We start from the raw sequence: 51,932 nt of genomic DNA on the forward strand, positions 1-51,932 counted from the left end.
ATCGCCTGGTCTGCGTTTCGCAAGATGAATATAATCACGCCCTGTCGCTCGGCATCCCGGAAAAACGCCTGCGGGTCGTGGTCAACGGCGTCAACGCACCTCCCCTCAGCCAGCGAGCAGCCATCCGCAGACGATACGGCATTCCTCAGGAAGCTTTGCTCTTCGGCTTCGTTGGCAGAATGACGCAACAGAAGGCGCCTGAGCGCCTGGTCGCGGCTTTTGCACGGATAGCAGCCCAATTGCCGCAAGCCCATCTGCTGATGATCGGGATCGGTGAGCTGGCCGACACTGCAAGGGAGATGATCAAGGCGGCCGGGCTTGAAGATCGCGCCCGCATTGATGGCAGCGTACCGGGGGTGACGGCCATCGACGCCTTCGATGTTGTCGTCATGCCAAGCCGCTATGAGGCGATGTCCTATGTGATGCTGGAGGCCGCAGCTGCGGGCAAGCCGCTGCTGCTTGCCGATGTCGGTGGCGCGCGCACGGTGCTGGAGCACGGCAAGAACGGCTACATCGTGCCGAACAGCGATAATCCGGAAGCGTTGGCGGCCGCGATGGCACGTCTTGGCGATCCGACGTTGCTGGCGAATTTTACTGCCGAAGCCCGTCGCCGTAAGGATGGATATACGCTCGCCGGCATGGCGGATGCGACCGAGAAGATCTATCACGACCTGCTCGGCTACCCCAACCCTGCCCCGCTGGAATTGGTAGCAAATTCCAGTTTGGATAATAAGCGCGAGGACCGGGAGAAAAGCGCGGCTGCCCTTTAAACTCGCAGAGGATTTTCGTCGGAAATCGGTTCCGCTTTTCAAGCCGATGCGATAGACTTAACTCATGATTACTTCAGCACAATTGCGCGGCGCGCGCGCCATGCTCGAACTGACAGTGGAGACGCTTGCCAGCGAGAGCAAACTCCCGGTTTCGGCGATCGAAGCGCTGGAAACAGGGACAAGCCCGGCGGATATGAGGGCGCTTGCGACAGTTCGCTCCGTCCTCGAGAGCCACGGAGTGCTTTTCCTCGCCGGCGGCAGTGACGGCATGGGTGGCCCTGGCATTCGCTTCAAGCATTGGTCCGAAAATGATGGCGTCCGGCCTGAGAACCTGAATGCCACCAATGACGATTGACGGCTGACGCAGTGCCTGAAATCTCCCAGCGCCGCTTCGCCTTCAGGCCTTAGGTCTTGCGATCTGCCTCAGGCCGCGAGCTTCCAGCCTTTGACAAGCTCTTCGGGCGCAGAGAGGGCTGCAGGCAGGATGTAGCGCTCGGTGTTGTTTGCCGGCTCCCAGCCTTCAACAATGGAGCCAACCGGCAGGCCATGCCCGAAATCGGTCAGCGTCACGAGCTCCAGGATCATATGGCCGTAGTCGTCGCGCCATTCGCGCCGCTCGCCACCTTCGAAGAGACGCAACCGACCCTTGGTGCGCGGACGCTCGCGAGCAGTCAGCCATTGCGCCACGGATGCCTCGGCATTGGCGAAAGACACCACATTATCGGCATCGCCATGCCAGATGGAGACGACGGGATAGCGAGCAGCTTCGGGGGAAACTTCGCGAACGAGCTCGCCCCATTTTTCCGCCGGGCGGCTTGAGCCGCGCTTCATGACGTCAAGCGCCGATATGGCATCGCGGGCAGCGCCGAAAGGCAGGCCGCCGATGATGGCGCCTGCGGCAAAGAGTTCCGGATAGGTCGCGAGCAATGCAGCTGCGATAGCGCCACCGGCCGAGAGGCCCATGACGAAAATCCTGCTATCGTCGATCGCATGCAGGCGGCGGCTGAAATCAATCATTTCTCTGATGGATCCGAGCTCACCGCGATCGCGCGTGACCATGCTCGGGCGAAACCAGTTGAAACAGAGATTTGGGTTGTTCGATGCCTTCTGCTCCGCATAAAGCACGGCAAATCCGTGCTGGCGCGCAAGTGCGGTCCACCCGCTCGCGCGGTCGAAATCCTCGGCATTCTGATGACAGCCGTGCAGGACAACGACAAGCGGCATCGGTCCCTTTACCCCCGGGGGCACATATTCGAGCATGCGCAAATCGCCGGGATTGCGGCCAAACCACAAAACTTCCGTCAGCCGCTGCGGCGACGGGCGCGTGGAAACGCGACGGCGCGACGGCTGCGATTGCGGCTGCATCATCGGAAATTTGAGCTGCGGCAGCTCGACGGAATCGACGAGCAAGCGGCGAAGCCGGCTCGGAACTTTAAAATTCATCATGGACCTTTCTATCCACGTCAGCCACGGCCGGTTTTTTCCTCCGCTGCGGGCTGACGCGCACTGTTCCTTTCCAGAATCAGTGACATCGAAAAATCGAATCTCTTTGTGCAACGCAGCAAATATAGGGAGGCCGACCCGCTTCGAACAGGCACAAAGCATCATTGCTGCTATGTGAAATCAGCTTAAATCGATTAGATTTTCGGCCACAAAAAAACGCAGCTGCGTCAGAAATAAGCCCGTGCAAGCGCGAGAAGCTTCGCGTCGTCCTTTACGCCCTGGCGATAAAGCTGAATAATCAATGCGCCGAGGCGCTCTGCTTCGAGGCTTTGCGGGCTCATGCCACGATCCTTGCAGACCGTATCAAGCACCTTCTCGAGTCGGTCCAGATCGTCTGAAAACAGCGGCAGATCTCGTGGATGGATAGGTGTGTCCAGCATTTGCGCGTCTCATTGTCCGTGGGGCAGAAGCACGCAGTACTTCGCCGGCACCCGTTTTATTCCCGACGATAGGATTAGACTATGCGCCTTGCGCGTGGGGTTGGCAAGGAAGCATTTCGGCCGACGCATTTCTGATTCGCAGATTTTACGGAAATTCGATCGAAGGTACAATTTTAAGTTAGTGCATCACCAAGCCTTTATCCGCATCTGCAATAAGCGGAAAAAACGGAGGCATAATGATGACCAGATTTCTGATCCGGGCTGCTCTCAGCTTGACGCTTGCAGCGGCGGCCCTGCCCGCCCTCGCGCAGAATTTTTCGAATCTTCCGCTGCGCAACCCTCGCCAGCCACCCGAAGGATATATTTCCGTGCAATCGGGAATATCGATCTCCTATCCCATGACAGATGGTGACAGCGAGGAGCAGCAGGAGAAGGCGTTGAAATCCTTCTATAAGTTTGCCGCAAGCAGCTGCGCCAGCCTGCTCGACACGATTGCCGATGCCTGCGAGATCAGTGCTCTGTCGAGCAATACTTCGGTCAACAATCCAGACAATCGCGGCACGAGACTTTCCATCAACGGACAGGTGACGATGGCGGTGAAACTGAAGCCGCCGACGGCGGCCACGAAATAGCCCTGCCCCATCGCAGTTCATGATCGCCGCCAAAGCCAACGGATCGGTAAGAAATGGCGGCGATAATCCCCCTCGCAATTGAGGGATGATACCATGGCGAAAGCGAAACGACGCACGCGGCGCAGGCCGCAATCCAAGGCGGGCAATTCGATGTGGCTATGGGGTGTTGTCGGCCTGGCAACGATAGCCGGCATCTACGCCTATCAGCATCGCAAGGACATGCCGTCGATGCTGGCGCATGCCGGCGCAGTCGCAGGCATGCCGCATATGGCTCGGGAAGCACCGGTGCCAGCGGCAAAACCGCAAATAAAGACGGCAGCAGTGACTTCGGAGCCACGCGCAACATCCGCCCTGCCGGTACCGCCCGCCGCCATTCCCGTGGCGATGCCGGTCAACAAGATACCGGTCGAACGGCCGATACCCAGCTTGCGTGCGCAGTCCGGCGGTCGTTTCGTGCTATGCGGCGCCGGCTCTGGAACGAACTGCGTCGTTGACGGCAATACCTTCTGGCAGGATGGCATCCGGATTCAGTTGGCCGATATCGATGTGCCGGACGCTGGTGCCGCGCGCTGCCCGAGCGAAAGACAGAGAGGCGTAGCCGCGAAACTGCGCCTGCAGGCCATTCTCAACGATGGAAGCTTCGTGCTTTCCGGCAGCAGCCGTCGCGACGACCCGAATGGCGGCAAACTGCGCATTGCCATGCGCGCGGGGCGCTCGCTCGGCGATCAGATGGTGTCAGAAGGTCTCGCACGCCGCTGGACCGGCCAGGCGTCGTCCTGGTGTAGCTGATTTTCAGAAATTCGATTGGGAGTTCAAGGAGATAAATGGTCGGGGCGACTGGACTCGAACCAGCGACCCCTTGACCCCCAGTCAAGTGCGCTACCGGGCTGCGCTACGCCCCGACCTGCCGAAACGGCTTGATCCTGTTAGACTTTCGGCTTTTCCGGCGCAAGCGAAAAATCGGGCTATCAGAATAAAAATGGAACAAATGGCGTGCGGATGCACATTCTGGCGCTCAGAGTCCCACGAAATCCCCACGCGCGTTCGCCTGATGTTCCTGCGGAAATTTGAAGACTCTGGCATGGTGTTGCACGCCGCGCTGGCTTCCGCAAAGCTCATTGGTAGTGCTGGACCAGTAAATCGATCTCCGCCCTCCACACATTTCGCTTGGACGCGCGAAATGCTACGGTAAGCGGTAGGCCCTTGCATGCCTCGCCTGAGGATCATGGGTTCGAATCGTCGGGCGAGTTGTCAAAGAGACCTATAAGGCACCTTCGATTTGGCGACCTCTTTGGCGGCAACCCCCGTAGTCAAGCACAATCGTAACAGTGCGTTTTGCATCAAGGCAAGCTGTGATCCAGGCCCCAGCACAATTCGATCGAATCGAAGGGAGGGTTCTAACTCCCCGTCTTCAGTTAGAGGCAACTCGTAATATGGCACAATCATCCGGTTGGTAGCTCTGTACCTGATCGATTGATTATCGAGCGGAGTGAGAGGAGAAACGAACCTCCATTCGTTTTCTTCTGAGAAAGCGCTGTCTTTAAAGCATGCCGCCATCTGGTAAAATCGCAGGATAAAACCCTGGGCAGTAAAAAGGACCTGTCGAGGATCGCGGCTTCCACTTGAGCGATGCTGCTCTATAAGAGTATCGAGGAACTCATTTGCGATGGCGTGCTTCCTGTCATCGTCATAGATGCATTTTGACAGGCGGAATTTGCTTAATTCTTCGACTCGCCTCAATCCCTCCACGGTAAAACCCAATGATGCTCCGCCTTCGGGGGAATATCCACGCCATTGGCTAAGGAGGTCACCATGCTCAGTAAAGGAGACCACATACGCCGGAAACCAATGTTCCTTCGCGAGGACTTTCTGAAGCTCTTCAAGCAACTGGCGATCGTTATCTTGCGCGCCCTTTACTCGCTGAGCCACGAGGTTAGCCGCGATCTTTATGCCGTGTCGAAACTCCTCGGAGTCGTTCAGAAAACTGATATCTGTGGCCCATAAAACGCGACTTCGTATAATTCCCAGTAATCCGCCGACAGACGTATAATGATACAGGCGGGGAGTTTGTCGACTCTCATCCAGCGGATCGGCTCCTGGTCCGAGACTGAGGTGTGCCAAGGTTTCTGTCATTGAATTCATGGCGAGCATTCCATATGAGGCGTCATCGGACACGATATGTAAGCAGTCAGGAAGATTTTGAATTGAAATTCTTTTGCACCTCTCAGCCTATCCTTTCAACGGCATCGGATCCAGATATGTTGAGAGAGGCGGTATGCACCGAAGTTTGTAAAGAGTTCAACTTAATCGAGATCGAGCACGCTCAGGAAATCAGTATTCGAACTCGCGATCGCTGCCGTATCGATGTTCCCATCCGATAGCCGGGATACGATTTGCGTATGTGCTCGGTTGCGCAATCAAGAAAGCGCTGGCCTTAATCACAGTTTGACCAGGTTCGGATTCAGCATCAACAGTACGCACGCGGGAATATATCAGGTAGCGATTTTTCGAACCTTGGCGAGCAATCGCAGACATTGAGAAAAAGTTCATTGGATCAAGCTGCCACTCAACCCTGATTTTTCGTCGCTTGTAATGCATGCGGACCATAGGGGTCGAGTTCGTTATTGGAGTTTTCGGCTCATTTGAATAAACACCTCCTATAAAAAAAGTGCATCTTCCTTCGAGTTCCGAGACGGCCTTCTTTCCGCGATCAATAGCTTCCGACAGATCAACAAAATCTAGGCGCTCGGCAATTCTTGCCAGCAACTCTCGATAATGGAGCGCCTCCCCGGAATTGATATAATCAAACAAGTACCTTCCATTCGAGAGATTTTCTTGCACAAACTTTTGGTTGAAACGGCCGTCCGCATCGAGAATACCTTTAACTTTCAGCATTCTGCTTGCTTTGGTATCGGGAATTCGACCTAGAATGTTTTGTGCGAGTTCCTCGAGCCGTCGGGGATTAAAGTAGTCGATCGCGTCGCCGTCAACTTCGACTGACCTCGCCGCTTTTGCAGCGTTGGCTTTCTCAACCAGTTGCTCCCATTTTTCCTTTTCTTTCATAAGTTGCTCTGGCGATATCCCCAGCGCTAGACCGCTGTTGTGCGCAAGGTCGTGGTCAGCGGGACAAAGAACAACTAGATTGCTGTAATCATTATTCTGAGAGCGGGCATAAGGCTCAATATGGTGAACGATAAAAGACTTGCTCTTTGTGCCCTTGCAGATATTGCAAGTATAATTGCTGCGCGCCAGCAATGTATCTAGTGTATCGGAGGCGATCGGATCTCTTTGCACTGCACTCTTTAAAATTTTCGCTTTCTCGTTACTTATGGAGAACTTCGCAACAAGGTCCGCTATTGCCAATGTCCTTACCTTAGACACTGTCAGCCCGGCCTTGGCGGCTTGCTCCGCTAAATCAGCCGATAGGCCGTATTGCAGAAACTTTTTCTCGTTTGAAGTTGCACGATCCATCTTGAGCCTTGTTTATTGACGAAGTGATTCACTGGCGCCCGACAGCCACTACATCGCTGTCGGGCGACGTTTTACAACTCGAAATTCATTAGATTGATAATTACAACCAGGATCAGGATGTTTCAATTTAACGATTTCAATCCTTTGGAAAAACCTTGGCCGCAAGGTTCGGCCGCGCAATCGTTATGTTTTCTATAAATGTGTCCAAGAGGCACACAAGCGCGCTCCCAGGCTCCGCTACACCTCCGGCCTATAAATTACGGCTTGGCTGCGATCACTATTCGAATTGTACCGGCTGGAGGGGCCTCTGATCCGCCCACGTGACCACTAACTTGTCCCAAACCATCACTGATCGCGCCACTCAAAACGGTCCAAGGGGTTTTGACCCAGTTCTTGCCAAGCATTCTGTCGGAAGCTGCGTCTAGCTCCACTGAAGTCGCGTCATGAACAACTATCGTCACGCCAGTTGGCTGTCCACCAACCGCCATTGCGGCAGACGGAAGTGAACTCGCAAGTGGTAGATCTTTGGGAATTGGCGCATGCTTTAGAATCTGCCAGCCCACAGCTTCCAATGATTGCCGAATTTCCTGAGATAGTTCAAATGCTTCCTGATCGTCAGTTATGTATAATACTTCGACCGGTGCGGATGGTTGCCCGTTCAACGCCTCGCTAAATTTGACGCGATCCAAATGACGCGGCCCGACCTGCTTTCTCAGTTGTTCCAGCTTGAGCTCTGCTTCGGCAGCTCGCTCATTACTCTGCGCCGCAGACTCCCGGGCGCGTGCTGTTTCTGCTTCGTTCGCCGCTATTCTCTCGGCGGCGAACTGTTCCTTCACATTCGATGAAATATTGATGCCGAACGTTGAGATAACCCCAACCACCAGACTGGCAAGTAGCATCCAGCTCGACCAGGTTGAAATCAGTTGTGCCATAGAAAGTGACATGCCCATCGCCCCACTATATTTTGTTGCTGGCAACACCCTGTGTTGCCATCTTCCATCTAAACCGATGCGCAACCGTATCGTCATTTCCATCTATGCATGCGGGCAACCGCTTGGCAATTCAACCGTGAAAATCTCTGCGGCATTAGCTTGGGAAGCTCGACCTAAAACCTATAGTTCAAGCTCTTAGCTGTAAAACTCGGCCGTTCGCGCGGGAAAAAGCCGTTTAGCATCAATAGGGGTGTAAAACGGCGCAGCCTACCATAGCCGGGTGAACGCCATTGATTTTCTGCTGATCGGGTGCATCCTGTATCGATGCCCTATATCCCGCCACCAACCTTACCGCCAGGAGATCCGGATAGGCACCTGAAATGCCAAGAGGCAATGGACGTTGCTTTGCAGGAGGTAGCACTGGCGGCCATCAAGGCGGGATGGGATCAGCAGGAAGTGGCGACGGCGCTCGTCGAGCTTGCTGACGCGCAAGTCCTGGCGATGATCGAGAACATCGCCGTTGACGATGATATAGAGCGCCTGTTTGGACGGCGTTAGTGCATCGCCTCCGGTTACGCCAGACTGCTAGTTCGGCATTTCCTTGTGCCTGTCGAGATCGTTAAGCAACGGGATAAGACCTTCAGCAACATCAGGAGAAAGCCTCTCGAATATCAAGCCGGCCCGTTCGATCACCTCGTAGGTGCGCGCGTCCACGATGGCGAAAGTGCCATCGTCATCTTCGACCAGGGCATAGCGTTCTCTCATACCTCACGATACCACGCTTTCGCGCGGCGAATCCAGAAGCACCCTCTCGGGCGCTTGACTCTTCTCGAAAATGAGAACATTTATAGAACAAATTGAGGAAGACGCCATGAGCACTGCCGAGAAATTCATTGTCCTGCCGTATCGAAAGAACCGTGGCAACCTTGTGCCCGGCGAGATGCGCCAGGCGACCAGCGTTCCATCTGCGGAGAAGATCGCGGCCTCGATGGCTTCCCGATTTGTTGGCGTCGCGGCTTATGCCGTCATGGTCGACGAAGAGACCGGCGATATGTCGTCACCGCGTCTGCTCGCGAAGCATGGCGAAATCGCCGACCTGAACGCCGCCTGAGATAGACAGAAAACATGAAGAGAAGGCTCGCCGCGCTGCGGCGGGAGCGGAGACGTGCGCAACGCTGAACCTGCCACTTCCCCAGCCAACATGCTCGCAGATCATAAGGGGGAGACGGTCGATTTCATCTGCGAGGATTGCGAGATCCTGAAACGCCTGAAGCCGGCCGCTCTCTTGGAAGAACATGGCAATCAGACGATGCCATCGCTTCCTGAACTGGTCGCGAAGTCGCTGGGGTGCAAGCGCACCGAGAACGCCTTCTATGACCGATGCAAGATGCATTTTCACTTCTCGCCTGACGAGTGGGCGAAGCGCATGGGGTACATCGATCCCCGAGAGCAGAAGCGTGGAGAACTTCGCTTTTCCGATCTGAGCCGGTGGCATAGGCTCTACGTGCATTGCAGCTGCGGACGGAAAAATGAGCTCGATCGGGAGCGACTTGAGAGATCGTTGGGAAAGGATGCCTTGATTTCTGCCGCCGCGGGCAAGCTTGTCTGCAAAAAATGCGGCGTCAAAGGTTCGGCAAAGATCATCGTCCGCTCGCCGCCACGGGATTAGGGGGAAAGGCCATGTGCAATCTTTATAATGTCACGACCAACCAGGAGGCCATTCGGCAGCTCACAAGGGCGATGATCGACAACATCGGCAACCTTGAGCCGGAGCTGGATCTCTATCCGGATCAGATGGGGCCGATCGTGCGGAACACGCCGGCCGGCCGAGAGCTGGCGAAGGTTCGCTGGGGCTTGCCGTCGTCTCAAAAGGCGCAGCTGGACGCCGCCACGAAGCGAGCCGATAAGCTGCGCGCCAAAGGCAAGCAAGTGAACTTCGATGAGCTTCTGAGGATGGAGCCTGATGGCGGAACGACGAACGTCCGCAACACATCGAGCAGACATTGGGCGCGATGGCTGGGCATCGAAAACCGCTGCGTTGTGCCGTTCACGCGGTTCGCTGAGCCAGATCCGGCAAGCAAGATCGAGGGAGGAAGAACGCCGAACGCCTGGTTTGCAGGCAGCGCGGAGGAGCCGCTGATGTTCTTCGCCGGCCTATGGGTGCCGCAATGGCGATCCGTGAGGAAGGTAAAGGAGGGAGAGATCACGGTCGACCTCTATGGCTTCCTGACGACGGAGCCGAATGGCATCGTTGGGCCTATCCATCAGAAGGCGATGCCCGTCATCCTTCGCAATCAGGATGAAGTCGAGACCTGGCTTACCGCGCCATGGGAGGAAGCGAAGTCGCTTCAGCGCCCCTTGCCAGATGACGAGCTGGTGCTGTTACCAGCCGTGAAAACCGGAGGAAGTGAAAAATGACCGACGAAAGAATTGAGAAGCTGGAAAGACGAATTGCCGAACTCGATGGTCGCTGCGTGATGCACGAGCTGCTGATAGCTCACTTGCTAGGTAGCATTGGCTCAAGCACTGGCGACATAAAGGGCTTCGTTGGAAACGTAATCGGCAATGTGGTGCGCGACATCCAAGCGGCCTCAGAGGCCTCCGGCCCTTCACAAGCGACGCGCTTCGCATTCGCCATGAAGACCCTGGAAAACTTCGCGGGAAATATGGAGGGATCGCTTAGCCGGTCAACTCGGGACGATCTAAACTAGATGGCCGAAGAACTCGAACGCCCAATGGATACGGTCCACGTCAATCACTATTGCGAGCATCCCGGCTCCAAACAGTGGGGCGGCTTCGGCTATGATATCGGCAAGGGCGAGACGAAGTGGTTTTGCTTCGAGCATCGCTGGCTGGACTATCGCCGGCCGCGATATGGTGATCGCACCTGAGACTAGCGAACCGCGATGCTCTCAAAGCTTCAGCCAGTGCCGAACGATCGCTGAAGCCGTGTCGCTCGCCCAAACAATGACCGACCCGACAGAAATCCCGAACAATACAAGAAGTCCACCGACTCCGGTTCCGAGAAGCTTGATGCGACGCCATTCCGAAAGAGCAGGCTCGACTTCCTTGTGATTTTTGGCGACGGTTTCCTTGAGCGCGATTACCTCATTTCGGATCTGTGCATCAACCTGTCCCGCGATGGCGATCGTCTCATCAGTCTTCGCCATCTGCTTCGCATGATCATCGAGGCGTCGGTGGATGACAGCGCGGCTCTCATGGGCGTTTTCCTTCTCTTCCTGAAAATCTTCCCTGATCCGATCAAGGCCCTCTTCCATACGGCCGAGGGTGCGCATGATTTCGTGCAGCAGATCGCTTTGCGTCGGCATACAATTCGGTCTTTCACTGCAGGAGGGAGATCAGGCCGGGCGCGATCACGCAAAGGAACGCGCCTGTCGACAGAGCGAAGAGGATGAGGCTCACGCGCGCCGACATCACCAGCACTTTTGCTGCTGTCCGAACCTATTGTGGGCCGCGACCTGGTTTGCAAACGGCCGATCCGTTTGAAGGATCGTTACCGACGTTGCCAGGCTGGGTGTTAGTTTCTGCCATCCGTCGCACGCATTCTGCGGCGTCGGCGTCTGACAGCCCGAAATCAGCGCACAAAGAGGCAGCATCAGAAGTAGAGACCTGATCATTGACCACGTTCCTTTCGCGGAGAAGCGTCACGGATTTTGTGAGAGCAGCCGTTGCGGCCATCTGTTTGCCTTCGCCCTGGCCGATCCATCGCGCCGGGTAAAAGACGAGCGTAGCACCGACGATCAGGCCAGCGCCTATCTTGAGGTAGTCGAAGATCCCAAAGCCGAACATCACACGGCTCCTTTGAGGCAATACATCTGCTCAAGGGCGCGCCGCTTCGTCAGCCCGGGCAGCTCGACGAGCACGCCGTTCTTGCGGGCCTTGTTGTAGAGCGTGAGACGCTGGCAGGCTTCCTTCACCTTGCCTGCGTTCAGGAGGCTGGCAATAGGCCCGCAGAACGTCCCATTCCCCAGATTGTAGCTGAAGTCGTTGAACGCCATCTGGACATAGGGCGAGAGGTCGTCATAGCCCTTCACGCAGGCTGCGTTACCCTGCTGGTAATGCGCCATCCGCTTCTTGAGCAGATCCAAGCATTCTTGCTGGCTAAAGGTGCGACCCTTCATGTCCTGCGCGTTCTGCGTTTCACCGTAGCAATATGTGAGGACGCCGATCGGGTCTTTATAGACATAGCCATAGTAGCCCTCTGCCGGAGCGGCCAATGTCGTGACGGCCATTGCAATGCCGGCGGCCACGGCAGCTTTTGAGCGTTTACTCGCCATGATCATTTCCTTTCAGATTTTCTTGAGCGACGAGGCGCGAGATCAGCGCGCCGCAGGTGACGAGGCCCGTCAGCGCCGCAAACGTGCCGCGCGGAATGGAGACGAACTGATCGATGATCGGGAGGGCGACTTCGCAGCCGGACAGGATGCCAGCCACAATGATGAGCCGGATGCTCCACGCATGGCGAAGCACCCGGCCCGCGTTGGGGACGAGTTTCGGTTTCATATGATGTCCTGAGAGATGGGTGGATCAGTCCGCCGAGAAGATTTCGGGTGACCGAATATTTTAAGTCTTGCTGTTGAAGCCGTTAGAAAGTACGCGTTGCAAGTAACGCCGATGTATATGTCGGCCAGCTGTTAGGGCGCCACCAGCGAGAGGTCTATGCGGACGGTCGGTCAGATACTTGACGAAAATAAGGGGATGGGTAAAGGATTCGGTTTCCTGCGCATCGCACTGGCCGTCACAATAATAGCCTGGCATAGTTTTGTTGTTTCTCAGGGCGACAGAGCATCTTTCGAATATCGCTACTTTTGGATTTCCAATTACGCTCTTCTGCCGATGTTCTTCGGGTTGAGCGGCTTCCTGATCGCAGGGAGCGCTCAGCGCCTAAGCATCGGGCATTTTTTCCTCAGCCGAGCCTTGAGAATTTTTCCAGCGCTGGCCGTAGAAACCGTCATCTCGGCAGTTTTGATCGGGCCGATGGTGACGGCGCTTGCGCTATCCGACTATTTCCAGGACCCTGGCTTTTTCCGGTATTTTCAGAATATGTGGGGCGCCGTGGTCTACACGCTTCCCGGCGTGACGTTTCTTCCGCCTTACCCCGAGATCGTCAATGGGGTGATTTGGACCGTCCCAATCGAGCTCGCCTGCTATGTGGCGATGGGCGCTCTAATATTCTCAAGACTGAATTCACGGCCCATTGCCCTTATCCTCATCGGGATCGCGCTGCTCGCGTTGCCGAACGCTATAGAGTGGTTTGGGCTTGTGCGCTTCTCAGAAGTTCTGCGGCAATCAAATCACCTATGGTTTTTTGACAACATCAGGGGCGACAAATTGCTGCCCTGCTTTTTGTTCGGTGTCGCCGCCTACGGCTTACGGCACAGGATCGCCTACAGCAAAATCGTGTCATTGCTCTCTCTTACAGCCCTGGTGCTTTTGGGATCGCTCGGAGACGCTGTCTCTGTGCTCAGTCACCTGCCGGCCACCATTTTGATGTGTGCCGCCGCGATTTACCTCACGATCTATATTGGCTGCACTGATCTGGAGCGCTACGCCCCGAAGGGCGACTATTCCTATGGGCTGTATATCTACTGCTTCCCCATCCAGCAGATTTTGAACAAGCTCCTGAACATACATAACACCGCAGGCTTTCTGCTTAATTTCTCTGGAAGTCTCGCCATTGCAACCGGGTTTGCGATTTTCTCATGGCATCTCATTGAAAAGCCATGCCTCGGATTACGCAAGCGTTTCAAATCCGGTAGGCCCGCCCCGCAGACAGTCCCTTCACAAGCGTGACGCCGCAGCAAAAAAGTCGTCGATCTGCTCGGAAGTGAAACCCATAGCTGTGAAACCTTCCTGCATCATCGGTTCGGACTTCACGAACGAACCGGAATACTCAAAGGCGATCTGGATCGCTCGCGGCTGCGACGCGACCCATGCCTCGACTTCATCGAGCAGATCTTGAGCGAGAAGCTGCAATTTGAACTGCCGAGCAGACACCAATTCCGGCGAAGGAACCGCCGATTGCGCGGACTGCATCCGTGTGAGTGCGGCAATCTCCTCGGCAGACATTTCGACTTCTTGGCCGTTCAAGATCCTGATCATCCACGAATCCCCTCAACTTTGATGGAACCTGACATCGTGCCGGCATTGCATAAAATGCGCAGCGCGTTCCGAGCTGCGGTAGTGGGCTGGTATCCGTTGTATTGCGCATAGAGAAACTGGCCGCTCTGAATAATCTGCGCCCGGCATGTGAACTTCGCGCGGTTGGCCTTGTTGAAATTAAAGATAATCATTTCAAAGGCGCCACCATTACCGGCGCCGGCGTCTGCTGTTGGAGTAATGTTCGCACCCGGGGCCGAAGCGAAGTACTGATTTGCGAGCGTTGTTCCAACGGCTGATGTGTACATCTCGCCGTAGACATTTCCGAACGAGGCTCCGTTGTCAGAGCTAAAAACGGCGGTAATCGCACTATTCGACGAGACATCGAGCGCGCCGGAGATCTTGATCAGCTCGTACGTGCCGAGATTTGTGAGATCCACTACGGAAACGCCGGAAACGGCCTGATTTATAATCGTCTCCCATGTGACTTTGAGCGTTAATCTCGCGGCTACGGCGTCCGCATCATCCAGCAGGCCTTTAATGAAGGTCGAGATGCCAAGAGCTGACTGGGCCTCTGACACATTAGCGCTATCTATAATATCCCGGCCCGTGGCGGTAAGGCCGGTCAACGCGGCTGTATTCCCCCCTGTGAAATAGGGAAGTTTGTCGATGGCCGGGGTTAACGCGGATAGCGCGGAGATCGATGGCTTTTGCAGCCCCTGCAGGATCTGCGCCAGCGCCGTCGCGTTGGCGAGCACCTGGCGATCATAGGCGGTGTCGACGACGAGAGCATAGGAATAGGTGCCGGACGCCCCCTTCCATTTCGTCGCCGCCGTGATCTGCGTGTCGCTGTCAACTGTCAGGATCGGCATGGCATTGCCATTGGCAGCTTCAGCGTAAACTATGCCGCCAGCTATCAGTGCGGTCTGCCATCCCGTGCCCACGCCCGTTACCACGGCAGAGCCGTTGTTGAGCGTAATCGTGCCTGCTGTGTAAGGTACGGTCATTGTGCGTTCCTATAGTTCGGCGAAGGCCCACCAGCGGATGCGGCGCGTGACCGCCGGCTTGGCGCGGTTATAGAGCTGCAGTCGCGGCGTCGTCCCCGCCACGAACCAGCCTCCGATGGTGTCGGTCCCGGGCAAGATCCCGTCTGTTGACTTGATGAGAATGAACGGCGGATAGCTGAACACCTGCGAGGGGATGTTCACGGTCACCGTCGCCGTCAGCGAGATGTTGTAAGGCACATCGACCTCGCCGAATGCCTTGGGCACCATTGGCACCTGACCTTCGTAGATCGACATGCGAGAGATATCGCCGTCCAGAACATCGACGCCGGGCTGGCTGGCGCGGAATATAAAGCTTCCGGCGCTGTTTCCAATGTAAACGCGACGGGTCATTACTCGCCAAACCTGTTCTTGAAGACCATCCAAGTGAGGGTCATGCTGCCAGCCGAGCCGCCGACATTCATGACCGCCCGCGCTCTCAGCGTCGTATTGTTGACGAGCCAGACGCCGCTTTCCGTGAATATTTGCCCACCTGAGCCAACCTGCCCATAGGTTCCGCAAAGCGAGATCGGCACGCCGGAACTGTTAACCGGAATATTCGACGGATTGGCGCTGTCATATTTAATGTTGCCGAAGAAGACCGGGCGATATCCGAGGTCGGGAAAATTGACTTCAGCATACCAGATCGTTTTCCCGGTTATGGCAGCCGTGCTGGTCATACCGACCTGGCCGTTGGCGTGTAACATCAGTGTGCGAAATCGGCTGTCGAGCAGGTAATTTGTGCTCGTGTCGTCTATGTCTCTTCCGGGCTTGCTGATGAATATCCCGCTGTCACCAACCGCCGGATTGTTGCCGATCCTGATCCGCTTCGCCATCAGTCGACACCATAGACTTCGTATTCGATTGTCCCATAGTTCATCGTGCCGCCGCCAGAGAAATTGCGTGGGAACACGATACGATTGCTGTAGATGATCGGGCAGACCTGATTGTTGCCGGCCTGCTGCATCGGCGATTGCACGCTGGGTCCGCTCCACGGCGTCGCTACACTACTCGCCGCTAGCATGCGAGCAATCACGCACGGCGCGTAGCCATAGTCGCGGTTGAACATCACGTTCCAATCTCCACCGCCAGGGTCGGTGGCGGTCTTGGCCTCAAGCAGGATGCCTGACCAGTTCCAATCTGAGTCAAAGATCTTGTCCTTGTCCGCCATTGACAGGGACGCGGGAACTCCCGGCCGCGAAACCACGATCCTGGCAGGCTGTATGATGGCGCGAAGAACCATGAACCCTCCCTAGTCCGAAACGGTGATTGAGCCATTGGTGATGTCGATCACCATTTTCGCACCCGGGCCGCCATTGATGAGGCCGGCGGTCACGGTCCCGATATTTGCAAACTGCGCCTTCAGCACGCCGCCCTCGACCACCACGGGCAGGAAGGACTGACCGAGATTGTCCGGGTTCAGGACACTGAACTGATTGGCAAGAACGGAGAAGCGCGACTTTTGCACGCCACCGGTCGTATAGATTTCGAGAAACATGCCGCTCTCGATATAACTTGAGCCGGCCGACGCCCGCAGCGCGATCGAAAAGCGCGCATCAACGCCTGTCTGATTGGCCGCAACCGAGAATTTGACCAAGCCTTGAGCCGAGAGATCCCCCACCGTCGCAGAGAGCGATGTCGCCTGCGCTGCGGCTGCGCTGGCGACTCCGGAGACGACGGCGATCTGGCTGTCGGCAGACGCTTTATTGTCAGAAACGGTTGCCGTAAGGGTTGTAACCTGGCTCGCAGCAGCGTTGGCCGCATCGGCCGCGACTTTGATATTCTCGGTGAATGTCGCATTACTTTCCCCGACCGATGCCACGAGGCTACGATTGGCCTCATTCAGCACAGCGTCCGACAACTGAGTGTTGATCATCAGCTGCTCTAGCAGCGGTCGCTGGTCCTGAAGCTCCTGCTGCAGGCCCTTGAAACGGTCGAGAATGTCGTTCTTCACATGCTGCAGATCAACGATCAGGTCCGTGACGACTACATTCGGCGTCGTCACCGGCAACCACGCAGACCAATCTGTTATCCGGCTTCCTGACGGAATGAACCGACCGCGCGCCTCATAGTTCGTACTTCCCTTAAAGTTAGCGTTTAAAACCCAGCTATAGGGCGCAGCATATCGGGTGGAATCACTGTCGAATACGATGTCGCCTGTGGCGGCGAGCCGGACCTGCACCCAAACCTTGTCAACGTCTGTCTGATCGGGCGCGCAACTGACTTTGATAGAAGGCCGCCACGGCACGCCGGCGCTGTCGTTGATCGTCGCAGGCTCAACAGTCCAGCCGTACATTGGCTGAGCCGGAGGCATGACCGGTCCAAGCGGCGCAAATACCGGAGGCTTATAGTCGTGGTCCTGATCCCAATCATAATCACTGGGATCGACCTCAGTCAGATCGAGCGTGACGTCCAGATTAGCGTGATCGGCAATGCCGTCCACCCGAAACAGTTTCGCGTCATAGCCATTACGGTTCGAGGTGAAGCTGACGATATCGCCGGGCTCAAGCACCCAAGCCTGCGGCGGCAGCATGAATGTATGGCGCCGGGCACGCCGCGCCTCGTTGAGTGCCGAGAGCATGATCCGCTGCACCTGCGATGAGCGATATACCATGTTCAGGTCGACGCTAGTCATCAGGCGGCGATTGCCGTCCTGCGCCTCGAACGTGGCGTTATAGAGCGGCGGCGCGGTCTTTGTGTTCCATGCCTCATTGGGCTCCGGATAGGTCGCGGAAACGCCATTGACCGTATCCGCGAGGCCGAAGAATGGCGTGAACGACTGCTCTTCCGTCGACAGAATGTCGCCATCAGAGAAGGCGTAGACCGGAGCGCCCGGCTCGCCAACGCGGGTCTTGTAGAAGCCCCCGGTCTCGATGAGCTTGCCCTGACACCCGGTGAGAAGGCTTTCGACCGTCGCGCTGATGTCCGTATCGACGGAAATCTCAATGCCGGTCAGATAAGTCGCTTCCGGGCCGCTCGGGCCGTCAATGGCGGCACGACACTTATTGACCTGCATAATCCAGTCGGCCGCAGGCAGGCGTGGCGCCGTTAGGCTCTGAAGTCCGTAGAGCCATTTGCCGCCATAGGTGATGCCGCGCAGGATATTGTAGATCTGCACGACGGGAAGATCGTCGCCGTCACCGCCCCAAGTGGAGGGATTGTTCCACCGCTGAGGCCCGGCGCCGCCCGCCGTGCTATCCTTCGTCACGTCATAGAGCGGCGCGCCCTGGACTTCGAAGCGGAAGGTAGGGAAGCCGCTAAACAGCTCGTCGTTGGCCTGCGATGTGACGATCGCGTAGGCGACGCCGGTTCCGACACGGGTATTCTGATATGGCCGGTCAGCGCTCGAAACTGTGTTGACCAGGAAGGGATCAGCGACGGTCTGTGTGCCGTCGTAGAACTTGATCCACATATGGTTATTATTGCCGGTGTTAAACTGCGTTACCGGATAGCCCCAATCCCCATAGCTCGTGTCGCTGGTGTCGACAGTGACGGGATCTCCGTTGACCCAGAAAGCCGATATCGTCCTGATCGGCATGTCCGAGAGCGCAATGACCTGCGTGAAATAGGCATTCGGCGTCTTGCCGGCTTTGCCCCAAGTGTTCGCGTAGACCAGCGAGCCGGCCGTCGTGCGGCGACCCAAGACAAACGAGCGGGCAACATCGCCGCCGGCCTGCAGCGTGCCATTGACGCCGTTCGTCTGCTGTCCCGCGGACTTCGGCTTCTGCAGTTCCTTCGCCAGCATGCTGACGCCGATGCCGACAGCCGCATTGAGCGCGAAGGCCGACACGGTCGCGGCAAGCGACGTTTCGGCAACGCCAAGGGCGCCCGCGACGAAAGCAGTTGTAAATACAGCCATGAAAGGGAGGTCTCTTTAAAGAGGCATCATGAAATGGCGCTCTACAGCCTGATAGCCGCGACGCTCGTAAAGCTTGGAAACGACAGGATCGACACCAAGGCCGACCATGCTGACATATTGGCATCCGCATTCGGCCGCCCACTGCTCATAGGCGGCGAGCATTTTCGTTGCTGCCCGGCCGCGCCAATCCAGATCGATCCACCAGATGATCTCCGAAGCAACTTTGACCGGCGCCAGATGGTGAGGCGCAGCCACGGCTGCGAGAACGCCGCGCGCGATACCTTCACCCTCATAGATCAGGCATAGGCGATTGCTGTCGCTCAGCGCCGCATCGAACAAGACGGAAGCCGCAGCAGCAGAAAACGCAAACGGTGCGCCCGATACTGCATGGAAGGCTTTCGCCATAACCAGCACGCGCGCCTTGTCGCTTGAAATCGCCGTGCGGATCATCGATTGGCCGCCTTGATGTTCGCGGATATGCGCTGCGCAGCCGAGGTCTCAACCTTGCCGGATTTGCGCCCCCAGAAGAACTGCCAGTCTCCGACCGTAGTCGTATCCTGATAGAAATTGTCCGTCGCGGATCTCAACACCTGGCTATCGTGCGAACGTGTATCCGGATTGCTGCGGCCAAGCTCTTGCGCGTGAGAGACGCAGGTAAGCTCGAGGCTTCCCGCCTCACCTTCCTTTGGCGTCGTGATGGTGGCTTCATCGACGAAGCCGATGAAGCGGGAAAATGCAGGCGCCACCATCTGGCGGGTATCGGGGTCGAACATGCCGCGATAGATCTCGACGCCAGCCTGCTTCAACTCATAGCCGCGAACGATATTGGCGACGCCTTCATCGATCTGTGACATGGCAATGCTGACGCTCTGTGCGGCCAGATCGGAAGTCAGCGGAATATCGGCAACCGAAATCAAAGTGCCGCTACCCTCAAAATTGCGCGAGACGGCGACGCCGGTGTTTGGGTCCAGCACCTGCGCCGAAACATTCCCGACATCATTCCAGAAGCCATATTCAAACGGCAGTCCAGTATCGAGCGTCCGGACTTTAAGCCAGAGGAAGTCGCGCGCCACCAGCCGACGCGCCTGCAGCGCCGCGTTGTTCTCTACTGATATAGCTCGCATTAACGGGCCTCGATTGCTTGGAACGTGATAGTGCCACGACCGTCGGAAGTGTTTGCGGGCGCGGATAGGCTGTCCGGAACCAGCGTCATGATACAGGATGGCTTCACGAGCTTGGCTGCCGCGTTGACCAGGGATGTCGGCCACACAAAGGTGCGAACCTCGAATGATCCGGTGACGCCGGCGCCATTCGCGGTTGCCATCTCCAGCGCCTGGTAGAGATCGCTCGCGCCGACCTGCACGAAGTCGCCGACACTGACGACATAGCCAGGCGGAAGCCCCTTGAGAGAAATGGCTTTGCCAGTGATGGAATTCACTTGACCTGAGCCCGAGAAAGCCCCGCCGGTCGGCCATGATCCGCGCGGATAGGCAATGGGATAGGTCCGGCTCAACCGCCACGCCTTGAAGGTCTGGAGACCGTTCTCTAGGGCCTTCAGGCGCGCGAGCCAATAGTCCAGCTCATTCGGCCATAGACTGCGCGACTGATATGTCGCCTTCCAGAGCGGCGAACCGAGATCCTTCGCATAGCTCTTACCGTTGGCACTGCGGCTCTGCTCTTGGCGGTAGAGCAGATCGAATTCCGTTGACCAGCCGGGAAAGTCGGAGAGGAAATCGACAGGAAACGTAATAGTCACGTCTTAAACTTCCCCAGTTTTACGCCAGCCTTGTTGGCAGCCCGGATCGTCTTGATTGTCCGCGCCTCAAAATCCCGATTGAGGCGGATCTGCGCTTGCTCTAGCCGCGCAACCGCAGCAGCATCAGCGCCGCGTGCATCGATGACGGGCGCATAGGTGAAAGATGAACCCGCCTGAGATGATGCGGGAGAGGCGATGCGGGATGGCTTCGGAAGGCTTGGCGCCCCGATCATGCCACCGTCAGCACGGCGTAGGACATGGCCGCTATTGATGGCCTCAAGAAGCGAACGGTTCTTTTTCGTGGCGGCGGCATTGACGACAAACTCGCCATCCGAAAGCATGGCCGGTATCTTGTCGTCACGCGGACCGCCGGGTCCGCGAACAGAACCGCCGCCCGCCAGCTTGACGGGTCCGCCATCTTTCAGGCCGATCGACGACCAGAGTTTCGAGAACCAGTTATTGGTGCCAGACGTGCCGAACAGCGAATCAAAAGCACTGTCGAGTAGTTTGTCGCCGATCTTTTCCAGCGCCCCACCCAAAGCCTCGACGGCCGATTTGCCGTTAATCAGATCCTTGATGAAGCCTTCCGACGCATCCTTACTGGTGGCGCGCCAATCCTCCATCTTCTGTCGCAGCTTGTCCTGCGAGTCGTTGAGTTGATTGCTCTTCTGCGTGGCGTAACCATTGGCCTCAGCCAGTGCTAGCATGGCTTCCGCCTGCGCTCTGGCGGCCGGCGTCAGCTTCGAAAAATCACCGCTCAGGAGCTGGTTGACATCCGTCAATTCCTTGCCGGCGGCATTGCCTGTGCGCTGGGCTGCCGACAGCAACTCCTGCGCCGTTGCGGCTTTCTCTGCTGCATAGCCGTAATCGTTGATGTACGGATTGAGCTTGGACTGAGCTTCCGTCTGTGCATTCAGGACGGCAGTTCGCTCTCTCACCTGGCGAACTTCACGATCATAGGCCTTGGCGTCGGCGCCGCCAGACTTTTCTTTCGGCGTCTTAGTGGGCGTGGTCGCATACTTCTTGTCGGTGATATCGATCGGCTGGCTGAGTGGCAGCTCATCCTTGAAGCCTTCCGATTTCTGGAACTTGCGAAGATCCGGCGGACCTTGCGGCCCGGCGGTCGATCTGGCTGCCTCCTGCAGGGAAACCACCTCGTCCTTGGCGGCGCCCGTCTTCTCGCGAATTGCGTCCATCTGGCGGAGGATCTCGGCATTCGCATCATTGTTCAGCGGTAGGCCCATGGCCTTCTGTAATTCGTTCGCCGCGTCGAGCTGATCCTGCAATGCCTTCAGGCGCTCGCCATCGGCATGCTTCTGACGCTCATCATATTCCCTACCCAGCTTCTCAATATCGATCGGCTGGTTTGAAAAGGCCGGACCCAGATCGATAAGCGGCTTTCCGCCATTGATCGACTTGCTCAAGCTTTGCAGCTTGTCATTCAAAGATCCACCGGATGCCGACGCCCCCGCAAGAAGGTTGTCGTAGGCTTTGCCGAGATTGTTGAGCCATGCGATGACGGCCTGGATGTTCTCGGCAAGCTGGTTGAAGTTCAGCTGATTTATCCGGGTGACTGCATTCTCGATGACGCTGATCGCGGCGTTGCCGGCGCCAGAAGCCTCGTTGAACTTGCCGACAGCCTTCGTGAGGCTGGTCTGCAAATCGGTGAAGGCCTGGCCGATCGTCGTCTGCGTGCCGGCGAGCTTGGTGTCGAGATCCGACGCTCCGGCGATGATGCCGTCAAACAGGGCACGGCTGGAGATCTTGCCGTTGTTGACGAGGTTCTTCAGCTCAGCAACCGAGCCGTTCGCCTGCTTGATGCCCTTGGCTGCCGCCTGCGCGAGCGCCGGCATGCCTTCGATAATGGAATTGAACTCTTCGGCATGCACCGTGCCGCTACCGAGCGCCTGCGCCAACTGCAGCATGGGGCCGGCCGCTTCCGTCGCGCTGGTGCCCGATACCCGCAGAGCTTTACCCACGAGATCGGTGAAGCCGACCAGCTGCTGACTGGACGCACCAAGTTCCTTCTGCTGCAGCGAGACGCGGCTATAGAGCTGTGCCAGGGCCTCAATCGGAATATGGTTCTTCAGCGCGACGCCATAGAGCTGGTCCAGCGTCTTCGTCAGACTGTCGCCAGAGAGACCGGCAACCTTCATCGCGTTTTCGATCTTGATGGCGGAGTCGGCCAGCTCCTGAAGACCCTTTGCGCCACCGATGAGCGCAAATGCCTTGGCGACATTCGTCCCCAGGGAAGAGAACGAATTCTCAAGGTTCTTATTCATCTCGACGGCGCGCTTTTCGATCGCACGGAACTGCTTATTAGCCTGGTTCGTCTGGCGGTTCAGCGCGTTTTCGAACTTCTTGAAGTCAGCCGAAAGCTGCACAACAAGGCGCTCAATGTCAGTGGTTGCCATCTAATCCAGTCCTGCGAACGAAATGATCAGGAATTTCAATTCTTCGATTTAAGCCATTCGAAAAGCTCATCTGCTTCCCGGTCGCTCATCTTGCCGTCGTCGGGGCAATGAGCCGCGACGTATCCCTCTACCGCGACATAGAACTGCCACATGGACATGGCGTTGACCTGCTGTGGAGAGAAGCCGATCGCCGCGCCTAGTCCGTAGATTGCGCCAAATCTGAACTTTCCGTTGGGAAGGTCGTCGAGCCTGTCTCGATCTGATTTGGCGCTTTTGGCTCCCCCGGAGGTTCATCCGGAGCGCCCATCAGACCGGCGCTCAATATACCAACCGCATAGATGAGGTTCTCGACGGGAGGTCTGGCCTCGACATATTTCCGGACCAGTTTGAGAGCCTTGACCGGGTCGACGCCTCCACCGATGAGGCCGAGACGGATGGTATTGGAAATATCCTCTATGCGCCATTGCCGTGTCTGCAGACGATCGAGGATGACATACGGGCCGGCGTCGCATTTCTCCTGCAATTCCGCCAGCTCGCCCCAGCCCAGACGGAACGAATAGGTTCCGTCTGCCCAGTCCAAGGGGATACGAGCGTCCCGCATCAGGGTGTCGACACGCGCGTCAGAGCACCATCGCTCTGCATTTCAACGCTCATGGTGACACGGCCACCTTGCTCGGCGGAAGGGTTGAGCGTGTTGACGTGCATAAGACCCGTCCACGTGATCGTCTTGGCCGGGAATTCCAGCTCTATCTTCACAGGAACGGATTCGACGTTCTCCCATGCGTCAAGCCATGTCTCCACCGACTCGGCAGCGCAAACGCCATCGCCGGAGACGGATGCTGACAGAGTGTTCGCGTCGCGGCCGATCCACGCCACCGCATCTGGATCATCGCAGTCCGGAAGCGTGACTTCCGTGAGATCCTTGGTGAGAGTGAGGCTTTTCGAGGTAAAGCCGCAGGGAGCGGTATAGACGATCGGCGTCGCGCTATTGCCAAGCAGAACGCGGAATTTGCCGAAGCGGGCAGTTGTCGGTTGCGCCATGGTGATATCTCCTATGATGGCAGCAGTGAAGGCCGCCCGGTGTGGGCGCTATCGGCATTCGCCGATATTCCTTGATGTCAGGGTTTCTCGATACCGGCGCGGAACGTCAGCGCCGCATGAGAGGTCAGTCCGTCCGGGTCGCGAAAGACGCGGCGGCCGTCATACTCGAAATAGACCTGCGCATTATCGACGAGAGGCAATTCAACCTCGTCAAGGGCATCCTCGATCGCGCGAGCTATGCGCTTGACCTCAGGAAAGCCGACCGCGCGAGACCATGCGTCGATCTGCAGGATGAATTCTGATGCCCGGATACACTCGGCAGGGTCCGGTATCTCCTGATCCGGGCCAAGCGAGATATAAGGGAATGTCGCCGTCGTGTTGCCCGCATCATCTTGCGGAACACGGTCATAGACCCGGCCTGCCACGAGCGAAATGACGCCGGCGTCATTCTTTAGAAGGGTGACGATTGCCTTCTGCAGCTCAAAAGATGCATCCTCGCTCATGACGCCGCCACTTTCTTTGCCGCATCCCGTACCGCTTTCCCGAGACGGCGCACGGTGCGCCGCTTGTTCGCGCGCCAGCTGACATAGAAGTATGGCTGCGCCCGCATCTTCTGCGTTCCAAACTCCACCCATCGCGCATAGTAGGCTTCCGCGTTACCGGCATAGATGGTGATCGCCATGTCGCCTGACTTGCTGGCGACAGTGGCGACAACAGCCGAACCCTTGGGCGCCGAACCCCATGTCCAACCAATGCTATCCCGCAGGGCACCGGACCGTCTGTCTTTCACCGGAACCGCCAGGACCGGCGCGAGGCGCTTCATCATGCCGACAATCTCATCGGCCGCTTTTGCCATTTCGGCGCGGATCATCTCGCGAGCAATGGCCGGAAGCTGCTTGAGCTTCCTGTTAAGACGATCAAGATTGGTGATTCTGGTCATCCGGCGGCCACCCCGCTCTGGCAGAGGAAATCCAGCCACAACCGGTCATCTGTCGGCGTGATATCGCGGATGTTGAACGACTTTCCATCCCTCACATCGCGGACCCGCCAGTCCGTCGTGACCTGCCGCGACGCCGATGAGCGGCGCACGAAGATGACCTGCGTATGCTGGCCCTGAAGGCGCTCAGCCATGACGCTTTCGCCGCCGCGCAGATGCGTAAATCCGGCACGGCATTGAAACTGCTCCCGCCATTCGCCAACCGTATTGCCTGCGCCATCGTCGATATCGACACGCTTGTCGAAGGCGACATGAAAGAACAGATCACCGGCCGATCTCGTCGCTGCCATCAACTGGTTCCCTGTTCATGAAAAAATCAACCGCCTTGCCTGCGGCGATGGCCTTATCGGCGCATTCACGCTTCACGACGCAGACCATGCCAGCCCGATAGGCGATGGTCATCGAAGGCAGTGGCTTGTAATCGAAATCGGCGATGAAGCGGACGCGGGCCATGGATCACCAAACCCTATATGGCGAAAGCAGCGCCTCGACGGCAAAAGGCATCGCAAACGGCTGTTGCCCAGTCGAAACGACAGGCTCTCGCACGTTATACCACTGAGCAACAAGCATCTTGATCGCCGTCCTGATCGGTTCCGGCACGGCGTTGTTCCACTTGTCGGGAGCATCAGGATCTTGAGTTCCGTAGCCCGCGCGGTAGCGGATCTTCACGTCGCCATCACGTCCACGAACTGCTGGCAGATCGTCGAAATGGAGCGGCGTCGGAAGAGGCCAAGTCTGCTCGATGCCATCCGGATCTATATACTTTATCGAAATAATCTCCACTTCAGGCGGAAATGGCAGACGCTCTCGATCGGTCGGCCAGTTGCATCGCTGCCATTCCAGAACCTGAATGCCGAGCGCGCGGCCGAGCCATCCTTCCGGGCCGTCCAGCCACTGCGTCGCAGCAAGGATGAACGACTTGATCAGATCATCGTCATCGGTGATGTCCTGGTCGATGATGAGGAATTTCTTTGCCTCATCAACCGAAATGATCTCGGTCGGTGCTTCGATAACGACGACACGCACGCTGATATCCTACTTGTTCTTTTCGGGAGCCTGTTCAGCCCTATTGGAAGGCTGTTCTTCGGGTTTGCTCTTCCCCGATGCCTCAGATTTCGCTTTTTCAATCTCCGCCGCAATCGCGCGGATCTTGGCATCGGCATCCTTGCGGGCCGTATCAAGTTCGGATTGGATCGAGCCGAGCGCCGCGTCGGCACTCTGGCGAGCGGCAGTAACTTCGGCAGCAATTTCATTGATCTTGCCGTCTGCAGCTTGCCTGGCCTTCGTCAGCTCGGCTTCGATTGCCCCTCGCGCCTGGTTGGCTTTATCGACAAAGGAATTGAACTCCGCCTCGATATCGGACCTTGTTCGGGCGCCAGCAGCTGCGGGCGCCGCTTTCGATGAGGAGCCGGGCAGACCCAGAACCCCGAGGCCGACAAGATGCTTCGCTTCGTTTTCCAGAAGCTCCCGACGCTCACCGCGCCTGTAGAAGCGGTCACCTTCATGCTCACGGAGCACTTCGTATTCCACAACCTTGTTCATGACACTCTCCTTCGGTTCATGAAGCGGGCGGAGAAAGCCGCCCGCTATAATGAGCCGAAGATCAGGCCACGCGACCGAAATCGCCGTAAACGAATGCCTCCGGTCGGTATACCGCCAGCGCAAGACGTTCTTCAATCAGCATGGTGATCAGGTTCTTGATGAAGTCATCTTCGTTTTCCGTGGCGATCTCGACGCGTGCCAGCCAGCGGTCAAAGATCTGAGCGCCGAGCTTGAATGCGCCGGTCAGGAATTTGTCGACGGCAATGGCCTGCGTCTGAACCACAGGCAGACCCCAAAGGGTCGGCGTGATGGTGCCTTGCGGATTGCCGATGATGTAGCGACCGGTCGTATCCTTGAGTGTTTCGACCCAGGCCCAATCGATCGGGTTCATGACGTGACCCGTGGCCGGATACTCTGCCAGGACGGCCTGCAGCATCGCCAGACGCATGATGTCGATGCTGGTCGGATCGGTCAGTGCGATCGGAGCTGCGAACGCCGTTGCCTGCGGAATGATGCCGAGCAAATTCTGTCCGGTGCCGTCGCCGTTCAGCAGCTGCGTTTCCTCCTTGAAGGCGAGGCCATAACGGCCGCGCCCGTCGATGTAGGAGGCCAGCTGCGCAAAGTCTTCCATTGCCTGGCGAGAGGCCTTGAAGTGATGCGCGATGACCTTCGCCGACGTATTCTTGAGTGCAAACTTGATATCGGATTGAGGCTTAGCAGCCCCTTCCGCAACCATGCCGGCGCCGTTGGTGAAGCCGGTCTCCTGCACGTATTCGAGGACACCGCCATCCATTCGGCCAGGGGTGATCAAGTCACGCACCGTCATGCGGCGCTCAGGCGGCGCGATAATGCCGGGGAGCCTGGTCGGAGGAATGGCGGCGCCGATTGCGCCGGCGGTATCAGTATTGGCGGTCGTGATGACGGCCTTGACCTGCATATCCACCCGGCCGCGCGGCGTGCCCTGCCCACAGAACTCCTTGACCTTCGCATCTTCGACGAACTGCTGGCCCAGGCTCTTCTCCGCGTCGGCACCATCGCCGCGATTGCGTGCGAGCTTCTGTTCGAATTCGGCAACCTGCTCCATTAGACCATTCATCTTGAGAAGTGCCTCGTCTGCCTTCTCCTTGATGCTGGTCGACAGATCGCCGCTTTTCTTGGCCTCACCGAGCGCCTTTTCGGCAATCTCCTTGGTTTCGTCCATCGACTTCTGGAATAGGGCCTTTACCTCGTCGGCGAGTTCCTTTGCCGATTTGGTGTCATGGCCTGCTGCATCGCGCAGATAGCGGCCAGCAGCACGTTCGTTTGCACTCATTGCGCCGAGCACAGCAAAGGCCGACGCGTAGAAACGCATCTTCAGTTTCATGGTAGTCTCCAATGTTGGATTAGCGCAGGAGAGCCTGCAGGAAGGTGGTAGCGTCGCTTGCCGGCGTTTCGGGCTCCCCCCGAAGATGCGGTGCGGCCTTGCTGGCAATTGCCGTGGCAAGGGCTTTCGAGAAACCGCCTGCATCCCGCAGGAATTCCTCGAATTCTCTGACGGTCGGCATCTTGCCGGCCTCCAGAATGGTTTTGACGGAGGTGACACGCGCCTCTACGTTCATGGGCATGGTGACGAGCGAAATTTCGCGAAGATCGACCGTCTTCAAGCGGCTGACACCGCGACGCTTTTCGTCTTCGACGATGCCACCGGGAGGAACGCGATAGCCGATGGACATGCCGCCGATGGCTTTGGCCTTCAGCAGCGCGTGCGCCCGCTTGGCGAGCGGGTCATGATCGACCAGCAGTTGGCCTTTCACGTAAAGACCCTTGGCGTCCTCGGAAATGTCTTTCCAGACGCCGATGGGCTCTCGCTGATCATGCTGCCATAGCATCGGTATGGTGCGCTTGTCCGCCTTCGCCTTCACGATGCTTTCGATGAAGGCGCCCGGCTCGACAACATCGCCACCCTGGTCGACATTGCCGAATGTCGATGCATAGCCTTCGAATTCGCCCGCATCTCCGACGCTCTTGGTATCCAGCAAGAAATCATAGTTCTGCGTCATGGCGCACTCCGCAAATTCAATTGTTCGAGCCATTGGGAAGCTTCCCACTTTCGTTGATGGGAACATTCTGCATCTGCATGCGCGGGATATCACCGCCCGGAACGGCCGGCATGTTCTCCAGAGCGCGAACTTCGTTGATCGTCATCGCGCCAATCTGCGTCATCGTCTGATAGAATGTTGCGCGCGCCGAGCTATCTCCGCGCAGCAGTCCATCAAGGTTGAATTCGATCGTAATTCCTGCCGCGCGCTCAGCTGGCGTCAGCAGCTGCTTTTCGAGCGCCTGCTCAATGCGCTTCAAACGACGCCGAAGCGTGAACTTCTGGAAGCCAAGGACCTGCTCCGACAAACCGGAGCCGAAGCTTGTCACTTTCTCGGTGTGGCCGATCATGAATGGCGGAACACCGAAGAATCGGCAAATCTCCTGCACGGAGAAGGCGCGGGACTGAAGCATCTGCGCGTCTTCCGGCTTCATATCGATAACCTGAAGCTTCTGGCCCCCTTCCAGAATAAAGGGCTTGCCGGCGTTCACGGCACCAACGAATTTGTCCTCAAGCTTACCCTCGATCGCATTACGCTGAGGTTCAGTAAGCCACTTCTCGAAGGTTAGAGTGACGCCGGGCCGCATGCCGTTCGCGAACATCTTTCCGGCCGTCTTGTCGATCGTGCGTGCGAGCCCGAAGGCATGGCGGCCAAATTGCAACGTCGACATGCCGCCGAGCGGATCGCCACCGAAGCCGCGGATATGTAGGACACCGCGATCAGACTCGATGTACGACTTTCCGTTGTCGGTCCATGAATACTGTATCGAGCCGTCTGACAGGCGACGCACGTTCATGCACACCGGATTAACCGGGACTAGCCCTATAATCGCCGTCGTTGATCGAAGGATCTGAGCATAGGCATTGCCGCGAAGTTCGATCGAAGCCGCTACGAAATCCCAGAAATCAACAGCCGTCTGGTCATAGTTCGGGCTGTCATGAAGGATGCGATAGAGCGGATGGTCCTTCGCCACGATCCTGTTTCCAGATCCATCGAGGCGGTAGACCATGAGCGGCAGGGACGAAATCGTGCCGGATATCAGGTTCACGCATGCCCATACGGATGAAATCGTCATGACGTTGGCGTCATTGACACTTTCGCCTGCATCACTCTCGGAGCCGGTGCGCGACCATCCCTCCGGACTGCGCAGCGAAAGCGTGCGCACAACGGCATTCGCCATCTTCTGCAGAATGTTCACGATGCCCCCGCGAATTGCTTGAAGTAATCAGCCTCACCCGCCCCGGAGGCTTCCGGGTTAAGCTCCATCAGCTTGCCGGCGTTAAGCATCGCCATGACCGGATCGATCTTCGCCCAGGCCTCTTTCTTGTCGACGAGGACCATGGTCGGACGATGCTCAAGTTTCACATTGCTTACGCACCAGGCCATCAGCTCGGAGCCGGAGTGCTTAAACGTCCCATCCATCAGCTTGCGCTCGATCCCAAACACGGCCGAGCTGAGGCGCCCACCTTGAGGAACGGCGCGAACTTGCGGATCGACAATTTCCCGCACGGCCAACTCTTCGACGAGTGCGGTTATGCCCCACGCATCGACACCAACGCCGCCGTCATCCGGCAAGAGACCCGCGTCGCGGACACGAGCGATGATCGCTGCAGCCTCCTCCGCATCCTGCGTTGGTCGATCACAGATGACGAGATCGCCGCCTTCTTTAGCGAAGCCGTTCAATAGCTCAGCGATGTTCTTGCGAGCTTCCAAGACGGTCGGATGGCACCAAGCCTTTATCCAGAGTAGCCAGTGCCGCGTCACTTTGTGCCGACCGATGAGAGCGAGGCCCCAAAGGTCATCTAGGCCACCAGCATCGCCGCCTGCGACGATCACGTCGCAATTCTCGATCAGATATTCGAGGGTGATTGCCTTGTCGGCTGCCGCCTCCCAATAATCGACGCCGCCCCAACGATCGCCATGCATCGCCATCCCGATCTGGACGTTAAGATGCTGTGATGCCCAGCGGCGGCGCTCTTCCTCACCCTTCTCTGAGGCTTCCTTCCACTCCTCCATCAACCGGTCGATAGTGATCGACAGGTTTAGGTTCGGGAGAACCATCGGCCAATTCGCCGGGTTACTCCATGGCTGATCCGGATGGCGCTGCATTGCCTCCGGAAATTCATAGAGGACCGGAAGCGTGCGGGCGTCTGTGATCTTACCGTCCCGCACATTTCGGGCATATTCCAACTCGACCTTGAACGGCCCAGACGGAGGCTCGTCGCTCTGCGTCGTGATGATGATCAGGAACGATTCCGGGTTCGGAATGAGGCCGCCGCTGATCTGCCCAAGGACGCGCGAGGCGTAAGAGTAAGCCGACATGACATGCAGCTCGTCGAGCAGGACGCCGACAGGCTTTACACCAGTCATCACCTTCATATCGAAGGTCTTGATCTTCAGTTTCGCCTTAGTAAGGCGGTCCTTGATCGTCTTCTGGTGCTCTATGCACTGGAAGCGCTTGGACAGATAGTCATCCGCCTCGATCATGCCGGATGCCTGCTGGAATGCAGTATCCGCAACGTCCTGCGTCGGCCCGACCAGAAGAAACTCAGCGCGTGGGCGACGGTTCATGAGGAGTGCCGTCACCATGATCCCGGCGCCGCCGGTCGTCTTCGAGTTCTTCTTTGGCACCAGGCCAAAGACCTTACGGACATGACGCTCGCCGTTTTCGTCTATCGACCCAAAGACAGCACGAACGATATCACGGAACCAGTCGCCAGCGCCCTCCTCCATGGTCGGCTGATCGGGAACGTCAGGAAGACGGAGCTTATTAAAAATCTTGACAGCCCGCTCACCCTCTTCCGCATCGAGGGGAAGGGCAGGCACGAGCGAGCGACCGGATTTCAGGCGTTCAACCCAATCAGGGCAGGAGAACTGCCATTCCGCCTTTATTGAAGAAGCGTACCCCATTCCGTTCCCTCATGTGCGGTCTGCGCTTCGCGGTTGGCGGTCTCCTTCTTACCGAGACGTTCCTGCTTCTCTGCCTTTGGAGCGATTGGAACGGCGGGCTTGCCCTGCTTGTCTATGATATCGAAGACGCGAGAAATGGCGACGGAGTTGCCGGACTTCATTTTCTTCAGCGTCACTTCGAGCGCCATGCCCTCGATGATATCGAGACCCTGCTCAAGCTCTCGGGAAAAATTCTTGCGCAAAGTCTTCTCATCGCAGCCGATATAGTTAGCGATACGCGATTGCGTCCATCCTGCAGCGCGCAGTAGAGAGACAAGCTCTTGATTTTCCTTGTTCTTTCCGAATGATGGCCGGCCGCGACGATCCTTGATAGGCAAGATCGGGTCGCCGAACATGTCGCGTTCTTGGACCAGCTCGGATTTTTCGTCTGTCACGGGAAAAAACTCTCCGAATGGATGGGGCGCGGGTCTAGGCCGGAAGGCCTGCTGGACTTTTGACCCGCCCCCCCCTTGTCCGGTCAGGCCGGGTCTGCCTGGTCAGCCTCGATGAAGTCGAGGTAGAACCGCTTGCCGGGCTCGATCTTGCCGAGCAATGCGGGATTGGCGACGGTGATCGTCAGTTCGCCCTGCGGCGAGAACTTGGCATAGGTATTATCCTCGTCGTATCCACTCTCCGGATACGAACCGCTCTTGGCTACAGCGACCATCTTCAGGCGATCGCTACCCTCGAACCGACTGACCTCGGTGACACGCATCTTTGCGCGCATCGTAACTCGTTCGCTCATGCGACTTCTCCTTGCTATCGCCTGCTCAACGGGAACGATGAGACGCAGGCAGATCTCACCAACTCCGAAACGATTGACGTTCCTGCTTTTGCTTCAGGCTGTCGTGGCATGGCTTGCACAGGCAATGCAGATTGCTCTCATCCCAGAACAACGCCTCGTCGCCATGGTGCGGCGTCTTGTGGTCTGCCACGAGTTGGGATGTATCGGCCTCGATGCGGCCGCATCCCTTCATCTGGCAGGTGAATAGGTCACGGACCAGCACGCTCATGCGCAGCTTCTGCCAACGAGCCGTCTTGTACCAGGCGCGCCATGGCTGCGTGCGGTCACGCTCGCGATGGCGCTGCGCTTCCGCTTCTTCTCTAGTCGATGGAGCTGCGATGCGTGAGCCGAGCGCCTTCAGCCTTGGTTTGATAGACGATAGCCTGCCCATAACCATTATACGAAAAAGGCGACCATCTGGCCGCCCGTCTGTATGTCATAGCTTGCGCACTGGCCTTGAATCGATGTCTCTGTTTGAGACCTTCAAGGCGGGGTCTGCCCGGCTACCGACCTGAGAGTTTCCTCTCTTTGCCTCGCGTCCTGCCGAGGCATTCAGGGCTATCGCCCAAGGGTGCACTGAGATCGCAGATCATCCCGTTGACGTGATTTGTACTCACAGCTTTTCGAGATTCGCAAGAGGGATATTGAGCTGCCCTGCACGGCCCATGAGTTTATATTCCACGTTGCACCGCTTATCCTTACCCTTCAGCATCTTCACCACTCTCGCCTCAAATCCGGTGAATGGACCCAGCTTGATCAGCACCCTATCACCTGCCTTTATGCTCGCGTTCTTGGCCTCTTGTTCCAGACGTTGGCGTTCTCGCTCTTCCTCTTTCTCCTGCATGACTGCATTGAATTGGCTGATCGATTCATCGGACACTCGATATGGTCGCACCCATCCGCCGACGATATCGGTGACATGCTGAATACCTAGCAAACCGCGAAATGCCTCGTTGGAAGGAACACAGCGAACAAGCACAAATCCGGGTAGCCAGAGCTTACCAGGCAGTGTCCATTCCCTCCCACGGCGCACAACTTTGCGCTCCGGTTCACGCAGCACCAGGCATTCTACCCGCTCATCAGTCAGGGCTTTTTCCACAGATGATTCCCTACCAGTCAGCGCATGCAGGCAGTACCAACCGGCCAGATCAGGGTTTTCATCAGCAACCCGCTTGCTTGCCGCGACGATCTCGCGAATGCGCATGCGATGCAGGCTGATCGCCGTATCCTGCTTGTCGGACGCAAACTTGCGGATCTCGATCGGCAATCCGGAAATGCCGTTACGCTTATGCTGCATCGTCATTGCCCGCCTCGTTGATTGTTGAAATGAAAGTTTCCAAAGCTTCTTCGACGGCCTGGTTGAGGTCGCCTGCATCGTCGTCGACGGGCGGGAACCAGACGTAATCGTGGGGATGCTCGATGAAGGGCCAGCCGTGACGCTCGTGCAGATCAGCCCATGCGGCGAACAGAGCGCTGTCGCTCTTCACCTGACGAAACCCGGAGACAGCGGGCAGCAACGCAAGCGACGTGACGAACGGCTCCTTGCGGCGCGCCAGATCGCGCATGGTGGTCACGAGCGGCCAACCATGCTCAAGACGCTTGCTGTGCGCCAGCGCCTCTCTCGTGGCCCGGCCTGCCGCGATCTCCCTTTCGTCGAATGTGGTGAAGATGAAGCGGCCAGTCGGCTCTCGGGAGAGCGCCGCCAGGCGCGTACCCATCCACAGCTTGCCGCAGACCTTGGCAATGCCGCGCGCTGGCACAGCCACCAGCTCTTCCGGCATGTCGCGCCACATCCTGTGCTTGAGGTAGACCGCCGCTGCCCTGATATCCTCAGCCTTGGCCCATCGCAGATATGCCGGGGTTCGCTCGATGCACTCGGCGCGCTCTTCGTCCGATAGAGCCATCCATGCGTTACGAGCAAACTCGATATCGCCCTTTTTCCAAGTGGCGTACCAGAGCGTGAAGTCCGTCTCGATCTTCTTTCGATCAACCCTAGCCAAACCTCCCTCTTCCGCGCTCGCGCGCCTAGATGGAGGTTCTATTGGAGGTTCTATTACGGTTCGGGTGTCACCGTGACACCCGTCTCTGTCGTCGGTGTCACCCCTCTCCCGCTCATTTGTCACCCCTCTCCCGTGTTCGACGGGTGACACGCTGTCACCCGTCTGGCTCGGGGTATAGGCGAACAGGCGAGCTAAATCGAAGTCGTAAGAGTTGGCGATTCCGGGCCTTCCCGTCGCCTCTTTCACAACCACAAGAATCCCTTCCTTGACGAAATCGGCAAGGATGCGTTGGATGGTGCGCTCAGAGAGTTCCGTCTCTGCCGCAAGGCGCGCCACGCCGGGATAGATGCCGCGACCGTCGTCATCGGCAAAATCGGCAAGGCGAACCGCCAGAAGCTTTCGATTGCAGCCGCCAAGGTTCATCTTGAACAGGCGGCTCATGATCATGATGCTCATGCCGCCATCCTCTCGGCGCGGCAATGGTCCGCATTGGCGGCAGCAAGCGCAGCGGCCACGACAGGCGATACGGAGTTGCCGACGCAGCTCACCTGAACAGACTTCGGAAAAGCCTTCCATATGGCTTCGCCGCCCGCCTCCGGAGCAATCCAGACGCCGTCGATAATGTACTGCGGCGGGAACCCCTGAGCATTGTACAGCTCGCGCGGCGTCAGCATGCGCATGCCGATATCAACCACCACGAAAGTCTCGCTGCCGATGACGATCGTCACGAACTCGCGCTCATCCCAAAAGCCATGAGATCGCAGGAATTCGGCAACCCGACGCGCTCTTGTCACCTGCGCTTCGGTGAACGGCGGTGCGCTGATCGACGCTTCGACGTGGCCGTGACGGTCCTTGGTCGTGATGGTGCGGCAGGGTTGATCTTCCTCGCCGCCGTCGCCGGTCCCGTAATAGGCCTGAAGATATGGGGCAACCAGAAGGGACTTGCCGCCTCCGTCCGCTGTAGTCGTGGCGAGCGGCTTCTCTGCCGCGTGGCCGGTCGATGTCCCGAACTGGCGCGATATGAAGGCGGAAACGACACCTTGTTGTGCCCCGCTTGCCGTCACTGTCGATACCGGTTCGTCCACGCGTCTGCCAGGATTGACGCCGCCGATGCGCCGGCTATCGTTGTTGTGCTGCGCGATGAACGCGGTGGCAACGCATACATCGGCTTTAGCCGTAATCGTGGCTGTAGGTTCATCGCCACTGCGAGGCCTGCTCTGCCCAGCGCGACCACCGCAGCCAACCAAGGTCGGAGCGACCACAGTCAGCCCAGCGCCTCCCGCGGTGATCGTATGCGTCGGTTCATCTGCACCGTTGAACGGCTTGCCCGAATTGCGCATCGTCATCAAGTGCGGGGCCACGATACCGAGCGGCGCGCAGCCACCAGGCCGCTTGATGTAGCCGTTCGCGGTGATGGTGGATAAAGGCTCGCGCAGATCCTGACCGGTCGCGCCGGTATTGAAGCGGATCACTGATGGCGACACGACGGCTTTCTCGCCACGATGTGCCCCTGTGATCGTATTGAACGGCTGCGCTAAGTCCTCGCAGCGCGCCCCGTGTGTCAGGTTCACGATAAACGGTCGTTCCGCATCGAGAACGTACCGCTTCATGCCGCGCGCAACGCGAGCCATGGTGTTATCTGCGAGCGGGCGCACGGCCTTGAGGCCATGCTTTTCCATGATCTCGCTGCTCGAGTCGAAAATCGACGGGCAAGGCAGCGACCAGTCGATGATTTCGGCTGCCGTCCGCCACGGCAGCTTGCGGCCCGCGATCACGTCGCGGTCGTCAGGCGCCCCATGCGTCGGCTTCGGCCAGACCACGGGCTTGCCGTCAAAGCGGATGATGACGAACAACCGCTTGCGGATGGTCGGCGCGCCGTAGTCGCAGGCGCGTAGCTCGCGATGCTCGATGCGCCCGCCAAGCTTGCGGATCTCCCTGCACCACTTGCGGAAGGTTTCGCCCCTGCGTTCCGGATCTGGCATCAACCCGCGATCGGTTTGCACGAGCGGCCCGTAATCCTTGAACTCCTCGACGTTCTCCATGATGATCACGTCGACCTTGCCGCCGCTCTTCTGGATACGCTCGACCCATGCCGGGATGATCCAGCAGAGATCGCGGATATTGCGCTCGACCGGCTTGCCGCCCTTGGCTTTCGAGAAGTGCTTGCAATCGGGCGAGAACCACGCCAGGCCGATATGTCGGCCCCGTAGGTAGTCGAGCGGATCGACCTTGTAGACATTTTCAGACAGATGCAGCGTATCCGGATGATTTGCCGCGTGCAGGGCCAGCGCATCCGCATTGTGGTTGATGGCGATATCGGGAGACCGCCCCAAGGCCATCTCGATACCGGTCGATGCGCCGCCGCCGCCCGCGAAACTATCGACGATCATTGGTGGCAAGCGGCCGCCGTCGCCCTGCATCGTGGCGAAGATCTGCGATGTCGTCGTTTCCCCGAAAAGTATCCCCGCGTACATTCAGGCCCCCAGGTTGCGCGGCGGCAGGCCGCATGCGATTCGGTCGATACGGCCGCGCGCGACCTCGATCCCGATCAGATCGACGGGGCCGCCGTCATCGCGGCGTGGATTGCGAAGAAAGGTCAGCTCGGCTTCGAGGTAGGTGATGCCGGCATGGAATTGGGCGAGCTGCAGGCGACGGCGGATATGGCTTTCGTCGCGCAGCAGCTTCGCCAGTGACGCCCGGATCAGCCAACGGGCGCGCTGCTGGTCGGTTTCTGCATCTTCGAGATTGTCAACGTCAGGGAGGAAGTCTGTCACGCTGCCTCGCCTTCCGGCGCGCCCGCCTGATTGCCCCAAAACTCCCATTTGCCGTTGAGCCGGATATCGCCCGGCTGCAGGCTTTCCTTGCGCTGGAAAAGCTCCAGCTTGCGCATGTCGGGGAAAAGCCGCTCGATCTCTTCCGCGAACCAGACCGGCTTGCGGCTATGCTCGGTCTTTACCTCGCTGTAGAGGCTCTCCGGCTTGGCCGTGTAGAGGTCGATGCCGGGGAAGTTGCCGCGCTTGCAGATGATCAGGTGTTCGGTGCGATCGCGCACCCATCGACCCATGCCGATAGTCACCTTGTCCCATGTGATCATGCTGACATAGGAGAAGCCCCATGCCTTGATGATCCGCAGCGCATCGTTGAGCCGGTTCGTCGTCGTCCAGAAATACAGGATGGCATCCTGCGTGAACGGGCTGCGCTCGCCAGCGCAAAGCGCCATCAGCTCGTCGACCGTCATGGACGGATAAGGCAGCCCCTTGTCCTGCCCGGTCTCGTCGCTCCATGCTTCCTGCTGCCAGGGCACATCGCAATACCCCACAGCGAAAGCGGCACGCGGCAACTCACCCGCCACCCGCTTGCCCTGCTCGGCAATGTGGTTGATGACCGCCGTGCGGATCATGCGGGAATGCTGCAGCCGCCTCGTGCGGTTTTCCTTCGCATCGGCCGCCTTGCGCTTCTCATCCGCAAGCGCGGCCTCGACGTAAAGCACCTGCTTGTCCTGCGGCACCTGCTTCAGGCGGTCGAGAAACGAACCATTGTCGAGGCGGGAACCGCGCAGGCGATGCAGCGCCATGTCCACGATCTTTTCGCCGCGCGAGGCGTCACGCTGAACTGTGCGCTTGTCTTGTCCGGTCGCTTGCGCCGTCGATTCAGCAAACGACAACTTGTCGCTTGCTGCATTCTGGCGGGCGCGCCCACCGGAAACATGCTGCGCCGTCTCCGGATGCTTTTCGAGATAGATTTCCTTGCGCCGGGCGACGAACAGCGCCCGGTCGGCCGCTGTCAGTTCGGCGCGGCAAAGGTTTTCGTCTATCTCCCAAAGCTCCCGGTCGAGATCGTCGAAGGCCTCGTGGAAGCACAGCACCTTTTCCCAACCGAGCTGCCGTGCCGTTTCCAGCCGGTGCAATCCCGCCGAAAGCTTCACGCGCTCGTCGCCCTCCTGCCCCTGAACAGTGATCGGCGTCTTCTGGCCGATTTCGAGGAAGGACGGCTTCAGCGAGTCCACCTTCGCCTGATCAGCAAGGCGCAGGCGGGTGCCGATCTCGATGCTCGCGATATCGCGCCAAACCGCCATCCGTCCCTGCGATGGGTCAGTGGCGGTTTCAACTGCCGGCACTGGCATCGGGCGATGCTTCTTGACCGCAAGTTCGGTCGGATACCAGAGATCGGCATCCTTGCCGTCGCGGCGCAGCATGCCCTTGACATTGAGCTTGATGCAGGTCTTGCGCTCGTTATGGTCGGCGCTGCGGACCCTGCCCTCGCGAATGGCGATATCCATGAGCGCGGCGGCGCGCTCCCTGGCGGTCGTGATGGTGTTCATGGCGCTGCCCTCCGCTCGTAGCGGACAATCCCGCGCAAGATCGTTTCCGGCTTTCTGCCGTTCAGAATGCGCACCGAGATTTCCTCGGGGTCATAGACGAATGCCGCCCCGGCGATCGCTTGCCGGAGCGGCTTGGGGAGTGAGTCGAAAGCCCGCATGGTTTCGGCGGGTGACGGCGTGGCGCGCTGCATCATTCGCACCTCATCAGCCGGTCGAGATAGGATTCGCCCTTTGGTGTCAGCGTCACGAGATCCGCCGCGCTCGGCGTGCGCCGCACATAGCCACCGCGTGCGGCATTGGCCGCGCCGCATCGGTCATCATCACAACGCAGATGGTAAGGACGGCCGTATTGCCGTTGATGGATGCGGACGCGATAGAGCAGCGTCCGCCCCTTGCGGCTGACGCCGGGTTCGGTGACGACAGTCATGGCCGTACCTCCAGTTCGTCGAGTTTTTGGGTGATTTTCGAGGCGGCGCGGATCAGCTCGTGCAGCTTCAGCCGCAATTGCTTGCGCTCCAGGGCGTCGATCCGGCCATCCGCGAAGGCCTGCCGCGTCATCCGCCAAAGGGCGGTCGCTTCATCCATGATCAGGAGCGCATCGGACTCTGAAAGCGGTTCTTCGACTACGATGCACTGTTCCAGCGGCTCAAGCCGGTAGCCGAGAAGCTCGGCCATTCGTGCCGTGATGACCGGCTGTTTCGCCGCCCGGTCGAGATCGAGCGCGACATCGACGGGGATGAACTTCTTTTCGTTCTCCGCATCGGTCGATGCATATTTCGAAAGCTGCGATATGACGACGCGCGTCACGTACTGGAACACCGTCACGCCACCCGCCAATTCATAGGCGACATCAAGAACGCGCTTTAGCGAACAGTATTCGGTCTCGGAAAAACGACGCACGAAGACACCCCCGATCGTGGTCAAGGAAACAAAAAGTCGAAATGATTCCATGCGCGGCGCGCCCTGGCGCCGTACTCAATCCGTCAACAGATCGACGGAGGTCCGCATGCAGGTGACACGCGAAGAAGACAAAGCCCGCAAGGGTGCAGGGAAACACCCCTGCGGGAGGCGGTGCCGGATGAAGGAAAACGGCACAGGGGGAACTGGCCGCGTCGGCTCGGCGGAGCCGGCGCGGTTGATTGGCGGCCACGAAAGCGGTCAAGGTCGCCAGATACGAGGAGGCGCATCATTCTGCAGCCTCCGTCATTTCACCGAACACGTCGGGCCGCAGCTCATGGCGCGAAATGCCCGTCGCCTTTTCGACGGCAAGAACTCGGTCAGCAGGAACGATTTCCCACTGCGCGACCGCTTGCGGCGATATGCCAAGCGGGCGCGCGATATTTGTCCAGCCGCCTGCGGCGTCTCTGGCACGTCTCAAAGCGTCTACTGCTCGTTCTCGCCATCTCATGGTCGCGGATACAAGCATAACTTAAATTTAATTTCAAGGTACTCTTAAATGGATCACTTTAAAGAACGGCTTACAAATGCAAGCATGGCTAAGAAGGCGAAAAATGAGAAAGCCGTCCTCGTGGGAGCGGCAATTCGTGCAGCACGCAAGCAGAAGGGCTTGGTGATGCAGGACATCGCAACGCACCTCGAAGTTGAAGTCGCAGCGGTTGGAAATTGGGAAACCGGCAACAATCTTCCCTCGACGGAAAATCTGTTGAAAACGGCCGACTTTCTCGGCGTCGACTATGCGGCCCTCAATCGGGGAGAGGTCGCGTTCAAAGACAAGGATGCTTCACTCAACGAGGCAGAGATTGTCACAGAAGCCGAGCCACCCCGCATGGGACCAATGGACATCAAGGTTCTCGGTAGTGCGGTTGGCGGGGATGATGGAGACTTTTTTCTCAATGGAGAGGTGGCGGGCTACGCTCGTCGACCACCCGGCCTAGCGCACGTCGCCAATGTCTTTGCCATCCATATCCTGTCGGATAGCATGGTGCCACGGTACGACCCCGGAGAGCTTCTGTATTGCGGCGGACGCGCGCCTGTGCCTGGGGATCACGTTCTTATCGAGATGCTACCGGAAGACGGCGAACGCAACGGAAAAGCCTATGTCAAGAAACTGGTTCGCAGGACAAAGGGCGAGATCATCTGTGAACAATACAATCCCGCCGACACCCTTACCTTCAACGCTTACGCGCTGAAGAACATGTGGCGAATCATCCCGCTGCGCGAGTTGCTGGGTTTTTAGAGGCCACGTAAGCGTCAGCCAATCTCCTTCCCTCCGCCGTGAGGAAAGCAGCCTGCACAACAACGTCCTTGCCATGCAAACCATCCTCTCTGCAGCTTGAGCAGAAAAGGCGACTTGCAACCGCCTCTAGGCGGTCTGTCGGCCTGATTCCAATCCGATAAAGATCGGCGGGACGGCGCCAGCGCGAGTGCCCGCATACCGCGCATTCAATCGAGATCGAGGCGACATCGCTGATCGCCGGGCCTGTCTTGACATTCATCTTTTCACCCTGATGTTCTTTTTATGTTCTCATAATTGATTCTTTTGACGAGCGAGTCCAGCCGAATCTTAATTTCAAGCATTTTCAAGTTACGCTTGAATTACGATTTGAGTTGTGCTTTTCATTGGCTCGTCCGGTGATCTCCTCCTCCCATCCCGGATACCAAAGACCGCCGTCGCTCCCCCTCCTCCCGAGCGACGGCGGCATGGTCTCAGGAGGCTTTTGAGAGGAAAGAACCATGCAGACATCCGCATACAATCCCGTTCGTGTCCGCAACATTGCGCAGGAAATGGCCGAAGCCGCTCGCGAGCGCGGCGAAGGCCTGACAAAGTCCGACTATCTCGGTCTCGGCTTCACCGAAGAGCAGATCAACCGGCACGCACACGATGCGTCGGTGCTCTATGCGCAGTCGCTCAGCCGCGTGGCCGCCTGATCCGGTCCGATTGGGCAACCGCCACGTCTCACCCCTGGCGTCGGCGGTTTCCCAAACGGATGCGAGAGGGCAACCATGAACTATTTCACACCGGCAATTGGCAAGGTCCAGCAGGCGAAGCGCAACGGCTTCGGCGCCGTCTTCCTGATCATTCTACTCAACGACCTGCTGGCCGCAGCGGCAGTCTTTTACGTGTTTGGCTAAGGAGGCTGACGATGCGTGACGTAAGAAGATCTGACATTGAAAAGCTCTATCGCGCCGTCGCTGACGGCGAGCCTCGGCGCGAGATCCTGCAGATGATGCATGATCTCTTTGGACGCGACTATGAGCTGCGCCCTCCGGTCGATGAGATGCGCCTTGCCGACCGCTGCCAGCCGGAGCGCCGCGCCCATGGCTAAGGCTCAAGTCCTCTTCCGCGTCCACCGTAGCCAACTCCTGCCTGCGCTCGATGCAGCATTCGAGGCCGTCGACAAGCGCGCCAAGATCCCACAGCTCGGTAATATCCTTCTTCATCCCGAAGGCGATATGCTCACCCTGCGCGCCACAGATCTCGATATCGAGATCGAGGCCAGCTGCGAGCTGCTTGACATCGCCGAAGATGCGGAGCCGATCACCATCAAGGGCACGGATCTGCGCGACATCGTGCGCAATTTCCCTGAGTCGGCGGAAATCGAGTTCCTGCCGGGCACCTATAATGGCCAGGTCCGTATCCGTTCGGGAAAGTCCAGCTTCTCGATCTTCACACTGCCCGCCAGCGATTTCCCTTCCATGGCCTCCAGCCTCAAGGGTAAGACATTCGAGATCGCCATGCCGGAGGTAACCGCCGCGTTCGGCAAGGTCGCCCATGCCGTTCAGACCAAGGATATCGGCCGTCCATGGATGACCGGCATCCACATGCACCCGATGCAGGATGAGCGCATAGGCTTTGCCGCGCTTGATGGCATCGGCCTTGCCGCCGTGCAGATCCGCACGGAACGGCTGCTGGACTTTCCCGGCATCATCATTCCGCTGAAGACGGCGCAGGCGATCCGCAAGCTCTTCGACGAGGTGAAGGAGCCGGCGCAGATCGAGGTTGCCGATAACCTGATCCGCATCAAGTGCAACGGCGTTTCCCTTCTATCGAAGCTGATCGAAGGCAAGTTTCCGGAACACTATCTGACCGCCGCACCTGAAGACTACGAGCGCGAAGTGTTCGTAACCGTCGCCTCCCTGAAGGCAGCGGTTGCTCGAGTCTGCCTCGTCGCCACGGAAGCCGATAAGGACGGCATCAAGCTCACCCTAGAGCGCGATACGATGCGCGTCGAGCTTACAAGCAAGGAAGGTGAGTCGGCGGTCGATTACGTGCCGATCCAGTATGAGGGCGATACGGGCTTTTCCATCGGCCTCAACAACGAGGCCCTGCGCGGCATCCTCAGCACTATCAGCACACAGGATGCCATCGTCCGTTTCGGCGGCTCGCTGCCGAACGCCGTGTTTCGGCCGTCTGTCGGCGCTGACGAGCTTTACGTGATCTCTCCGATGATGGCGCGAGGTGGTGAGTGATGAGCAACGCGAGATTCCCCTTTGCATCCGCTATGGAAAAGTCAGCGACCATCTCTGAGTGCGGTCGATACCGCTACCTGCTGCTGCGGCATTGGGATGCGTATTGCTATGCGCTGCCTGTTTGCATGCTCAATCCGTCCACGGCGGACGATCAGAATGACGACCCGACAATCCGCGAGCTGATCCACTTTGCCAAGCTCTGGGGATATGGCGGTCTCCACATCGTAAACCTATGCGCATTTCGGGCGTCCCATCCCGCAGACATGCAGGCAGCATCCGATCCGGTCGGACCGGAGAACAACCGGTATCTGCGCGAGGCATTGGACTATGCCCGCTTCCACGACACGCCGATGCTCGCCGCGTGGGGTGATGGCGGCGCGTTCAACGCCCGCGAAACATGGATGTGTTCGAAAGCGGCGCATCACTCGGTCGACCTGGCTTGCCTTGGCATAACCAAAGGCGATCACCCAAAGCATCCGATGTCCAGAGGCAAGAACCGCATACCCCGCGACCAGCAGCCGATCATGTGGCGCAAGGTTCGAGACGCGAGCATGGGCTGGGTTGACTGATGGCGACAGAAGCGGACAAGCGCACCCTTGAAGCCATTCGCACCCGCCACGGCGAGGCAAGCCGTGATTGGTCGCTCGACAGGCGCGGAGAGGAAATTTTCGCGTGCCTCGCACCCGGAACGCAGCCGGTTGCCATCCTGACGATGTCTGCCGACTGCGGTTATGAGGATCGGGAATTCCTGCTGCACGCCCATGCGGATATTGCGTTCCTCCTTCGTCTTCTGGCTGAAGCCTTCAGTGTCATCCGCCGCCGCATGTCATCACCGCCCGACAGAACGGTTGAACGGATGGGTCGGCAGAAAAAGGACCGCAAGCCGGCCGACTATGCCGCCGAGTGCGCGATCAAGTGCGGCGACCGCCTGTTTCGCCGCTTCCTCGTCGAGGAACGCGGCGCGGCTGATGTGACCGACGCCGAACGCGTTGCTGTGTCTATCCGCGAGATCTTGCAGATAGAATCCCGCGCCGAACTGAATTCCGATCCTGCCGCCGCAGCGCGCTGGATCGATCTTCGTGGCGCGTTCGAAGCATGGAGAACCCACGGATGACTACGCAGGAAGAACGCGTTCCATGTCCTTGCACCACATTTGAGCAGGATGAAGATTGCCCAATTGGATACCCATCACTGATCTGCAGCGCATGTCAGGGGACCGGGGTCACCAGCATTGACACCGTAACAGCCCTAGCTGCTGAAATGCTGAAAGTCGCCGAACAGGTGGACGAGCTGGAAGATCCGTTTGCGGCTTGGGAGAGCATCGAACTGCTAAAAAACCACAGCGAGCAACGCCGTAGGCTTGAGGCGACTATCGCTAAGGCGGACCCGCAATACAGAATAATCCACGTGGGCGCACTTGAAGACATTCTGGCAGGTAAGCCATGAAAATTCGCCCCATCTTCGCTTGGTACGACTTGTGGGTTGGTGCGTTCTACGATCGCCAGAAGCGCAGGCTGTATGTTTTCCCGGTGCCATGTCTCGGCTTTTATGTGGAGTGGCCCAATGCAGCTTGATAGAGTGAGGCTACTCGTCGAAGACGTAAATTCCACTCTCGTCCAATGCGTCCAGAAACGCCTTTCGCGCCGCCGAGGGTTTGGTTTTCCCTTCGAGCGCGCCGAGCAGCACCGCCTGCGCGCGGGCGAAGGCTTTACCTCGAATGCTGGACGGCCATTCCTGCAGCATGAATTCCGCCGCTCGCTCGGGGTTCATAATGACAAGTCGCTGGCCGATCTTGCTTGTTTCGACGATCACCGGCTTTCCCCAACCAGACATATCGAAATCCTCCCGCTCATCAACGTTGCTGATGGGCTGTGGTTCCTGCGAGGGAACAGCCATGAGCCGGCGTGACAAGATCCGCGCGCGGATCATGGCGCGTGTTCGTATCGATCTGCAAACGGGCTGCTGGATATGGATCGGACCAACGTCCGGCTCCAGCGGTCGCGGCAAGGGATACCCGCGTATGTCGCTCGATGGGCGCATGGTCGCTACCCATCGCGTCATGTGGACAAATGAGCACGGCTATATCCCCGGCAACAAGGAACTGGACCACGCCTGCCGCAATCGCCTTTGCGTGCGGCCGGATGACGGCCACCTTGAGCTGGTGAGCCATAGCGTCAACATCAAGCGCCAGTGGCAAGCCCGGAAGGCTGCAACGATGATCGGCCACAACGGCGGCCCGGCACTCGTCTGCGAGGAGATTTGAGATGGCTCTCCTAACCCCTGAAGAGGCCGCCCGCCACCTAAGCGTGTCAACCCGCCAGTTGCGAGACTTGACGGATGATGGCCTTTTGCGCTGGATTAACATCGGCCTTGGCAAAAAGAGAGCAACCAGGCGTTACGCCCTCGAAGATCTGAACGAATTTATCTCGGAGCGATCGCAGAAATGTCGGTCTACAAAAGAGCCGGTCAAGAAACCTATTCCTACGACTTCGTCGTACGCGGTCGTCGATTTTCGGGCGATACGGGCGCAACGGAAAAGCGAGCGGCTAAGCGCTTCGAAGACGTCAAGCGAGCCGACGCCAAGGCGCAGATAGCCGAGCAGGCCGCATTCTTTGCTGACAAGATGACGTTCGAAGTCGCCGCCTCCCGTTGGTGGCTCGAAGTTGGGCAGCATCACCAGAATGCAGACACGACCCTCAACAACCTTGAATGGCTGAAAGAGCATATCGGCAACAAGACCGATCTCACCGATATTACGGATTCGATCGTCGCGGGCCTGGTTGCCCGTCGACGAGGCGAGCGGGTGCGGCGGATCATAAAGGGCGGCAAGATCAAGGAAGGGGAACTCGTCGGCCCAGCAACCGTCAACCGAACGTGTACCCAACCGCTGCGCGAGATTATCACGCGTGCCCGCAAGGTATGGAAGGTGAACGTTGCCGAAGTCGACTTCGGGCGGCACATGCTTGCGGAACCGCAGGAGCGCGTCCGAGAAGCGAGCATCGAGGAAGAAGCCGCGATCATCGAGGAGCTGGGCCGGGGATATGATGTCGCCGTACGCTTTGCTTTCCTCACTGGTTGCCGGCGCATGGAAATCCTCGGCCTCGAATGGACGCGCGTCGATTTCTTCAACCGTCAATTCACCGTGATAGGCAAAGGCAAGAAGGCAAGAACGCTGCCCATGTCGCAGGCCATCTATGAGCTTCTGTGGGAAGAGCGGAATTTCCACCAGGTGAAGGTTTTCACATATGTCGCTCAAAAGGCGTCGAAGCGATACAAGCTGGAGCGTGGTAGGCGCTACCCGCTGACTGAATCAGGCCTCAAAAGTGCCATGCGCCGTGCGGTGCCGCGCGCCGGCGTCGAGAACTTCCATTTCCATGATACCCGCCACACCGCGGCGACGCGCGTCCTTCGAAAGTCCAACCTGCGGGTTGCTCAAATTCTTCTCGGACACAGCGACGTGAAGACGACAACGAAGTATGCCCACGCGCTGAATGAGGACATTCGGGCGGCTCTTGAGGCCGCAGGAAGTCCCACGCAAATTCCCACGAACGACGAAGCTGATAAGGATAAGCCGTTGGCAAACAACAGGAAACGGCGCTGAGCCGCTGCGCCCCCCAGTCAAGTGCGCTACCGGGCTGCGCTACGCCCCGACCTGCCGAAACGGCTTGTTTCGTTTAGAGTTTAGCGTTTCCCGACGCAAGCGAAAAGTGTCGGCCTGCTCAGAAAAAGTTGCCGTTCAACGGCACAGCTGCCTCGGTCCGCGGCTCGGCTGATAGGTGTTATCGGAGGCGCGATAAGAGCGGTAGCGGCTTGCGCAGTCACGCGCATGAACGCCGTAATAGCTCTGTGAGCCCTGCCTGTTGAACAGCGTGCCGGTCACAAAGGATTTAAAGAGCACGCCGCTATCCGAATCGTCGTCATAATAGCTGTCCGAGCCATGCAGCCGATGGCCGCTGCCCCAACGATTATGGTGATGATGCCAATGGCCGTGGCCATGACCGTGATCGCGCACCTGGATGATGTCCGACTGTCCGGTTGCAGGCACGGTCAGGGTCGGCATGGTGACGGCATTCGCCGGCATGGCGGCACCGGCCGCCAGCAAAAGACCAAAGCCTGCGGCAGTTATCGATCTCGCAATCGTAAACATATGCGACTCCTTCGAAATCCGGCGGCGCAATCAAGTAAATCTGCATAACAACCTTGCTGCCGAGCACGCCGTCATTATCTGTATATAGTGATTTGGAGCCACACTCATAGATGCCCTTCCGTCTTTATGTGCGACGGATATCGCAAGACGGAAAGTGGGCGGAAAGTCAAAGCAATGAAGCCTTATATAATGACTCTCCTGTTATGTGCACCGCTGCTTTCCTCGTGCAATACGACGGAATCGGTGCAGCCCATCCCGGGCAGCATTACCTATGGCGGCCAGCCGCATATGAAACTGACGAAATCGCCTCCCGGATCGCAATTCCAGCATCACTTCACGAACCAGTGGGGCCAGGATGTTATCGAAACCTATATTGTCCAGCCGGACCGAAGCGTGAAGCTCGTGAACCGCCAGGAAATGAGCCCGCCAGACTAGAGCCGTTTTCTTCGAAACGCGAAAACGCCCATCCACTTGTCTTTCCACATCTCTGGACGGAAAATCGCTGCAGTCTCCTGGAGCCGCTCTGGAGGTTCGTTGGCCTGAAACGAAAACTCCGTCAGCGTGAGCCGACGGAGCGTATTGGAATGCAGATAAAAGCCACGCTTACCAGCAGCGGTAGCACCGACGGTAATAAGGCCGGCCGTAATAGCCGCGGTGATGATGATTATCGCTGACAGCGGCGCCGACGAGAACGCCGCCGATGATGCCGGCGGCGGCCAGGGCAGCAGCCTGGTTTTCAGCCTGTTGCGCCTGAGCGCGATTGGACTGGTAGGTCGCGCCGACGCAGCGGTTATAACGCTGCGTACCTGGGCGGAAACCCTGCGACTGGCAGGTCATTTCCGCATTCATCGCAGATTCCTGCGGTGTCTGACAGCTCGATAGAATGGTTGATATAGCGACAAGGCTCGCCGCCATCGTGGCACGTATGCGCATATTCCCTCCGGCAATTTAGGATACAACCCCGGAAAGCGAAATACAGCCAAAGGTAAGCTTAAGCAAGCCAACCTTATCAAGCATCGCGCGAAAATCCGTCAAGTCGTGGCAAAACTGCACGCAAGGATGGCATCGTGCTTAACGACCGGATAGCAGCATAGCGCAAAATGAAAAGACCCCGTTGAGACGGGGCCCTCATATCCGATTTGCACGCCCGCAGCCCATCAAGACGGCGGGCGTGTTTTCGATCAGAAGTTCCGTTCGAAACGAAGGATGCCGGCGACCGTATCATCTTTGATGTAGTCGTAGTGCACATAGGTGAGTTCCGGCTCGACCAGGAAATCCTTGACCGGATAGATCTTGAGGTTTGTGGTCGCTTCGAACATCTTCGACTCTGTATAGGCGAGCTGCAGGTTCCACTTCAGCTTGTCGTTGACCGGGACGCCGACGCCGCCCCAGAGCGCCCAGTCACCCCAGCCGCATTTGGCGGCATTCACAGTGCCGTTCGATCTCGTGCAGGCCGAGATATCCTGGTTCGTGCCTGCATATTTGTTCAGCTTGTCGCCGTCCGTATTCCAGCCCCCCATCAGGAAGGCTTCCACGCCACCGAATTTGGCGTCGAGACGAGCCTTGATGGCACCCTCTTCGACGATGGAGTCATAACCACCGACAACCTTGATGCCCCAGTTGCCTGCCTTATAGCCGAGGCCGGCCACAACATCGGGAGCATAGTGGTTGGATTTGTCGTCCGTCCACCAGCCTGCACCGTAGGAGGCCTCGCCGTCGGAAGTGGAATTGGAGTCTTCCAGCGAGATCATAGCCGAGAAGCCATTGTCCGGCTCGTATTTATAGGTCAGCTGATTAAGTTCATACGGGCCGTCATAGATCACGTCGTCGTTGATGACATCGCCAGCATAGCCGGCGTAAAGATTGAATTGCGAATCGAGCTTACCCACCGTGAAGCCGGCGAGGCTGATATTGGCAAACAGCAGCTTCGAGGATGTCGCGCCCCCATCGTTCCACTCCCAGCGGAAGATGGTATTGGTCTTCAACGGCCCGTATTCGGTGTCGGTCGCCGTATCGACGTTGAGCTCCACACGCTCATGCCAGAGCGTGCCGACCTTGCTGCGCGGATTATAGGCGTCATACCACTCACCCTCCGTGCGAACCTTTCCGCCGATTTTCAGGCAGGTTTCAGTGCCGGGAATATAGAAATAGCCTGTGCCGTATCCATCGCAGATACGGACATATTCAAGCGGTTCGGGTTCCGCAGCGACGATAGCATCGGCGGCATGGGCGGCGCTCGCCGCGGCGATGGCAGCGGCGGAGCCAAGAAGAAGGCTCTTGATGTTCATGGTGTCTCCATTCGACTATCCGTCAGAGATGGAGTCTCCCGGCAGACAACAGCGTGCCCCTCCATAGCCTGACTGTTCCCCTCAAACAGGGCGAAGCAATAAGCTTCGCCGTCAAACTGAACCCGTGAGCTTGCCCCAGCAAGTTAATAAGGCTGCCGAACTAATTCCTACAACGCAGAAGAGTAGCAGACGTGACAAAAATGTCACATGCCTGTCGCAATGACAAAACGAACGCACCACAGGTAGCCGAAACATGCATCGGACAAGAGAATGCATACACCTGCAACATAATATGCTTTAAACGCAATCCCCAACACGTGCGACCCGGGGCGCGGGCAGTCTTATCGCACCTGATCGAGGAGACGCTTGCATTCCAGAAGATCGTAAAGCGTCTCCTGAAGCAAAGCGCGATCTTCCTTGCCGACGCTCGATTTGCCAATGGAGACGTCAGGCACGCCATCGTCACCGCTGACGAAATTGAAGAAACGGCGGCTGATCGGCGCCTTGGCGCGGCCGACGATCTGGTCTTCGTCGGAATTGGCAGAGGCGACGCGGGGCTCCATGGCGGCAGGCTCCTGGGCCGCCGCAAGCGCCTCCACACTGGCCAGATCACCATGCCCGACAGCGATGACGAACTTGTTGCCGTTGGTCTTCAGAAGCTTCTGAACACCCTTAATCGTATAGCCGTGATCGTAGAGGAGATGGCGGATACCATTCAGCAGGTCGACGTCCTCGGGGCGATAGTAGCGCCGGCCGCCACCCCGCTTCATCGGCTTTATCTGCGGAAACCGGGTCTCCCAGAACCGTAGGACATGCTGCGGCAGATCAAGGTCTTCCGCGACTTCGCTGATCGTGCGAAATGCATCCGGGCTCTTGTCCATCATCATACTCCCACACTGCGCATGCAGCGCCGTTTGGCCGGATCACGCAAAGCGGATGTCGGCATTCGTATCGTTCCATGATACGACTCACCATATTTCAACGGTTTGGCGGTGGAAATTCAAGTCACATCTTCAGCCGCTGCACAGGCTGGCGACAAATCAACACAGAAGATGCACTGGAGCGACCGCACGACAAGGCATGCGGTCGAGCGAAAACAGAAATCATAAGGATGGATCAGGAGGCAGGATTTACCGGCTTGGCCTTCGCCTTGCGGCTCGCATGTGCTTTCAGAATGCGGGTCTTGAGGACGTTCGACGCCTTGAAGGTCATGACACGCCGCGGAGAGATCGGCACTTCCTCGCCGGTTTTCGGATTGCGGCCAATGCGCTCATTCTTGTCACGCACCTGGAATGTCGCAAACGAGGAGAGCTTTACCGTTTCCCCACGCACGATGGCGTTGCAAATTTCATCGATCACAGTCTCGACGAGCTCCGCCGACTCCGTTCTGGAGAGACCGACTTTCCGGAATACCGACTCCGCTAGGTCTGCGCGCGTCACTGTCTTGCCCGTCATAGCTCCCCGCCCATATTGCTGCGTAATCTTCTTCAAGTTTCGCGAGACTATTGCCGTTGCGCCGAACGGTCAAGCTCTTGTTCGGAACGGCTTTTAGAGATGTGGCACTACCAGCGCAGCAGGACCGCGCCCCAGGTGAAGCCGCCACCCATAGCCTCCAGCATCACCAGGTCGCCCTTCTTGATTCGTCCATCACCTGCCGCAACGGCGAGCGCAAGCGGAATTGATGCAGCCGATGTGTTACCATGAAGGTCCACGGTGACCACAACCTTCTCGGGAGCAATTCCGAGCTTCTTGGCGGAACCATCGATGATGCGGCGATTGGCCTGATGCGGCACGAGCCAATCGAGATCGTCGGGCGTGGTGCCCGTTGCATCGAATGCGGCCTGGATGACGTCGGTGATCATGCCGACGGCGTGCTTGAAGACCTCACGGCCCGCCATATGGAGAACGCCGACGGTTCCCGTTGTTGACGGGCCGCCATCGACATAAAGCTTGTCCTTGTGCGAACCGTCGGAGCGCAGGCTTGCCGTCAGCACGCCGCGATCGCTATTGGCGCCACTCCCCTCGCCGGCCTCCAGGATCAGCGCGCCGGCACCGTCCCCAAAGAGAACGCATGTCGTGCGGTCGGTCCAATTGAGGATGCGGGAAAATGTCTCGGCGCCGATGACGAGTACGCGCTTGGCAAGGCCGCCGCGAATATAGGCGTCAGCCGTGGTCACCGCATAGACGAAGCCGGTGCAGACGGCCTGGACATCGAAGGCGAAGCCATGATGCATACCGAGCCTGTTCTGGATATTCACCGCCGTTGCGGGAAAAGTATTGTCCGGCGTCGAGGTGGCAACGATGATCAGATCGAGGTCATCCGGTGTCATCCCGGCATTGGCGAGAGCGGCGCGTGCCGCCTGCTCGCCCAGGGACGCCGTGGTTTCGCCTTCACTGGCGATGTAGCGCTGACGAATGCCCGAGCGTTGGACGATCCAGTCGTCGCTCGTGTCGACGATCTGCTCCATCTCGGC

Annotated in this window: 74 protein-coding genes, 1 tRNA gene and 1 pseudogene (2 of these 76 running past the window's edge); 23 read left to right on the forward strand and 53 right to left on the reverse strand. The window is 58.0% G+C overall.

Annotation, left to right across the window (positions count from 1 at the left end; all coding sequences use genetic code 11):
* On the forward strand, positions 1-770 hold the 3' portion of the coding sequence (locus FBZ99_RS03950; protein ID WP_145631467.1) for a glycosyltransferase family 4 protein. 466 nt of this gene lie to the left of the window's left edge; the window shows 770 of its 1,236 coding nt (coding positions 467-1,236); the start codon falls outside the window, past its left edge; its stop codon occupies positions 768-770.
* A gap of 64 nt (positions 771-834) precedes the next feature.
* Positions 835-1,125: a helix-turn-helix domain-containing protein gene (locus FBZ99_RS03955; RefSeq protein WP_145631470.1), complete on the forward strand. Its 291-nt coding sequence runs from the start codon at positions 835-837 to the stop codon at positions 1,123-1,125.
* 68 nt (positions 1,126-1,193) lie between these two features.
* On the opposite strand, the gene FBZ99_RS03960 is transcribed toward FBZ99_RS03955, so the two are convergent.
* Together FBZ99_RS03960 and FBZ99_RS03965 are read right to left on the reverse strand one after the other, a co-directional pair.
* The gene (locus tag FBZ99_RS03960; RefSeq protein WP_246661063.1) at positions 1,194-2,216 is read right to left on the reverse strand and encodes an extracellular catalytic domain type 1 short-chain-length polyhydroxyalkanoate depolymerase; all 1,023 of its coding nucleotides are present in this window, start codon (positions 2,214-2,216) and stop codon (positions 1,194-1,196) included.
* 224 nt (positions 2,217-2,440) lie between these two features.
* Positions 2,441-2,653 carry a hypothetical protein gene (locus FBZ99_RS03965; protein ID WP_113329022.1) on the reverse strand — a complete coding sequence of 71 codons (213 nt, stop codon included), beginning with the start codon at positions 2,651-2,653 and terminating at the stop codon, positions 2,441-2,443.
* A gap of 236 nt (positions 2,654-2,889) precedes the next feature.
* Here FBZ99_RS03965 and FBZ99_RS03970 point away from each other — a divergent pair, with 236 nt between their 5' ends.
* Complete coding sequence (locus tag FBZ99_RS03970; protein WP_113329023.1) at positions 2,890-3,285, forward strand: hypothetical protein; 396 nt, start codon at positions 2,890-2,892, stop codon at positions 3,283-3,285.
* A gap of 93 nt (positions 3,286-3,378) precedes the next feature.
* Complete coding sequence (locus FBZ99_RS03975; RefSeq protein ID WP_113329024.1) at positions 3,379-4,074, forward strand: thermonuclease family protein; 696 nt, start codon at positions 3,379-3,381, stop codon at positions 4,072-4,074.
* Between the two features lie 36 nt (positions 4,075-4,110).
* Here FBZ99_RS03975 and FBZ99_RS03980 read toward each other — a convergent pair.
* The 4 genes from FBZ99_RS03980 to FBZ99_RS03995 form a co-directional block, all read right to left on the reverse strand.
* Positions 4,111-4,187 (reverse strand) — tRNA-Pro (locus tag FBZ99_RS03980).
* Between the two features lie 349 nt (positions 4,188-4,536).
* Entirely contained in the window at positions 4,537-5,427 is an 891-nt protein-coding gene (locus FBZ99_RS03985; RefSeq protein WP_186450278.1) for a DUF2971 domain-containing protein, read from the reverse strand.
* Between the two features lie 189 nt (positions 5,428-5,616).
* Entirely contained in the window at positions 5,617-6,756 is a 1,140-nt protein-coding gene (locus tag FBZ99_RS03990) for an HNH endonuclease signature motif containing protein (RefSeq protein ID WP_145631476.1), read from the reverse strand.
* A 257-nt stretch (positions 6,757-7,013) separates the two neighbouring features.
* Positions 7,014-7,790 carry a hypothetical protein gene (locus tag FBZ99_RS03995; RefSeq protein ID WP_145631479.1) on the reverse strand — a complete coding sequence of 259 codons (777 nt, stop codon included), beginning with the start codon at positions 7,788-7,790 and terminating at the stop codon, positions 7,014-7,016.
* A gap of 291 nt (positions 7,791-8,081) precedes the next feature.
* On the opposite strand from FBZ99_RS03995, the gene FBZ99_RS33020 reads away from it, so the two are divergent.
* Entirely contained in the window at positions 8,082-8,246 is a 165-nt protein-coding gene (locus FBZ99_RS33020; protein WP_186450279.1) for a hypothetical protein, read from the forward strand.
* A gap of 27 nt (positions 8,247-8,273) precedes the next feature.
* On the opposite strand, the gene FBZ99_RS04000 is transcribed toward FBZ99_RS33020, so the two are convergent.
* The gene (locus FBZ99_RS04000; RefSeq protein ID WP_145631482.1) at positions 8,274-8,453 is read right to left on the reverse strand and encodes a hypothetical protein; all 180 of its coding nucleotides are present in this window, start codon (positions 8,451-8,453) and stop codon (positions 8,274-8,276) included.
* A 106-nt stretch (positions 8,454-8,559) separates the two neighbouring features.
* On the opposite strand from FBZ99_RS04000, the gene FBZ99_RS04005 reads away from it, so the two are divergent.
* From FBZ99_RS04005 to FBZ99_RS04025, 5 genes are read left to right on the forward strand one after another with little or no spacing between them, the layout of a single operon-like run.
* Entirely contained in the window at positions 8,560-8,799 is a 240-nt protein-coding gene (locus FBZ99_RS04005; protein WP_145631485.1) for a hypothetical protein, read from the forward strand.
* Between the two features lie 54 nt (positions 8,800-8,853).
* Positions 8,854-9,357: a hypothetical protein gene (locus FBZ99_RS04010; protein WP_145631488.1), complete on the forward strand. Its 504-nt coding sequence runs from the start codon at positions 8,854-8,856 to the stop codon at positions 9,355-9,357.
* Between the two features lie 11 nt (positions 9,358-9,368).
* Positions 9,369-10,106 (forward strand): SOS response-associated peptidase, encoded by a 738-nt coding sequence (locus FBZ99_RS04015; protein ID WP_145631490.1) that lies wholly within the window; start codon positions 9,369-9,371, stop codon positions 10,104-10,106.
* Positions 10,103-10,399 (forward strand): hypothetical protein, encoded by a 297-nt coding sequence (locus tag FBZ99_RS04020; protein ID WP_145631494.1) that lies wholly within the window; start codon positions 10,103-10,105, stop codon positions 10,397-10,399. Before FBZ99_RS04015 ends, FBZ99_RS04020 begins: the two co-directional genes overlap by 4 nt.
* On the forward strand, positions 10,400-10,579 hold the full coding sequence (locus FBZ99_RS04025; protein WP_145631497.1) for a hypothetical protein: 180 nt from the start codon (positions 10,400-10,402) through the stop codon (positions 10,577-10,579).
* A 21-nt stretch (positions 10,580-10,600) separates the two neighbouring features.
* Here the strand turns inward: FBZ99_RS04025 and FBZ99_RS04030 are convergent, their stop codons facing one another.
* The 4 genes from FBZ99_RS04030 to FBZ99_RS04045 form a co-directional block, all read right to left on the reverse strand.
* Positions 10,601-11,017 carry a DUF1515 domain-containing protein gene (locus tag FBZ99_RS04030; protein WP_145631499.1) on the reverse strand — a complete coding sequence of 139 codons (417 nt, stop codon included), beginning with the start codon at positions 11,015-11,017 and terminating at the stop codon, positions 10,601-10,603.
* Between the two features lie 133 nt (positions 11,018-11,150).
* Positions 11,151-11,498 carry a hypothetical protein gene (locus FBZ99_RS33025; protein WP_186450280.1) on the reverse strand — a complete coding sequence of 116 codons (348 nt, stop codon included), beginning with the start codon at positions 11,496-11,498 and terminating at the stop codon, positions 11,151-11,153.
* The gene (locus FBZ99_RS04040; protein WP_186450281.1) at positions 11,498-11,986 is read right to left on the reverse strand and encodes a glycoside hydrolase family protein; all 489 of its coding nucleotides are present in this window, start codon (positions 11,984-11,986) and stop codon (positions 11,498-11,500) included. The genes FBZ99_RS33025 and FBZ99_RS04040 overlap by 1 nt, the downstream gene beginning before the upstream one ends.
* Positions 11,976-12,212 (reverse strand): DUF7940 domain-containing protein, encoded by a 237-nt coding sequence (locus tag FBZ99_RS04045; protein ID WP_145631509.1) that lies wholly within the window; start codon positions 12,210-12,212, stop codon positions 11,976-11,978. Before FBZ99_RS04045 ends, FBZ99_RS04040 begins: the two co-directional genes overlap by 11 nt.
* A 156-nt stretch (positions 12,213-12,368) precedes the next feature.
* On the opposite strand from FBZ99_RS04045, the gene FBZ99_RS04050 reads away from it, so the two are divergent.
* Entirely contained in the window at positions 12,369-13,502 is a 1,134-nt protein-coding gene (locus FBZ99_RS04050; RefSeq protein ID WP_145631512.1) for an acyltransferase family protein, read from the forward strand.
* On the opposite strand, the gene FBZ99_RS04055 is transcribed toward FBZ99_RS04050, so the two are convergent.
* From FBZ99_RS04055 to FBZ99_RS04220, 35 genes are all read right to left on the reverse strand, one after another.
* Entirely contained in the window at positions 13,491-13,811 is a 321-nt protein-coding gene (locus FBZ99_RS04055) for a hypothetical protein (protein ID WP_246661064.1), read from the reverse strand. The two genes, FBZ99_RS04050 and FBZ99_RS04055, sit on opposite strands and share 12 nt — an antisense overlap.
* On the reverse strand, positions 13,808-14,815 hold the full coding sequence (locus tag FBZ99_RS04060) for a hypothetical protein (RefSeq protein WP_145631515.1): 1,008 nt from the start codon (positions 14,813-14,815) through the stop codon (positions 13,808-13,810). The genes FBZ99_RS04055 and FBZ99_RS04060 overlap by 4 nt, the downstream gene beginning before the upstream one ends.
* Before the next feature lie 9 nt (positions 14,816-14,824).
* Complete coding sequence (locus FBZ99_RS04065) at positions 14,825-15,205, reverse strand: hypothetical protein (RefSeq protein ID WP_145631518.1); 381 nt, start codon at positions 15,203-15,205, stop codon at positions 14,825-14,827.
* Entirely contained in the window at positions 15,205-15,687 is a 483-nt protein-coding gene (locus FBZ99_RS04070) for a hypothetical protein (RefSeq protein ID WP_145631521.1), read from the reverse strand. Before FBZ99_RS04070 ends, FBZ99_RS04065 begins: the two co-directional genes overlap by 1 nt.
* Positions 15,687-16,094, reverse strand: a complete 408-nt coding sequence (locus FBZ99_RS04075) for a hypothetical protein (RefSeq protein WP_145631524.1) — start codon at positions 16,092-16,094, stop codon at positions 15,687-15,689. Before FBZ99_RS04075 ends, FBZ99_RS04070 begins: the two co-directional genes overlap by 1 nt.
* A gap of 9 nt (positions 16,095-16,103) precedes the next feature.
* Positions 16,104-18,710, reverse strand: a complete 2,607-nt coding sequence (locus tag FBZ99_RS04080; RefSeq protein WP_145631526.1) for a phage tail protein — start codon at positions 18,708-18,710, stop codon at positions 16,104-16,106.
* A 15-nt stretch (positions 18,711-18,725) separates the two neighbouring features.
* Complete coding sequence (locus tag FBZ99_RS04085; protein WP_145631529.1) at positions 18,726-19,160, reverse strand: GNAT family N-acetyltransferase; 435 nt, start codon at positions 19,158-19,160, stop codon at positions 18,726-18,728.
* Positions 19,157-19,834: a hypothetical protein gene (locus tag FBZ99_RS04090; RefSeq protein ID WP_145631532.1), complete on the reverse strand. Its 678-nt coding sequence runs from the start codon at positions 19,832-19,834 to the stop codon at positions 19,157-19,159. The genes FBZ99_RS04085 and FBZ99_RS04090 overlap by 4 nt, the downstream gene beginning before the upstream one ends.
* Positions 19,834-20,466, reverse strand: coding sequence for a hypothetical protein (locus FBZ99_RS04095; RefSeq protein ID WP_145631535.1), 633 nt, complete (start codon positions 20,464-20,466; stop codon positions 19,834-19,836). Before FBZ99_RS04095 ends, FBZ99_RS04090 begins: the two co-directional genes overlap by 1 nt.
* On the reverse strand, positions 20,463-22,880 hold the full coding sequence (locus tag FBZ99_RS04100; RefSeq protein WP_246661065.1) for a tape measure protein: 2,418 nt from the start codon (positions 22,878-22,880) through the stop codon (positions 20,463-20,465). Before FBZ99_RS04100 ends, FBZ99_RS04095 begins: the two co-directional genes overlap by 4 nt.
* 35 nt (positions 22,881-22,915) lie before the next feature.
* Positions 22,916-23,038, reverse strand: a complete 123-nt coding sequence (locus tag FBZ99_RS33760) for a hypothetical protein (protein ID WP_281408377.1) — start codon at positions 23,036-23,038, stop codon at positions 22,916-22,918.
* A 38-nt stretch (positions 23,039-23,076) separates the two neighbouring features.
* Positions 23,077-23,481, reverse strand: a complete 405-nt coding sequence (locus FBZ99_RS04105) for a gene transfer agent family protein (RefSeq protein WP_246661066.1) — start codon at positions 23,479-23,481, stop codon at positions 23,077-23,079.
* Positions 23,481-23,921, reverse strand: coding sequence for a phage tail tube protein (locus FBZ99_RS04110; RefSeq protein WP_145631541.1), 441 nt, complete (start codon positions 23,919-23,921; stop codon positions 23,481-23,483). The genes FBZ99_RS04105 and FBZ99_RS04110 overlap by 1 nt, the downstream gene beginning before the upstream one ends.
* Before the next feature lie 77 nt (positions 23,922-23,998).
* Positions 23,999-24,424 (reverse strand): DUF3168 domain-containing protein, encoded by a 426-nt coding sequence (locus FBZ99_RS04115; RefSeq protein ID WP_145631544.1) that lies wholly within the window; start codon positions 24,422-24,424, stop codon positions 23,999-24,001.
* On the reverse strand, positions 24,421-24,861 hold the full coding sequence (locus FBZ99_RS04120) for an HK97-gp10 family putative phage morphogenesis protein (RefSeq protein ID WP_145631547.1): 441 nt from the start codon (positions 24,859-24,861) through the stop codon (positions 24,421-24,423). The genes FBZ99_RS04115 and FBZ99_RS04120 overlap by 4 nt, the downstream gene beginning before the upstream one ends.
* Entirely contained in the window at positions 24,858-25,208 is a 351-nt protein-coding gene (locus tag FBZ99_RS04125) for a phage head closure protein (protein WP_145631550.1), read from the reverse strand. Before FBZ99_RS04125 ends, FBZ99_RS04120 begins: the two co-directional genes overlap by 4 nt.
* Complete coding sequence (locus FBZ99_RS04130) at positions 25,183-25,371, reverse strand: hypothetical protein (RefSeq protein ID WP_145631553.1); 189 nt, start codon at positions 25,369-25,371, stop codon at positions 25,183-25,185. Before FBZ99_RS04130 ends, FBZ99_RS04125 begins: the two co-directional genes overlap by 26 nt.
* Positions 25,372-25,374: 3 nt before the next feature.
* Positions 25,375-25,944 (reverse strand): head-tail connector protein, encoded by a 570-nt coding sequence (locus tag FBZ99_RS04135; RefSeq protein ID WP_186450282.1) that lies wholly within the window; start codon positions 25,942-25,944, stop codon positions 25,375-25,377.
* A gap of 9 nt (positions 25,945-25,953) precedes the next feature.
* Positions 25,954-26,460, reverse strand: coding sequence for a hypothetical protein (locus FBZ99_RS04140; RefSeq protein WP_145631559.1), 507 nt, complete (start codon positions 26,458-26,460; stop codon positions 25,954-25,956).
* A gap of 61 nt (positions 26,461-26,521) precedes the next feature.
* A complete protein-coding gene (locus tag FBZ99_RS04145; RefSeq protein ID WP_442966440.1) occupies positions 26,522-27,772 on the reverse strand; it encodes a phage major capsid protein in 1,251 nt (416 codons plus the stop codon).
* A 70-nt stretch (positions 27,773-27,842) separates the two neighbouring features.
* Positions 27,843-28,499: an HK97 family phage prohead protease gene (locus FBZ99_RS04150; RefSeq protein ID WP_186450283.1), complete on the reverse strand. Its 657-nt coding sequence runs from the start codon at positions 28,497-28,499 to the stop codon at positions 27,843-27,845.
* 16 nt (positions 28,500-28,515) lie between these two features.
* A complete protein-coding gene (locus FBZ99_RS04155; RefSeq protein ID WP_145631567.1) occupies positions 28,516-29,736 on the reverse strand; it encodes a phage portal protein in 1,221 nt (406 codons plus the stop codon).
* Complete coding sequence (locus FBZ99_RS04160; RefSeq protein WP_145631570.1) at positions 29,733-31,448, reverse strand: terminase large subunit; 1,716 nt, start codon at positions 31,446-31,448, stop codon at positions 29,733-29,735. Before FBZ99_RS04160 ends, FBZ99_RS04155 begins: the two co-directional genes overlap by 4 nt.
* Positions 31,427-31,882: a hypothetical protein gene (locus FBZ99_RS04165; RefSeq protein ID WP_145631573.1), complete on the reverse strand. Its 456-nt coding sequence runs from the start codon at positions 31,880-31,882 to the stop codon at positions 31,427-31,429. Before FBZ99_RS04165 ends, FBZ99_RS04160 begins: the two co-directional genes overlap by 22 nt.
* 83 nt (positions 31,883-31,965) lie before the next feature.
* Entirely contained in the window at positions 31,966-32,232 is a 267-nt protein-coding gene (locus FBZ99_RS04170; RefSeq protein ID WP_210248374.1) for a hypothetical protein, read from the reverse strand.
* Between the two features lie 55 nt (positions 32,233-32,287).
* Entirely contained in the window at positions 32,288-32,662 is a 375-nt protein-coding gene (locus FBZ99_RS04175) for an HNH endonuclease (RefSeq protein ID WP_145631576.1), read from the reverse strand.
* A gap of 222 nt (positions 32,663-32,884) precedes the next feature.
* On the reverse strand, positions 32,885-33,574 hold the full coding sequence (gene nusG, locus FBZ99_RS04180) for a transcription termination/antitermination protein NusG (RefSeq protein WP_186450284.1): 690 nt from the start codon (positions 33,572-33,574) through the stop codon (positions 32,885-32,887).
* Entirely contained in the window at positions 33,558-34,727 is a 1,170-nt protein-coding gene (locus FBZ99_RS04185; RefSeq protein WP_145631582.1) for a helix-turn-helix domain-containing protein, read from the reverse strand. The genes nusG and FBZ99_RS04185 overlap by 17 nt, the downstream gene beginning before the upstream one ends.
* Positions 34,724-36,745, reverse strand: a complete 2,022-nt coding sequence (locus FBZ99_RS04190; RefSeq protein ID WP_145631585.1) for a DNA cytosine methyltransferase — start codon at positions 36,743-36,745, stop codon at positions 34,724-34,726. The genes FBZ99_RS04185 and FBZ99_RS04190 overlap by 4 nt, the downstream gene beginning before the upstream one ends.
* The gene (locus FBZ99_RS04195; RefSeq protein WP_145631588.1) at positions 36,746-37,045 is read right to left on the reverse strand and encodes a hypothetical protein; all 300 of its coding nucleotides are present in this window, start codon (positions 37,043-37,045) and stop codon (positions 36,746-36,748) included.
* A complete protein-coding gene (locus tag FBZ99_RS04200; protein WP_246661067.1) occupies positions 37,042-38,592 on the reverse strand; it encodes an MT-A70 family methyltransferase in 1,551 nt (516 codons plus the stop codon). The genes FBZ99_RS04195 and FBZ99_RS04200 overlap by 4 nt, the downstream gene beginning before the upstream one ends.
* Positions 38,589-38,786, reverse strand: a complete 198-nt coding sequence (locus FBZ99_RS04205; protein WP_145631591.1) for a DUF6525 family protein — start codon at positions 38,784-38,786, stop codon at positions 38,589-38,591. Before FBZ99_RS04205 ends, FBZ99_RS04200 begins: the two co-directional genes overlap by 4 nt.
* Positions 38,783-39,019, reverse strand: coding sequence for a hypothetical protein (locus FBZ99_RS04210; protein ID WP_145631594.1), 237 nt, complete (start codon positions 39,017-39,019; stop codon positions 38,783-38,785). The genes FBZ99_RS04205 and FBZ99_RS04210 overlap by 4 nt, the downstream gene beginning before the upstream one ends.
* A complete protein-coding gene (locus tag FBZ99_RS04215) occupies positions 39,016-39,492 on the reverse strand; it encodes a hypothetical protein (protein WP_145631597.1) in 477 nt (158 codons plus the stop codon). The genes FBZ99_RS04210 and FBZ99_RS04215 overlap by 4 nt, the downstream gene beginning before the upstream one ends.
* Before the next feature lie 286 nt (positions 39,493-39,778).
* Positions 39,779-39,970, reverse strand: a complete 192-nt coding sequence (locus tag FBZ99_RS04220) for a transcriptional regulator (RefSeq protein ID WP_246661068.1) — start codon at positions 39,968-39,970, stop codon at positions 39,779-39,781.
* A gap of 114 nt (positions 39,971-40,084) precedes the next feature.
* Here FBZ99_RS04220 and FBZ99_RS04225 point away from each other — a divergent pair, with 114 nt between their 5' ends.
* The 8 genes from FBZ99_RS04225 (at position 40,085) to FBZ99_RS04250 (ending at position 44,469) form a co-directional block, all read left to right on the forward strand.
* The gene (locus FBZ99_RS04225; protein ID WP_145631819.1) at positions 40,085-40,789 is read left to right on the forward strand and encodes an XRE family transcriptional regulator; all 705 of its coding nucleotides are present in this window, start codon (positions 40,085-40,087) and stop codon (positions 40,787-40,789) included.
* Positions 40,790-41,286: 497 nt separating this feature from the next.
* On the forward strand, positions 41,287-41,481 hold the full coding sequence (locus FBZ99_RS04230) for a hypothetical protein (protein ID WP_145631602.1): 195 nt from the start codon (positions 41,287-41,289) through the stop codon (positions 41,479-41,481).
* A gap of 75 nt (positions 41,482-41,556) precedes the next feature.
* The gene (locus tag FBZ99_RS33765) at positions 41,557-41,685 is read left to right on the forward strand and encodes a hypothetical protein (RefSeq protein ID WP_281408379.1); all 129 of its coding nucleotides are present in this window, start codon (positions 41,557-41,559) and stop codon (positions 41,683-41,685) included.
* Positions 41,686-41,696: 11 nt separating this feature from the next.
* On the forward strand, positions 41,697-41,879 hold the full coding sequence (locus FBZ99_RS33030; protein WP_186450285.1) for a hypothetical protein: 183 nt from the start codon (positions 41,697-41,699) through the stop codon (positions 41,877-41,879).
* Positions 41,872-43,023: a DNA polymerase III subunit beta gene (gene dnaN, locus FBZ99_RS04235; RefSeq protein ID WP_186450286.1), complete on the forward strand. Its 1,152-nt coding sequence runs from the start codon at positions 41,872-41,874 to the stop codon at positions 43,021-43,023. Before FBZ99_RS33030 ends, dnaN begins: the two co-directional genes overlap by 8 nt.
* A gap of 32 nt (positions 43,024-43,055) precedes the next feature.
* Positions 43,056-43,592: a DUF1643 domain-containing protein gene (locus FBZ99_RS04240; RefSeq protein WP_246661069.1), complete on the forward strand. Its 537-nt coding sequence runs from the start codon at positions 43,056-43,058 to the stop codon at positions 43,590-43,592.
* Positions 43,592-44,137: a hypothetical protein gene (locus FBZ99_RS04245; protein WP_145631606.1), complete on the forward strand. Its 546-nt coding sequence runs from the start codon at positions 43,592-43,594 to the stop codon at positions 44,135-44,137. The genes FBZ99_RS04240 and FBZ99_RS04245 overlap by 1 nt, the downstream gene beginning before the upstream one ends.
* On the forward strand, positions 44,134-44,469 hold the full coding sequence (locus FBZ99_RS04250) for a hypothetical protein (RefSeq protein ID WP_145631609.1): 336 nt from the start codon (positions 44,134-44,136) through the stop codon (positions 44,467-44,469). Before FBZ99_RS04245 ends, FBZ99_RS04250 begins: the two co-directional genes overlap by 4 nt.
* A gap of 138 nt (positions 44,470-44,607) precedes the next feature.
* On the opposite strand, the gene FBZ99_RS04255 is transcribed toward FBZ99_RS04250, so the two are convergent.
* Positions 44,608-44,919 carry a DUF982 domain-containing protein gene (locus FBZ99_RS04255; protein WP_186450287.1) on the reverse strand — a complete coding sequence of 104 codons (312 nt, stop codon included), beginning with the start codon at positions 44,917-44,919 and terminating at the stop codon, positions 44,608-44,610.
* Between FBZ99_RS04255 and FBZ99_RS04260 the strand changes: the two genes are divergently transcribed.
* The 3 genes and pseudogenes from FBZ99_RS04260 to FBZ99_RS04270 all read left to right on the forward strand — a co-directional run bounded on the left by FBZ99_RS04260 (position 44,918) and on the right by FBZ99_RS04270 (position 46,624).
* Complete coding sequence (locus tag FBZ99_RS04260; RefSeq protein WP_145631613.1) at positions 44,918-45,286, forward strand: HNH endonuclease signature motif containing protein; 369 nt, start codon at positions 44,918-44,920, stop codon at positions 45,284-45,286. The two genes, FBZ99_RS04255 and FBZ99_RS04260, sit on opposite strands and share 2 nt — an antisense overlap.
* Position 45,287: 1 nt before the next feature.
* Positions 45,288-45,446: pseudogene (locus FBZ99_RS33410) on the forward strand (helix-turn-helix domain-containing protein); the annotation flags it as partial.
* A gap of 20 nt (positions 45,447-45,466) precedes the next feature.
* Entirely contained in the window at positions 45,467-46,624 is a 1,158-nt protein-coding gene (locus FBZ99_RS04270) for a site-specific integrase (RefSeq protein ID WP_145631617.1), read from the forward strand.
* 135 nt (positions 46,625-46,759) lie between these two features.
* On the opposite strand, the gene FBZ99_RS04275 is transcribed toward FBZ99_RS04270, so the two are convergent.
* The gene (locus tag FBZ99_RS04275; protein ID WP_113329025.1) at positions 46,760-47,170 is read right to left on the reverse strand and encodes a BA14K family protein; all 411 of its coding nucleotides are present in this window, start codon (positions 47,168-47,170) and stop codon (positions 46,760-46,762) included.
* A gap of 174 nt (positions 47,171-47,344) precedes the next feature.
* Between FBZ99_RS04275 and FBZ99_RS04280 the strand changes: the two genes are divergently transcribed.
* Complete coding sequence (locus FBZ99_RS04280; RefSeq protein WP_112723085.1) at positions 47,345-47,605, forward strand: hypothetical protein; 261 nt, start codon at positions 47,345-47,347, stop codon at positions 47,603-47,605.
* A 168-nt stretch (positions 47,606-47,773) separates the two neighbouring features.
* Here FBZ99_RS04280 and FBZ99_RS04285 read toward each other — a convergent pair whose 3' ends face one another.
* The 5 genes from FBZ99_RS04285 to FBZ99_RS04305 all read right to left on the reverse strand — a co-directional run.
* On the reverse strand, positions 47,774-48,103 hold the full coding sequence (locus tag FBZ99_RS04285; protein WP_069616257.1) for a hypothetical protein: 330 nt from the start codon (positions 48,101-48,103) through the stop codon (positions 47,774-47,776).
* 248 nt (positions 48,104-48,351) lie between these two features.
* Positions 48,352-49,458 (reverse strand): porin, encoded by a 1,107-nt coding sequence (locus FBZ99_RS04290; protein WP_113329026.1) that lies wholly within the window; start codon positions 49,456-49,458, stop codon positions 48,352-48,354.
* Between the two features lie 341 nt (positions 49,459-49,799).
* Positions 49,800-50,345 carry a MerR family transcriptional regulator gene (locus FBZ99_RS04295; RefSeq protein ID WP_069616255.1) on the reverse strand — a complete coding sequence of 182 codons (546 nt, stop codon included), beginning with the start codon at positions 50,343-50,345 and terminating at the stop codon, positions 49,800-49,802.
* Positions 50,346-50,574: 229 nt separating this feature from the next.
* Positions 50,575-50,913 (reverse strand): integration host factor subunit alpha, encoded by a 339-nt coding sequence (locus FBZ99_RS04300; RefSeq protein ID WP_069616254.1) that lies wholly within the window; start codon positions 50,911-50,913, stop codon positions 50,575-50,577.
* A gap of 107 nt (positions 50,914-51,020) precedes the next feature.
* On the reverse strand, positions 51,021-51,932 hold the 3' portion of the coding sequence (locus FBZ99_RS04305; RefSeq protein WP_113329027.1) for a beta-ketoacyl-ACP synthase III. 60 nt of this gene lie beyond the right edge of the window; only the last 912 of its 972 coding nucleotides appear in the window; its start codon lies off the right edge, out of view; it ends in the stop codon at positions 51,021-51,023.

Origin of the sequence: Rhizobium sp. ERR 1071 (assembly GCF_007828675.1) — a bacterium.
In the GTDB taxonomy this organism is placed as follows: domain Bacteria; phylum Pseudomonadota; class Alphaproteobacteria; order Rhizobiales; family Rhizobiaceae; genus Rhizobium; species Rhizobium dioscoreae.

Coding starts and splice junctions, on each gene's coding strand:
- FBZ99_RS04110 (WP_145631541.1), bottom strand. CDS start 23,921: ATGGCGCAACCGACAACTGCCCGCTTCGGCAAATTCCGCGTTCTGCTT.
- FBZ99_RS03995 (WP_145631479.1), bottom strand. CDS start 7,790: ATGGAAATGACGATACGGTTGCGCATCGGTTTAGATGGAAGATGGCAA.
- FBZ99_RS04015 (WP_145631490.1), top strand. CDS start 9,369: ATGTGCAATCTTTATAATGTCACGACCAACCAGGAGGCCATTCGGCAG.
- dnaN (WP_186450286.1), top strand. CDS start 41,872: ATGGCTAAGGCTCAAGTCCTCTTCCGCGTCCACCGTAGCCAACTCCTG.
- FBZ99_RS04040 (WP_186450281.1), bottom strand. CDS start 11,986: ATGGCGAGTAAACGCTCAAAAGCTGCCGTGGCCGCCGGCATTGCAATG.
- FBZ99_RS04270 (WP_145631617.1), top strand. CDS start 45,467: ATGTCGGTCTACAAAAGAGCCGGTCAAGAAACCTATTCCTACGACTTC.
- FBZ99_RS33025 (WP_186450280.1), bottom strand. CDS start 11,498: ATGTTCGGCTTTGGGATCTTCGACTACCTCAAGATAGGCGCTGGCCTG.
- FBZ99_RS03985 (WP_186450278.1), bottom strand. CDS start 5,427: ATGAATTCAATGACAGAAACCTTGGCACACCTCAGTCTCGGACCAGGA.
- FBZ99_RS33030 (WP_186450285.1), top strand. CDS start 41,697: ATGCGTGACGTAAGAAGATCTGACATTGAAAAGCTCTATCGCGCCGTC.
- FBZ99_RS04275 (WP_113329025.1), bottom strand. CDS start 47,170: ATGTTTACGATTGCGAGATCGATAACTGCCGCAGGCTTTGGTCTTTTG.
- FBZ99_RS04025 (WP_145631497.1), top strand. CDS start 10,400: ATGGCCGAAGAACTCGAACGCCCAATGGATACGGTCCACGTCAATCAC.
- FBZ99_RS04170 (WP_210248374.1), bottom strand. CDS start 32,232: ATGAGCGAACGAGTTACGATGCGCGCAAAGATGCGTGTCACCGAGGTC.
- FBZ99_RS04045 (WP_145631509.1), bottom strand. CDS start 12,212: ATGAAACCGAAACTCGTCCCCAACGCGGGCCGGGTGCTTCGCCATGCG.
- FBZ99_RS04210 (WP_145631594.1), bottom strand. CDS start 39,019: ATGACTGTCGTCACCGAACCCGGCGTCAGCCGCAAGGGGCGGACGCTG.
- FBZ99_RS04190 (WP_145631585.1), bottom strand. CDS start 36,745: ATGTACGCGGGGATACTTTTCGGGGAAACGACGACATCGCAGATCTTC.
- FBZ99_RS04085 (WP_145631529.1), bottom strand. CDS start 19,160: ATGATCCGCACGGCGATTTCAAGCGACAAGGCGCGCGTGCTGGTTATG.
- FBZ99_RS04140 (WP_145631559.1), bottom strand. CDS start 26,460: ATGAACAAGGTTGTGGAATACGAAGTGCTCCGTGAGCATGAAGGTGAC.
- FBZ99_RS04290 (WP_113329026.1), bottom strand. CDS start 49,458: ATGAACATCAAGAGCCTTCTTCTTGGCTCCGCCGCTGCCATCGCCGCG.
- FBZ99_RS03960 (WP_246661063.1), bottom strand. CDS start 2,216: ATGATGAATTTTAAAGTTCCGAGCCGGCTTCGCCGCTTGCTCGTCGAT.
- FBZ99_RS04295 (WP_069616255.1), bottom strand. CDS start 50,345: ATGATGATGGACAAGAGCCCGGATGCATTTCGCACGATCAGCGAAGTC.
- FBZ99_RS04200 (WP_246661067.1), bottom strand. CDS start 38,592: ATGAACACCATCACGACCGCCAGGGAGCGCGCCGCCGCGCTCATGGAT.
- FBZ99_RS04020 (WP_145631494.1), top strand. CDS start 10,103: ATGACCGACGAAAGAATTGAGAAGCTGGAAAGACGAATTGCCGAACTC.
- FBZ99_RS03955 (WP_145631470.1), top strand. CDS start 835: ATGATTACTTCAGCACAATTGCGCGGCGCGCGCGCCATGCTCGAACTG.
- FBZ99_RS04150 (WP_186450283.1), bottom strand. CDS start 28,499: ATGACGCAGAACTATGATTTCTTGCTGGATACCAAGAGCGTCGGAGAT.
- FBZ99_RS04245 (WP_145631606.1), top strand. CDS start 43,592: ATGGCGACAGAAGCGGACAAGCGCACCCTTGAAGCCATTCGCACCCGC.
- FBZ99_RS04230 (WP_145631602.1), top strand. CDS start 41,287: ATGCAGACATCCGCATACAATCCCGTTCGTGTCCGCAACATTGCGCAG.
- FBZ99_RS04115 (WP_145631544.1), bottom strand. CDS start 24,424: ATGAGCGAGGATGCATCTTTTGAGCTGCAGAAGGCAATCGTCACCCTT.
- FBZ99_RS04050 (WP_145631512.1), top strand. CDS start 12,369: ATGCGGACGGTCGGTCAGATACTTGACGAAAATAAGGGGATGGGTAAA.
- FBZ99_RS04240 (WP_246661069.1), top strand. CDS start 43,056: ATGGAAAAGTCAGCGACCATCTCTGAGTGCGGTCGATACCGCTACCTG.
- FBZ99_RS04005 (WP_145631485.1), top strand. CDS start 8,560: ATGAGCACTGCCGAGAAATTCATTGTCCTGCCGTATCGAAAGAACCGT.
- FBZ99_RS04030 (WP_145631499.1), bottom strand. CDS start 11,017: ATGCCGACGCAAAGCGATCTGCTGCACGAAATCATGCGCACCCTCGGC.
- FBZ99_RS03990 (WP_145631476.1), bottom strand. CDS start 6,756: ATGGATCGTGCAACTTCAAACGAGAAAAAGTTTCTGCAATACGGCCTA.
- FBZ99_RS03965 (WP_113329022.1), bottom strand. CDS start 2,653: ATGCTGGACACACCTATCCATCCACGAGATCTGCCGCTGTTTTCAGAC.
- FBZ99_RS04255 (WP_186450287.1), bottom strand. CDS start 44,919: ATGGCTGTTCCCTCGCAGGAACCACAGCCCATCAGCAACGTTGATGAG.
- FBZ99_RS04280 (WP_112723085.1), top strand. CDS start 47,345: ATGAAGCCTTATATAATGACTCTCCTGTTATGTGCACCGCTGCTTTCC.
- FBZ99_RS04120 (WP_145631547.1), bottom strand. CDS start 24,861: ATGACCAGAATCACCAATCTTGATCGTCTTAACAGGAAGCTCAAGCAG.
- FBZ99_RS04070 (WP_145631521.1), bottom strand. CDS start 15,687: ATGGCGAAGCGGATCAGGATCGGCAACAATCCGGCGGTTGGTGACAGC.
- FBZ99_RS04225 (WP_145631819.1), top strand. CDS start 40,085: ATGGCTAAGAAGGCGAAAAATGAGAAAGCCGTCCTCGTGGGAGCGGCA.
- FBZ99_RS03970 (WP_113329023.1), top strand. CDS start 2,890: ATGATGACCAGATTTCTGATCCGGGCTGCTCTCAGCTTGACGCTTGCA.
- FBZ99_RS04160 (WP_145631570.1), bottom strand. CDS start 31,448: ATGGGGTACGCTTCTTCAATAAAGGCGGAATGGCAGTTCTCCTGCCCT.
- FBZ99_RS04205 (WP_145631591.1), bottom strand. CDS start 38,786: ATGATGCAGCGCGCCACGCCGTCACCCGCCGAAACCATGCGGGCTTTC.
- FBZ99_RS04260 (WP_145631613.1), top strand. CDS start 44,918: ATGAGCCGGCGTGACAAGATCCGCGCGCGGATCATGGCGCGTGTTCGT.
- FBZ99_RS04090 (WP_145631532.1), bottom strand. CDS start 19,834: ATGCGAGCTATATCAGTAGAGAACAACGCGGCGCTGCAGGCGCGTCGG.
- FBZ99_RS04250 (WP_145631609.1), top strand. CDS start 44,134: ATGACTACGCAGGAAGAACGCGTTCCATGTCCTTGCACCACATTTGAG.
- FBZ99_RS04300 (WP_069616254.1), bottom strand. CDS start 50,913: ATGACGGGCAAGACAGTGACGCGCGCAGACCTAGCGGAGTCGGTATTC.
- nusG (WP_186450284.1), bottom strand. CDS start 33,574: ATGACGATGCAGCATAAGCGTAACGGCATTTCCGGATTGCCGATCGAG.
- FBZ99_RS04185 (WP_145631582.1), bottom strand. CDS start 34,727: ATGAGCATCATGATCATGAGCCGCCTGTTCAAGATGAACCTTGGCGGC.
- FBZ99_RS04130 (WP_145631553.1), bottom strand. CDS start 25,371: ATGGCCCGCGTCCGCTTCATCGCCGATTTCGATTACAAGCCACTGCCT.
- FBZ99_RS33760 (WP_281408377.1), bottom strand. CDS start 23,038: ATGTCCATGTGGCAGTTCTATGTCGCGGTAGAGGGATACGTCGCGGCT.
- FBZ99_RS04175 (WP_145631576.1), bottom strand. CDS start 32,662: ATGGGCAGGCTATCGTCTATCAAACCAAGGCTGAAGGCGCTCGGCTCA.
- FBZ99_RS04055 (WP_246661064.1), bottom strand. CDS start 13,811: ATGATCAGGATCTTGAACGGCCAAGAAGTCGAAATGTCTGCCGAGGAG.
- FBZ99_RS33765 (WP_281408379.1), top strand. CDS start 41,557: ATGAACTATTTCACACCGGCAATTGGCAAGGTCCAGCAGGCGAAGCGC.
- FBZ99_RS04145 (WP_442966440.1), bottom strand. CDS start 27,772: ATGAGTGCAAACGAACGTGCTGCTGGCCGCTATCTGCGCGATGCAGCA.
- FBZ99_RS03975 (WP_113329024.1), top strand. CDS start 3,379: ATGGCGAAAGCGAAACGACGCACGCGGCGCAGGCCGCAATCCAAGGCG.
- FBZ99_RS33020 (WP_186450279.1), top strand. CDS start 8,082: ATGGACGTTGCTTTGCAGGAGGTAGCACTGGCGGCCATCAAGGCGGGA.
- FBZ99_RS04060 (WP_145631515.1), bottom strand. CDS start 14,815: ATGACCGTACCTTACACAGCAGGCACGATTACGCTCAACAACGGCTCT.
- FBZ99_RS04285 (WP_069616257.1), bottom strand. CDS start 48,103: ATGCGCATACGTGCCACGATGGCGGCGAGCCTTGTCGCTATATCAACC.
- FBZ99_RS04065 (WP_145631518.1), bottom strand. CDS start 15,205: ATGACCCGTCGCGTTTACATTGGAAACAGCGCCGGAAGCTTTATATTC.
- FBZ99_RS04080 (WP_145631526.1), bottom strand. CDS start 18,710: ATGGCTGTATTTACAACTGCTTTCGTCGCGGGCGCCCTTGGCGTTGCC.
- FBZ99_RS04075 (WP_145631524.1), bottom strand. CDS start 16,094: ATGGTTCTTCGCGCCATCATACAGCCTGCCAGGATCGTGGTTTCGCGG.
- FBZ99_RS04105 (WP_246661066.1), bottom strand. CDS start 23,481: ATGCGGGACGCTCGTATCCCCTTGGACTGGGCAGACGGAACCTATTCG.
- FBZ99_RS04000 (WP_145631482.1), bottom strand. CDS start 8,453: ATGAGAGAACGCTATGCCCTGGTCGAAGATGACGATGGCACTTTCGCC.
- FBZ99_RS04125 (WP_145631550.1), bottom strand. CDS start 25,208: ATGGCAGCGACGAGATCGGCCGGTGATCTGTTCTTTCATGTCGCCTTC.
- FBZ99_RS04100 (WP_246661065.1), bottom strand. CDS start 22,880: ATGGCAACCACTGACATTGAGCGCCTTGTTGTGCAGCTTTCGGCTGAC.